The 55174-nt window shown below is 73.0% G+C and carries 53 protein-coding genes and 4 pseudogenes (2 of these 57 running past the window's edge); 27 read left to right on the forward strand and 30 right to left on the reverse strand.

Going from position 1 to position 55174, the window contains the following annotated elements:
• A protein-coding gene (locus ACFPZJ_RS32385) for an FBP domain-containing protein (RefSeq protein ID WP_381029124.1) crosses the window boundary here: on the reverse strand, window positions 1-419 show its 5' portion. It extends 76 nt beyond the left edge of the window; only the first 419 of its 495 coding nucleotides appear in the window; the start codon lies at window positions 417-419; its stop codon lies off the left edge, out of view.
• A gap of 135 nt (window positions 420-554) precedes the next feature.
• Here ACFPZJ_RS32385 and ACFPZJ_RS32390 point away from each other — a divergent pair, with 135 nt between their 5' ends.
• The 4 genes and pseudogenes from ACFPZJ_RS32390 to ACFPZJ_RS32405 all read left to right on the forward strand — a co-directional run bounded on the left by ACFPZJ_RS32390 (window position 555) and on the right by ACFPZJ_RS32405 (window position 3864).
• Window positions 555-1385: a DUF3626 domain-containing protein gene (locus ACFPZJ_RS32390; protein ID WP_381029126.1), complete on the forward strand. Its 831-nt coding sequence runs from the start codon at window positions 555-557 to the stop codon at window positions 1383-1385.
• Window positions 1386-1389: 4 nt separating this feature from the next.
• Window positions 1390-2448: pseudogene (locus ACFPZJ_RS32395) on the forward strand (ferredoxin reductase domain-containing protein); the annotation flags it as partial.
• On the forward strand, window positions 2412-3383 hold the full coding sequence (locus ACFPZJ_RS32400; protein ID WP_381029129.1) for a phosphotransferase family protein: 972 nt from the start codon (window positions 2412-2414) through the stop codon (window positions 3381-3383). The pseudogene ACFPZJ_RS32395 and the gene ACFPZJ_RS32400, both read left to right, overlap by 37 nt.
• A gap of 76 nt (window positions 3384-3459) precedes the next feature.
• Entirely contained in the window at window positions 3460-3864 is a 405-nt protein-coding gene (locus tag ACFPZJ_RS32405) for a hypothetical protein (RefSeq protein WP_381029131.1), read from the forward strand.
• A gap of 90 nt (window positions 3865-3954) precedes the next feature.
• On the opposite strand, the gene ACFPZJ_RS32410 is transcribed toward ACFPZJ_RS32405, so the two are convergent.
• From ACFPZJ_RS32410 to ACFPZJ_RS32425, 4 genes are all read right to left on the reverse strand, one after another.
• Window positions 3955-4983 (reverse strand): SDR family oxidoreductase, encoded by a 1029-nt coding sequence (locus tag ACFPZJ_RS32410; protein WP_381029134.1) that lies wholly within the window; start codon window positions 4981-4983, stop codon window positions 3955-3957.
• A 443-nt stretch (window positions 4984-5426) separates the two neighbouring features.
• Window positions 5427-6638: an FUSC family protein gene (locus tag ACFPZJ_RS32415; protein WP_381029136.1), complete on the reverse strand. Its 1212-nt coding sequence runs from the start codon at window positions 6636-6638 to the stop codon at window positions 5427-5429.
• Between the two features lie 100 nt (window positions 6639-6738).
• A complete protein-coding gene (locus ACFPZJ_RS32420; RefSeq protein WP_381029139.1) occupies window positions 6739-7395 on the reverse strand; it encodes an HAD family hydrolase in 657 nt (218 codons plus the stop codon).
• Window positions 7396-7434: 39 nt separating this feature from the next.
• Window positions 7435-8475, reverse strand: coding sequence for a PHP domain-containing protein (locus ACFPZJ_RS32425; protein ID WP_381029142.1), 1041 nt, complete (start codon window positions 8473-8475; stop codon window positions 7435-7437).
• A 125-nt stretch (window positions 8476-8600) separates the two neighbouring features.
• Between ACFPZJ_RS32425 and ACFPZJ_RS32430 the strand changes: the two genes are divergently transcribed.
• From ACFPZJ_RS32430 to ACFPZJ_RS32440, 3 genes are all read left to right on the forward strand, one after another.
• A complete protein-coding gene (locus ACFPZJ_RS32430) occupies window positions 8601-9410 on the forward strand; it encodes an SDR family oxidoreductase (protein ID WP_381029145.1) in 810 nt (269 codons plus the stop codon).
• Between the two features lie 10 nt (window positions 9411-9420).
• On the forward strand, window positions 9421-10437 hold the full coding sequence (locus tag ACFPZJ_RS32435; protein WP_381029148.1) for a DNA topoisomerase IB: 1017 nt from the start codon (window positions 9421-9423) through the stop codon (window positions 10435-10437).
• A 77-nt stretch (window positions 10438-10514) separates the two neighbouring features.
• Window positions 10515-10751 carry a hypothetical protein gene (locus ACFPZJ_RS32440; protein WP_381029150.1) on the forward strand — a complete coding sequence of 79 codons (237 nt, stop codon included), beginning with the start codon at window positions 10515-10517 and terminating at the stop codon, window positions 10749-10751.
• Window positions 10752-10928: 177 nt separating this feature from the next.
• Here ACFPZJ_RS32440 and ACFPZJ_RS32445 read toward each other — a convergent pair whose 3' ends face one another.
• The 4 genes from ACFPZJ_RS32445 to ACFPZJ_RS32460 form a co-directional block, all read right to left on the reverse strand.
• Window positions 10929-11456, reverse strand: a complete 528-nt coding sequence (locus tag ACFPZJ_RS32445) for a VanZ family protein (RefSeq protein WP_381029153.1) — start codon at window positions 11454-11456, stop codon at window positions 10929-10931.
• Between the two features lie 86 nt (window positions 11457-11542).
• Window positions 11543-12205: a DUF4230 domain-containing protein gene (locus tag ACFPZJ_RS32450; RefSeq protein ID WP_381029155.1), complete on the reverse strand. Its 663-nt coding sequence runs from the start codon at window positions 12203-12205 to the stop codon at window positions 11543-11545.
• A gap of 177 nt (window positions 12206-12382) precedes the next feature.
• A complete protein-coding gene (locus ACFPZJ_RS32455) occupies window positions 12383-12763 on the reverse strand; it encodes an anti-sigma factor antagonist (RefSeq protein ID WP_381029158.1) in 381 nt (126 codons plus the stop codon).
• Between the two features lie 268 nt (window positions 12764-13031).
• Window positions 13032-13469 carry a MarR family winged helix-turn-helix transcriptional regulator gene (locus ACFPZJ_RS32460; protein ID WP_381029160.1) on the reverse strand — a complete coding sequence of 146 codons (438 nt, stop codon included), beginning with the start codon at window positions 13467-13469 and terminating at the stop codon, window positions 13032-13034.
• Window positions 13470-13573: 104 nt separating this feature from the next.
• Here ACFPZJ_RS32460 and ACFPZJ_RS32465 point away from each other — a divergent pair, with 104 nt between their 5' ends.
• Both ACFPZJ_RS32465 and ACFPZJ_RS32470 read left to right on the forward strand, forming a co-directional pair.
• A complete protein-coding gene (locus ACFPZJ_RS32465) occupies window positions 13574-15028 on the forward strand; it encodes an aldehyde dehydrogenase family protein (RefSeq protein WP_381029163.1) in 1455 nt (484 codons plus the stop codon).
• A 35-nt stretch (window positions 15029-15063) separates the two neighbouring features.
• Window positions 15064-16170: an NAD(P)-dependent alcohol dehydrogenase gene (locus ACFPZJ_RS32470; RefSeq protein ID WP_381029165.1), complete on the forward strand. Its 1107-nt coding sequence runs from the start codon at window positions 15064-15066 to the stop codon at window positions 16168-16170.
• A gap of 7 nt (window positions 16171-16177) precedes the next feature.
• Here ACFPZJ_RS32470 and ACFPZJ_RS32475 read toward each other — a convergent pair whose 3' ends face one another.
• Entirely contained in the window at window positions 16178-17128 is a 951-nt protein-coding gene (locus ACFPZJ_RS32475; RefSeq protein ID WP_381029168.1) for an NADP-dependent oxidoreductase, read from the reverse strand.
• A 73-nt stretch (window positions 17129-17201) separates the two neighbouring features.
• Here ACFPZJ_RS32475 and ACFPZJ_RS32480 point away from each other — a divergent pair, with 73 nt between their 5' ends.
• Entirely contained in the window at window positions 17202-18146 is a 945-nt protein-coding gene (locus tag ACFPZJ_RS32480; protein ID WP_381029171.1) for a GlxA family transcriptional regulator, read from the forward strand.
• Between the two features lie 21 nt (window positions 18147-18167).
• Here ACFPZJ_RS32480 and ACFPZJ_RS32485 read toward each other — a convergent pair whose 3' ends face one another.
• Together ACFPZJ_RS32485 and ACFPZJ_RS32490 are read right to left on the reverse strand one after the other, a co-directional pair.
• Complete coding sequence (locus tag ACFPZJ_RS32485; RefSeq protein ID WP_381029174.1) at window positions 18168-18458, reverse strand: terpene synthase family protein; 291 nt, start codon at window positions 18456-18458, stop codon at window positions 18168-18170.
• Between the two features lie 80 nt (window positions 18459-18538).
• Window positions 18539-18673 (reverse strand): hypothetical protein, encoded by a 135-nt coding sequence (locus ACFPZJ_RS32490; RefSeq protein ID WP_381029177.1) that lies wholly within the window; start codon window positions 18671-18673, stop codon window positions 18539-18541.
• 315 nt (window positions 18674-18988) lie between these two features.
• On the opposite strand from ACFPZJ_RS32490, the gene ACFPZJ_RS32495 reads away from it, so the two are divergent.
• On the forward strand, window positions 18989-19381 hold the full coding sequence (locus ACFPZJ_RS32495) for a VOC family protein (RefSeq protein WP_381029180.1): 393 nt from the start codon (window positions 18989-18991) through the stop codon (window positions 19379-19381).
• 352 nt (window positions 19382-19733) lie between these two features.
• Here ACFPZJ_RS32495 and ACFPZJ_RS32500 read toward each other — a convergent pair whose 3' ends face one another.
• Window positions 19734-20030, reverse strand: a complete 297-nt coding sequence (locus ACFPZJ_RS32500) for a DUF4235 domain-containing protein (RefSeq protein ID WP_381029182.1) — start codon at window positions 20028-20030, stop codon at window positions 19734-19736.
• Window positions 20031-20095: 65 nt separating this feature from the next.
• Window positions 20096-21121, reverse strand: coding sequence for a glutathione S-transferase family protein (locus ACFPZJ_RS32505; RefSeq protein ID WP_381029185.1), 1026 nt, complete (start codon window positions 21119-21121; stop codon window positions 20096-20098).
• A gap of 109 nt (window positions 21122-21230) precedes the next feature.
• On the opposite strand from ACFPZJ_RS32505, the gene ACFPZJ_RS32510 reads away from it, so the two are divergent.
• On the forward strand, window positions 21231-22190 hold the full coding sequence (locus ACFPZJ_RS32510; RefSeq protein WP_381029188.1) for a cation diffusion facilitator family transporter: 960 nt from the start codon (window positions 21231-21233) through the stop codon (window positions 22188-22190).
• A 76-nt stretch (window positions 22191-22266) separates the two neighbouring features.
• Here the strand turns inward: ACFPZJ_RS32510 and ACFPZJ_RS32515 are convergent, their stop codons facing one another.
• Entirely contained in the window at window positions 22267-22710 is a 444-nt protein-coding gene (locus ACFPZJ_RS32515; RefSeq protein WP_381029190.1) for a nitroreductase family deazaflavin-dependent oxidoreductase, read from the reverse strand.
• A gap of 259 nt (window positions 22711-22969) precedes the next feature.
• Window positions 22970-23602, reverse strand: a complete 633-nt coding sequence (locus tag ACFPZJ_RS32520) for a LysE family transporter (protein ID WP_381029584.1) — start codon at window positions 23600-23602, stop codon at window positions 22970-22972.
• 274 nt (window positions 23603-23876) lie between these two features.
• On the opposite strand from ACFPZJ_RS32520, the gene ACFPZJ_RS32525 reads away from it, so the two are divergent.
• From ACFPZJ_RS32525 to ACFPZJ_RS32540, 4 genes and pseudogenes are all read left to right on the forward strand, one after another.
• Window positions 23877-25073, forward strand: a complete 1197-nt coding sequence (locus ACFPZJ_RS32525; RefSeq protein WP_381029192.1) for a cytochrome P450 — start codon at window positions 23877-23879, stop codon at window positions 25071-25073.
• Window positions 25074-25087: 14 nt separating this feature from the next.
• Window positions 25088-25288, forward strand: a complete 201-nt coding sequence (locus ACFPZJ_RS32530) for a ferredoxin (protein ID WP_381029195.1) — start codon at window positions 25088-25090, stop codon at window positions 25286-25288.
• Between the two features lie 228 nt (window positions 25289-25516).
• Window positions 25517-25615: pseudogene (locus ACFPZJ_RS32535) on the forward strand (DUF1348 domain-containing protein); the annotation flags it as partial.
• A 56-nt stretch (window positions 25616-25671) separates the two neighbouring features.
• Complete coding sequence (locus tag ACFPZJ_RS32540; protein WP_381029198.1) at window positions 25672-26205, forward strand: flavoprotein; 534 nt, start codon at window positions 25672-25674, stop codon at window positions 26203-26205.
• Window positions 26206-26283: 78 nt separating this feature from the next.
• Here ACFPZJ_RS32540 and ACFPZJ_RS32545 read toward each other — a convergent pair whose 3' ends face one another.
• Window positions 26284-27102: a phytanoyl-CoA dioxygenase family protein gene (locus ACFPZJ_RS32545; RefSeq protein ID WP_381029201.1), complete on the reverse strand. Its 819-nt coding sequence runs from the start codon at window positions 27100-27102 to the stop codon at window positions 26284-26286.
• 65 nt (window positions 27103-27167) lie between these two features.
• Between ACFPZJ_RS32545 and ACFPZJ_RS32550 the strand changes: the two genes are divergently transcribed.
• Window positions 27168-28211: a helix-turn-helix domain-containing protein gene (locus tag ACFPZJ_RS32550; protein WP_381029204.1), complete on the forward strand. Its 1044-nt coding sequence runs from the start codon at window positions 27168-27170 to the stop codon at window positions 28209-28211.
• Between the two features lie 426 nt (window positions 28212-28637).
• On the forward strand, window positions 28638-30902 hold the full coding sequence (locus tag ACFPZJ_RS32555; RefSeq protein WP_381029206.1) for a ricin-type beta-trefoil lectin domain protein: 2265 nt from the start codon (window positions 28638-28640) through the stop codon (window positions 30900-30902).
• Between the two features lie 14 nt (window positions 30903-30916).
• On the opposite strand, the gene ACFPZJ_RS32560 is transcribed toward ACFPZJ_RS32555, so the two are convergent.
• From ACFPZJ_RS32560 to ACFPZJ_RS32570, 3 genes and pseudogenes are all read right to left on the reverse strand, one after another.
• On the reverse strand, window positions 30917-32173 hold the full coding sequence (locus ACFPZJ_RS32560; RefSeq protein ID WP_381029586.1) for an SLC13 family permease: 1257 nt from the start codon (window positions 32171-32173) through the stop codon (window positions 30917-30919).
• Window positions 32174-32261: 88 nt separating this feature from the next.
• A pseudogene (locus ACFPZJ_RS32565) lies at window positions 32262-32426 on the reverse strand (DUF4232 domain-containing protein); the annotation flags it as partial.
• 19 nt (window positions 32427-32445) lie between these two features.
• Window positions 32446-34830, reverse strand: coding sequence for a SpoIIE family protein phosphatase (locus tag ACFPZJ_RS32570; protein ID WP_381029209.1), 2385 nt, complete (start codon window positions 34828-34830; stop codon window positions 32446-32448).
• Window positions 34831-36009: 1179 nt separating this feature from the next.
• On the opposite strand from ACFPZJ_RS32570, the gene ACFPZJ_RS32575 reads away from it, so the two are divergent.
• The 3 genes from ACFPZJ_RS32575 (at window position 36010) to ACFPZJ_RS32585 (ending at window position 42414) form a co-directional block, all read left to right on the forward strand.
• Window positions 36010-39105: a glycoside hydrolase family 2 TIM barrel-domain containing protein gene (locus ACFPZJ_RS32575; RefSeq protein ID WP_381029212.1), complete on the forward strand. Its 3096-nt coding sequence runs from the start codon at window positions 36010-36012 to the stop codon at window positions 39103-39105.
• A 157-nt stretch (window positions 39106-39262) separates the two neighbouring features.
• On the forward strand, window positions 39263-41506 hold the full coding sequence (locus tag ACFPZJ_RS32580) for a glycoside hydrolase family 9 protein (RefSeq protein WP_381029214.1): 2244 nt from the start codon (window positions 39263-39265) through the stop codon (window positions 41504-41506).
• Window positions 41507-41628: 122 nt separating this feature from the next.
• Window positions 41629-42414, forward strand: a complete 786-nt coding sequence (locus ACFPZJ_RS32585; RefSeq protein ID WP_381029217.1) for an alpha/beta fold hydrolase — start codon at window positions 41629-41631, stop codon at window positions 42412-42414.
• A gap of 33 nt (window positions 42415-42447) precedes the next feature.
• Here ACFPZJ_RS32585 and ACFPZJ_RS32590 read toward each other — a convergent pair.
• Window positions 42448-42950: pseudogene (locus ACFPZJ_RS32590) on the reverse strand (cytochrome b N-terminal domain-containing protein); the annotation flags it as partial.
• A gap of 249 nt (window positions 42951-43199) precedes the next feature.
• Between ACFPZJ_RS32590 and ACFPZJ_RS32595 the strand changes: the two are divergent.
• From ACFPZJ_RS32595 to ACFPZJ_RS32605, 3 genes are all read left to right on the forward strand, one after another.
• Window positions 43200-43445: a hypothetical protein gene (locus ACFPZJ_RS32595; RefSeq protein WP_381029219.1), complete on the forward strand. Its 246-nt coding sequence runs from the start codon at window positions 43200-43202 to the stop codon at window positions 43443-43445.
• A 3-nt stretch (window positions 43446-43448) separates the two neighbouring features.
• Window positions 43449-43826, forward strand: coding sequence for a toxin Doc (locus ACFPZJ_RS32600; RefSeq protein WP_381029222.1), 378 nt, complete (start codon window positions 43449-43451; stop codon window positions 43824-43826).
• A 517-nt stretch (window positions 43827-44343) separates the two neighbouring features.
• A complete protein-coding gene (locus ACFPZJ_RS32605; RefSeq protein WP_381029225.1) occupies window positions 44344-45984 on the forward strand; it encodes an RICIN domain-containing protein in 1641 nt (546 codons plus the stop codon).
• A 155-nt stretch (window positions 45985-46139) separates the two neighbouring features.
• Here the strand turns inward: ACFPZJ_RS32605 and ACFPZJ_RS32610 are convergent, their stop codons facing one another.
• The 3 genes from ACFPZJ_RS32610 to ACFPZJ_RS32620 all read right to left on the reverse strand — a co-directional run bounded on the left by ACFPZJ_RS32610 (window position 46140) and on the right by ACFPZJ_RS32620 (window position 48890).
• Complete coding sequence (locus ACFPZJ_RS32610) at window positions 46140-47309, reverse strand: lactate 2-monooxygenase (protein WP_381029226.1); 1170 nt, start codon at window positions 47307-47309, stop codon at window positions 46140-46142.
• A gap of 74 nt (window positions 47310-47383) precedes the next feature.
• Window positions 47384-48079, reverse strand: a complete 696-nt coding sequence (locus ACFPZJ_RS32615; RefSeq protein WP_381029229.1) for an alpha/beta fold hydrolase — start codon at window positions 48077-48079, stop codon at window positions 47384-47386.
• A gap of 241 nt (window positions 48080-48320) precedes the next feature.
• Complete coding sequence (locus tag ACFPZJ_RS32620) at window positions 48321-48890, reverse strand: hypothetical protein (RefSeq protein ID WP_381029232.1); 570 nt, start codon at window positions 48888-48890, stop codon at window positions 48321-48323.
• Between the two features lie 324 nt (window positions 48891-49214).
• Between ACFPZJ_RS32620 and ACFPZJ_RS32625 the strand changes: the two genes are divergently transcribed.
• Window positions 49215-49649, forward strand: coding sequence for a protease inhibitor (locus ACFPZJ_RS32625; protein ID WP_381029234.1), 435 nt, complete (start codon window positions 49215-49217; stop codon window positions 49647-49649).
• Between the two features lie 160 nt (window positions 49650-49809).
• Here ACFPZJ_RS32625 and ACFPZJ_RS32630 read toward each other — a convergent pair whose 3' ends face one another.
• From ACFPZJ_RS32630 to ACFPZJ_RS32650, 5 genes are all read right to left on the reverse strand, one after another.
• Window positions 49810-50007, reverse strand: a complete 198-nt coding sequence (locus ACFPZJ_RS32630; RefSeq protein ID WP_381029236.1) for a CDGSH iron-sulfur domain-containing protein — start codon at window positions 50005-50007, stop codon at window positions 49810-49812.
• Complete coding sequence (locus tag ACFPZJ_RS32635) at window positions 49988-50650, reverse strand: HemK2/MTQ2 family protein methyltransferase (protein WP_381029589.1); 663 nt, start codon at window positions 50648-50650, stop codon at window positions 49988-49990. Before ACFPZJ_RS32635 ends, ACFPZJ_RS32630 begins: the two co-directional genes overlap by 20 nt.
• 12 nt (window positions 50651-50662) lie before the next feature.
• Window positions 50663-51676, reverse strand: coding sequence for an iron-containing redox enzyme family protein (locus ACFPZJ_RS32640; RefSeq protein WP_381029238.1), 1014 nt, complete (start codon window positions 51674-51676; stop codon window positions 50663-50665).
• An 81-nt stretch (window positions 51677-51757) separates the two neighbouring features.
• A complete protein-coding gene (locus ACFPZJ_RS32645) occupies window positions 51758-51931 on the reverse strand; it encodes a hypothetical protein (protein WP_381029240.1) in 174 nt (57 codons plus the stop codon).
• A gap of 62 nt (window positions 51932-51993) precedes the next feature.
• Entirely contained in the window at window positions 51994-53004 is a 1011-nt protein-coding gene (locus tag ACFPZJ_RS32650) for a Ppx/GppA family phosphatase (protein WP_381029242.1), read from the reverse strand.
• 116 nt (window positions 53005-53120) lie between these two features.
• On the opposite strand from ACFPZJ_RS32650, the gene ACFPZJ_RS32655 reads away from it, so the two are divergent.
• Both ACFPZJ_RS32655 and ACFPZJ_RS32660 read left to right on the forward strand, forming a co-directional pair.
• A complete protein-coding gene (locus ACFPZJ_RS32655; RefSeq protein ID WP_381029244.1) occupies window positions 53121-53474 on the forward strand; it encodes an ArsR/SmtB family transcription factor in 354 nt (117 codons plus the stop codon).
• A 6-nt stretch (window positions 53475-53480) separates the two neighbouring features.
• Window positions 53481-54008 (forward strand): SRPBCC family protein, encoded by a 528-nt coding sequence (locus ACFPZJ_RS32660; protein ID WP_381029247.1) that lies wholly within the window; start codon window positions 53481-53483, stop codon window positions 54006-54008.
• Window positions 54009-54012: 4 nt separating this feature from the next.
• On the opposite strand, the gene ACFPZJ_RS32665 is transcribed toward ACFPZJ_RS32660, so the two are convergent.
• Window positions 54013-55174 carry the final stretch of an NHLP bacteriocin export ABC transporter permease/ATPase subunit gene (locus tag ACFPZJ_RS32665; RefSeq protein ID WP_381029249.1) on the reverse strand. It continues 1652 nt past the right edge of the window, so only the last 1162 of its 2814 coding nucleotides appear in the window; its start codon lies beyond the right edge, outside the window — the gene reads right to left on this strand; the stop codon is at window positions 54013-54015.

Raw genomic sequence — 55174 nt, forward strand, 5'->3', positions numbered from 1 at the left:
TCCTCGAAGCGGGCCCCGGTCTCCGGGATCTTCTTGCCGCGGACGTAGAGGGAGCAGGCGAGGTCGGTGCACATGTACGCGCCGACCGAGTTGCCCTCCCGGCCGGCCGGGCCCGCCTTGCGCGCGGTCATCAGGGAGACGCCGCCCCTAGGGTGGGTCGTCAGACACAGGGAGCACATGCTGCGGTGCAGGAAGCCTCGCTGGGCCGGCTGGAAGCGCAGCGCCACTCCGACGAGCCGTCCCGCGTGTTCGGTGACGAGATAACTGCGGTCCGGGGCTCCTGGATCCCGCCAGCCGAGGAAGTCGAGGTCCTCCCAGGGGCGTTCACCGAGATCGCGCGGGACGGCCAGGCGCTTGGCCTCTCCCTTCGAGCAGTTGATGAACGAGGCGCGGATGTCCTGCTCGGTGAGGGATCTCATGGGGCGTCTCCGGGTCTTGAATTCCGAAACCTAGGGGGTCTAGGTTTCGTGGGCAGGGTAGACAGCCCGGACGAGGGGGAGCCAGTGGATTTTCGCGCTGTCGGGTCACGGCGGGCCCGGGCGGCATTGCGTCATGTGGCGGCACGCTCGGCGGGGCCACCGCTCGGCAGCGGGGCACGCGTCACCCTCAACTTCCATCCGGACCGGCTGGTGGGCGGGGTGCCGATTCTCACGGCGCTGGCGCAGGACGGCGCGTACCACTCGCAGTTCGTCACGGGCACCAGCAACGGCGGCCTCACCGCGTCACCGGGCGGCGACCGCTGGCGCTGGGAGAGCCGGATCTTCGGCGGGGCGTACGACGACGGGCCGCCGCACGAGCGGCCCGTGTACGGTGCGTTGAACTTCCGCCGTCAAGTGGTCGGCGCCGCACCACGTTTCGGCTCCTCGCACTTCCGGCTCACCGGGGAGACGCTCGCCCGCACCACGTTCTGCTATCCCGACAGCGCGGCCGAACCCGCCGACTTCGGCGTCGCGACCGGCATGTCCCTGGTCGAGTTGGCCGAGGCGGACGATCAGGACCCCCTGAACGACTACATCGAGGCCCAAGTGCACGGCGGTGTCGAGCTGGCCCGGGACGTGGAGGCGCTGGTGCTGGACGCCTGCTACCGCGGCACACCCGTCGAGGCCGAGGCCCGGCGCCTGCCGTGCCCCGTCGAGTGGCATCCCGGCTACCGGCTCACGGTGGCCGGACTGCGCCGTCACGCGGACTACCGGGGCCGGGAGTACGTCGAACTGGGCGCCCGCATCGCTCCCGACGGCCGTGTGGACCCGCGGGTCATCGGCGACGCCGCCCGTACCGGACTGTACGCGCTGCAGGACCTGAAGATGGTCTGGCACACCCTCGCCCGCTTCGGGGCTCCGGAGGGAGCGGGCACCGCCGCCTCCGCGACCATCGTCTCTTTGTGAGCGCGGCGCCGGCCTCGACGCCGTCCTGGACATCCGCCCCACCCGCCCGCGCCGTGACGGTCCCGCCATAGACCGGCCGGTGACGGCGCGTCAGCTCCTCGCGTACCACGTCGAGTTGCAGGAGCGCCCGAGCGGCGCCCAGCCGGCCGCGCTCGCCGCCGCCGACCCCTGCCCGCCCGAACGCGCGGCCCTCACCGCCCTCACCGACGACGACCCCCGCACCCTCGTGGAGATCCTGGAGGACCACCCCGCCCTGCGCGGCGCCCCGGACTGGCCGACGCTCCTGGACCTCCTCACCCCGTTGCGGCCCCGCCACTACTCCATCTCGTCCTCGCCCGCCGTCGACCCCGGCCACGCGGACCTCATGGTCTCCCTGCTGGAGGCCCCCGCCCGGTCCGGCAGGGGCCGGTACCGCGGCACCGGGTCCGGCCACCTCGCCGCCGTCGAGCCCGGCGACACGGTGCACGCCCGTGTCCAGCCGTGCCGGGAGGCCTTCCGCATCGAGACCTCCCGCGCCTCCGACGTCTTGGAGGGCTTCGACGGGTCCGACGGCACGGACGGCACCGAGGGCTCCGCACCGGTCGTCATGGTCGCGGCCGGCACCGGCCTCGCCCCGTTCCGCGGCGCGATCGCCGACCGTACGGCGGCCCTCGCCGCGGGCGCCGAACTCGCTCCCGCCCTCTGCTACTTCGGCTGTGACGCCCCCGACGCCGACTTCCTGCACGCCGAGGAACTGCGCGCCGCCGAGGCCGCCGGAGCCGTCTCGCTCCGCCCCGCCTTCAGCGCCGCCCCCGAGGGCGGGGTGCGGTTCGCGCAGCACCGCATCGCCGCCGAGGCCGACGAGGTGTAAGGCCTGCTGAACGCCGGAGCCCGGGTGTACGACTGCGGCGACGGTACCCGCATGGCACCCGGCGTGCGGGAGGCGTTCCGTACGCTGTACCGCAAGCATGTGCCGGACGTGAGTGAGGCGGACGCCGAGCGGTGGCTCCGCGGCCGGCTGACGAGAAGGGGAGGGGTGGGCGCACGGTGGTGGACTCCTGGGAACGGGCCCGGCACGCCCTGACGGCGGCGGGCCTGCCGCCCGACCGGCTCGCCCGCCTGCGCCCCCTCACCGGCGGCACCTACAACACCGTCGAGGAGCTGCGCCTCACCGACGGCACCCGCTACGTGCTGAAGATCCCGCCGACGGCCGCCACACCCGGCCTGCGCTACGAGCGGCAACTCCTCATCTCCGAGGCGGAGTTCTACCGCGCGGCGGCGCGGGCCGATGTGCCGGCACCACGCGTGCTGGCCTCCGACACGGCGTTCCTGCTGATGACGGCCTGCCCCGGCGACCCCTGGGACGGCTCGCTCACGAACACCGAACGGTGCGCCCTCCGGGCCGAGTTGGGCCGTCAGACGGCCCGCCTCCACGACCTGACCGGCCCCGGTTTCGGCTACCCCTCCGGGGCCCTCGGCCCGCTCGCCCCCGACTGGCGGACGGCGTTCAGCACGATGTTCCAGGCCGTCCTGGACGACGCCCGGCAGTACCGGCCCGCGCTGCCCCGTCCCCTGGACGCCATCGCCCACACCGCCCGCGCCGCGTACGACGCCCTCGACGAGGTCGCCACGCCGCGCCTGGTCCACTTCGACCTGTGGCCGGGCAACATCCTGGTCGACCGCTCGCGGGGGGAGGCCCGCATCGGAGGTCTCATCGACGGGGAGCGCATGTTCTGGGGCGACCCCCTCGCCGAGTTCGTCTCCCTCGCGCTGCTGGACGACATCAGACGGGACGAGACGTTCCTGGCGGGCTACCGGCAGGCCGGCGGCCGGGCCCGTTTCGCCCCGGCGGCCTGCCTGCGCCTCGCGCTGTACCGCGCCTACCTCTACCTGATCATGCTCACCGAGACGGTCCCGCGGGCGGTCGGGGAGGACCATGAGCGCTGGGTACGGGACGCCGTCGCGCCCGAACTCGTCTCGGCCCTGGACGAGATCGACGATCTTGCCCGAGCCCGCTGAGGTTTCGCAGGTCATCGCGGAGGTACTCGCGTGGCGCCCGGACACCGGAGGACGGGCGACACGAAGGGAGTACGCCGTGACCGACCACCGCATCGACGCACCGGGCGAGAACGGCGCCCCCATCCCGCGGGACCTGCCGGACCAGCAGGCCACCGAGGGGGAGGACCCCTGGGAGGTCGCTCCCGGCCAGGCCGCCGGGGACACCGGCCGGCGGGACGGGTCCACGGAGGCGCAGTCGGCGCAGCCGACGGGCTCGCAGTCCACGCAATCGCAGCCCGCGGAAGCCACGGATTCCCAGGAGACCCAGGGACCCCGGGAAAGCGAAGAGCCGCGGGAAGCCGAAGAGTCCCGGGAAACCGGGCAATCCGTCCCGGACACCGACGTCCCCGACACCGACGAGGCGGGGACGGGCCGGGAGGGGGCACCGTACTCGGGCAGCGTCCACCCCGAGCAGCCGGTGCCGGACGAGCCCTCCGGCTGACCACCCCTCCATCCCCCTGAGCACCCGCCCGCAGGGCCCGGCCCGGCCGGGCCCTGCGGGCGGCGTCGGCGCGTCGGCCCGCCGTCCGGGTCAGCCCACCTTCCGTCCCCGCAGCGGCTCCGTCCGCGCCCCGGCGCCCTCCTGCACTCCCTGGAGGAACTCCTCCAGCACCTCCGTCGCCGTACGCTGCGGCCGCCAGCCGAGCTCCGCACGCGCGCGTGTGCAGTCCATGAGCGGAAGCCGCAGCACCGCGTCGAAGAGGTGCGGGGAGGCGGGCAGCAGGTGCAGGCCCCAGGCGGCGGCGATCGCCGAGCGGGCCGCGGTACGGGGCAGCTTCACCGGGCGGGCCCCCAGCATCTCGCCGAGCAGTTCCGCGTCGACCGGCGGCTCGGCCGCCAGGTTGAAGGCGCCCCGGACGTCGGAGCGCACCGCGAGCCGGTACGCGTTCGCCGCGTCGTCGGTGTGCAGCGCCTGCACCCGCAGCCCCGGGATGTCCGGGAGGAAGGGCAGCAGGTCGGGGCGCATCAGCGGCCCCGGCAGGAAGCGGCCCCCGAAGATACGGCGCTGCTCGCTCGCCGACTGGCGCTTGAACAGGAAAGCGGGCCGCATCCTCACCACGCGGATCTCGGCGTGCTCCCGCTCGAACGTGTCCAGGGCACGCTCCAGATAGGCCTTCTCCCGGCAGTAGGCGGCATCCGGCCAGCCGTGCGTCGGCCACGACTCGTCCACGGCGTGGTCCTTCGGCCCCGGCGAGTACGCGCCGACCGAGGAGGCGTGCACCAGTGCCGGCACCCCGGCCGCCGCGACCGCCTCGAAGACCCGCATGCTGCCGAGCACGTTCGTGCTCCAAGTCACCGCCGGGTCGTGCGTCGGCTGGAACGCCCAGGCCAGATGGATCACCGCGTCCGCGCCCGAGAACTGCTCGACGAGGTCGGTCTCCTCGGTGGCCAGGTCGACCGCGGACCACTCGGTCCCGGGCGGCGACCACTCGGGGATCCGCCGGGCCAGCCCCAGCACGGAGCCGACCTCCGGATCCTCGGAGAGGACATGTACGACGCTGGTGCCGACGTTCCCGGTGGCGCCCGTGACGACGATCCTCATGCCCGTTCGGCTGCTCACCTTGCGCTCCTCTCGGGGGTTGGCTCGCAGAGCTGACCGAGTACCCGGGCTGGGGGATCGCACCCGGAGCCGGGACGGCCCCTGGGCCGCACGGCCCAGGGCCTGTGATGATCCCCGGATGAGCGAGATCATCCTGAAGGACGCGGACTGGAGGACACGGCGTGGAGGACACGGACCGGAAAAATCTGGGCCGCGGGAGGACCCGCCCGGGAGAAGGCAAAAGCCCCGACCGGACGGGGGAATCGCGGTCGGGGCGGCTAGGTGGTGGGTACGGATGGCGGTCGCCTCTCGGCGAAAGGCTCCACAGGGCTTCAGCCGAACGATCGTCCCTGTGGGCAAAAGGTGAGGCCCCGGGGACACTGTCCCATCCGTACCCACGGCTTGTTCAACGGGCAACCACCTGTCGGTGTTCCGCGCTTCGGCCGCCCCGCGGGTGATGCTCGTCACGTGCCCCGGGCATCCGGTACGGCCTCGGCCCACAGGTTCTCGGCCTGCAGCAGCAGCGTGCCCAGGACGGCCGTCGGCGCGGCGCCCTGCCCGGCGTGCTCACGCAGTTCCTCCTGAAGGTGCCGGTGCAGCTCCCGCCTGGCCTCCTCGGCCCTGTCGTCCTCGGGGGTTCCCGCGCCGTCGTCGAGGAGGCGGCGGGCCTCCGCCTGACAGGCGTCGCCGATCAGCTCCAGCAGGCGGGCGTACGAGCCGAGGGCCCGGCCGTCGGGCGGGGCGGGCGTCCGGTTCTCGTCGGCGGCCACCGTCAGCGTCCGGATCAGCGCCGTGACATGGCCGGTGAGGCGGCCGAACCGCTCGTCCTCGTCCGCCGGGGGCAGGGCCGCCCGCGGCGCGCGGTGCAACGCGCGCAGCGGGCCGGAGGTCAGCCGCAGACTCTCCCGGCTCCAGCGGCGGGCGGCGCGCAGCGCGTCCAGGCGGCGCTCCAGCCGCGCCGAGGCGCTGAGCCAGCCGGCCGTGCTGCGCGCGTCCCACGCGTTCTCCCGCAGGTCTGCGGCGACGGTGTGCAGCACGTCGCCCGCCTCCCGGGGCAGCGCGGCCAGGTTCTCGCGCACGTCCCGCAGATGGATCGGCGGCAGGACCAGCGCGTTCACCGCGACGCCGATGACCGCGCCGAGCGCCGCCTGCCCCACGCGGTGCCCGACGGCGGACGCGCTGACGGTGCCCGAGGCCAGTGTGAACAGGGCGGTGGTGGCCGCGTAGATGCCCTGGTCGCCGAAGCGGTGCCAGTTCGCCAGCAGCATCAGCACCGGTATCGACAGGGCGAGCGCGCCCGTCGTGTCACCGGTGAGCGCCTGCGCCGCCGACGCCAGCAGTGTCCCGACGCAGATCGCCGCGAACTGCCGCGCCCCCTGCACCAGCGAGCTGTAGACGGTGGCCTGCACCAGGACCAGCGCCACCCAGGGCGCCATCAGCGCCAGCGGGTCGCCGAGCCAGACGCCCGCCACCAGCCAGGCCAGCAGCGCCGCCCCCGCGGCCTTCAGCGACTGCACGACCAGGTCGCGCTCCCGCCCCGGCTCCCGCACGGCGGCCCGGGTGGCCCGCTGTACGGCCCGCGCCTCGCGCCGTACGGCCTCCACCGCCCGCGCCGCCCGGGCCGTCGGCCCGGCAGCGTCCGTCTGTCCTCGTACACCGTCCGTCACACCCGTCATGCGCTGCGGGTATCCCCCTGACCGGGGGTTTCACGCGGGTGTGACCAGCCACGCGGGCCGGAGCCGCCGGCCGGGCGTTGTCCCTGCCCGGCCCGGAATGTCACGCCAAGGGGCTGTCCGCCAGCGAGGCGAGGAGGTGGGCGGGATCGTCGTAGATCGCGTCCGCGCCGGCCCGCTCCAGGTCGGTGCGCGGGATGCCGCCGCACAGGACGCCCACGCAGCGCACCCCGGCCCTGCTGCCCGCGCGCATGTCCCACACGGTGTCACCGACGAACACCGCCCGCTCGGCGGGCACACCGGCCAGTTCCAGTGCGTGCTCGACGGGCTCGGGCGCGGGCTTGCCCTCGTCGACGTCGTCGGCACTGGCGGTGGCGGTGATGGCGTCGTCGGCGTCGATCGCCCGGCGCAGCGCGCTCAGCTCCGCGCCGCCCGCCGAGGTGGCCAGCACGACCCGCCGACCGGCGCGGTGCAGGTGCCGCAGCAGGTCCCCGGCGGCGGGCAGCGCGGGCAGGCGGTCGAAGTACTGGCCGTACAGCGCCTTGTGGGCGGCGCTCAGCTCGGCGTCCTGGTCCTTGTCCCGGTCGTCGCCGAGCAGGTGGGCGATCAGGTCGGTGGAGGCGAGGCCCACGGCGCGGTGGACGGCGTGCATCGGCACCCGGTGTCCGGCCTGCCGGAACGCCTCCCACCACGCCGTCACATGCAGGTGGTTGGTGTCGACCAGAGTGCCGTCGACGTCGAACACGGCCGCCCGTTCCATGCGTGGGGTCCTTCCTGTCGGTGCCCCCCGGGTACCACGTCAGCGGTCCGCCACTCGAGACGGCACCCGCTGCTCCCGCGTCCAGGCCAGCAGTTCCTCCAGCGTCCAGGTGGTGACGACCCGCTCGGGCGGCACGTCGCACTCCTCCGCCCGCGCGCACCCGTTGATCTGCCAGTCCAGCTGGCCCGGCGCGTGCGCGTCCGTGTCGATCGAGAACAGCACGCCCGCGTCCACCGCCCGGCGCAGCAGGCGGCGCGGCGGGTCCAGCCGCTCGGGCCGGCTGTTGATCTCCAGGGCCGTGCCGGTCTCGGCGCACGCCGCGAACACCTCGTCCGCGTCGAACTCCGACTCGGGCCGCCCCCGCCCGCTCACCAGCCGCCCCGTGCAGTGCCCGAGCACGTCGGAGTGCGGGTCGCGGACCGCGGCCACCATGCGGCGGGTCATCGACCGGGCGTCCATGCGCAGCTTGGAGTGCACGGACACCACCACGACGTCGAGCCGCTCCAGCAGCTCCGGCTCCTGGTCGAGGGAGCCGTCCTCGAGGATGTCGCACTCGATGCCGGTCAACAGCCGGAACGGCGCCCACGTCTCGTTCAGCTCCGCCACCACCTCCAGCTGCTGCCGCAGCCGGTCGGCGGACAGACCACGCGCCACGGTCAGCCGCGGCGAGTGGTCGGTCAGCACCGTCCACTCGTGGCCGAGGCGCGCCGCGGCCCGGCCCATCTCCTCGATCGGGCTGCCGCCGTCCGACCAGTCGGAGTGCACGTGGCAGTCGCCGCGCAGCAGCGCCCGCAGCCGTTCCCCGCCGCGCACCGCGGGCTGCTCCCCGGCCTCCTCCTCCAGCTTCCGAAGATACCCGGGCACCTCTCCGGCCAGGGCCTCCCGCACCACCTGCGCGGTCTTCGGGCCGACCCCCCGGAGCGTCTCCAGGGACCCGCCCGCCGCCCGCTCGCTCACCTCGTCCGCACCGAGCTCCGTGAGCACCCGCGCCGCGGTGCGGAAGGCGCGTACGCGGTACGTGGGCGCCAGGGACCGCTCCAGCAGGAAGGCGATCCGGTCCAGGGCCTCGACGGGATCCATCGTCACCTCCTGGCTCCCAGAGTTCCCCAGCGCCGCCCGGGCCGCACGACGGGCGATCGGTTTGTCCGGTATCCGGCCGGGTACCTCGATGCGTCGTCCCCGCCGCGCCGAGGAGGAGGCCCGTCATGCCCGAACCCATCGCAGCCCGCACCAAGGTCGCCGTGATCACCGGTGCCGACTCCGGCATCGGCAAGGCCACCGCCGTACGCCTGGCCCGGGCGGGCATGGACATCGGCATCACCTATCACAGCGACCTCAAGGGCGCGGAGGAGACGGCGGAGGAGGTCCGGACACACGGACAGCGGGCCGAGGTGGTCCACATGGACCTCACCCGGCTGCCCGAGGCCGCGAACGCCGTCGACCAGCTGTGCGACCGCCTCGGCCGCGTCGACGTGCTGGTCAACAACGCGGGCACGGGCACCATGACGCCCTTCCTGGACCTGAAGCTCGACGATGTCCGCGAGGTCCTCGACGTCGACCTGGTCGGCCCGTTCCTGTGCGGGCAGAGGGCGGCCCGGCACATGATCCGGCAGGGTGAGGGCGGCCGGATCGTCAACGTCACCTCCGTCCACGAGCACCAGCCGCGCGTCGGCGCCGCCCCGTACTGCGCGGCCAAGGGCGGCCTCGGTCTGCTGACGCAGGTCATGGCGCTGGAACTCGCCGAGCACGGGATCAGCGTCAACGCGGTGGCGCCCGGTGAGATCTCCACACCCATGACCGGCCAGGAGGACACCGATCCGCACACCGAGAGCCGCCCCGGCGTGCCCCTGGGGCGGCCCGGCGACGCCAGGGAGGTCGCCGCCGTCATCGCTTTCCTGGCGAGCGCGGACGCCTCCTACGTCACCGGTGCGTCCTGGAGCGTGGACGGCGGCATGCTCCGGATGGGACCGCAGGCCGGATCGCACCTGACGAGCGACGACTGGCGGCGTCCCTGAGCGGGCCGCCGTGCGCCTGCGCACCAGCTCCTGCGACCAGCCGGGGTTCCGCCGCGTCCGCCACGGGCGCGGCTTCCGCTACCTCGACCTGGACGGGGAGCGGCTCACCGATCCCGAGCACCTCGCCCGGATCAGGGCCCTGACCATCCCGCCCGCCTGGCGCGACGTGTGGATCTGCCGGTGGCCCAACGGCCATCTGCAGGCCGTCGGCACCGACGACGCCGGGCGCCGCCAGTACCTCTACCACGAGGAGTTCCGCGCCCAGCAGGAGCAGGCCAAACACGAGCACGTCCGGCAGGTCGCGCGGACCCTGCCGGAGCTGCGCGCGAAGGTGGCCCTCGACCTGGCCGGGCGGGGTCTGAGCCGGTCCCGGGTCACCGCCTGCGCCGTACGCCTGCTCGACTTGGGGTTCTTCCGGATCGGCAGCGACCGGCACACGCGGGACAACGAGACGTACGGCCTGACGACGATGCTGCGCGAGCACGTCACCTGCGGCCGCGGCGAGATCGCGTTCAGCTACCCCGCCAAAGGCGGCACCGAAATCGTCCGGGCCCTCGTGGACGAGCAGGTGCACGCCGTCGTCCGGGCCCTGCTGCGGCGCCGGCGCGGCGGGGAGCGGCTGTTCCGCTTCTGGGAGCGGGGCGCCTGGAGCGACCTGCACGGCGACGATCTGAACGAGGCGTTGCGCCGCCTGTCCGGCACGGACATCACCGCCAAGGACTTCCGCACCTGGCACGCGACCGTCCTCGCCGCGGTCGCCCTCGCCGTCACGGCCAAGGACGGCCGGGCCACCCCGGCGGCCCGGCGACGCCAGATCAGCCGGGCGGTCCGCGAGGTCAGCCACTACCTCGGGAACACGCCCGCCGTCTGCCGCTCCTCCTACATCGACCCGCGCGTCTTCGAACTGTTCGAGCAGGGGCAGACCGTCGCGTCCGCGCTGACCCGGCTGGGCGAGCACGGGGACTTCGGACGCCCGGCCACGCAGGGCGCCGTGGAGGCGGCGGTACTGGAACTCCTCGGCGGCTGACCCGTGCGGCCCGCCGGGTACGAGCCCGGACACCCCTGGACGCCGCGCTACCGCCGGTCCGGTTCTACGCTCTATGCATGACCGAAATCGCCAGCCCGCACATCTCCCACCCACGGATCATGGTGCTCGGGGTCCAGCCGGGCACACCGCCGTTCCGGATCGTCGAGATCGACGGTCAGGTGGTCGGCGAGGCGAAGACCGTCACCGACGTCCTCCAGGCCGCCGCCGCGTTCGGTATCACGGTCCATGACCTGGACGACCCGGAGGTGGTCCGCTGGGTGGGCGGAGACAAGTTCACCTGGACCGTGCACTGATCACCCGGAGGACGCCCGGCGGAGTCGACCGCGGCCCCGGCGGGCCCGTCGGAAGGTGGCCCGGAACGCCACGGGCGCGGCGGGCCCGTGCCGGTTGCGTCGTGGAGCGGCCAGGGCGGCGGACACACCGGCCAGGGCCCGTGGGCAGGCCCGGCCGGTACCAGCAGGGCGTGCGGCTCAGGAGTCCGCCGCCGCCCGGGGTGCCGTCTTGCGCGCGTGCACCGCGCGGCTCAGCCGTCGCCCCAGCAGCAGGTAACCGACCAGCGCTCCCGCGGTGTTGAGGATGACGTCGTCGATGTCGAAGGCGCGCCCGGTGATGAGCGAGCCCTGGGCGAACTCCACCATCAGCATGACGACGGCGGTCAGCAGCAGCACGCGCAGGATCCCGCGCGTGCGCGGCGCGAGGACCGGCACCAGCACCCCGAACGGGATGCCGAGGAGGAGGTTGCCGCCGATCTGCCGGACGGCGTCCCGCAGTTCGGGCTGGTCCAGATAGGCCCGCAAGGAGCGGCCCGGACGCAGGTTGGTGTGCGTCAGCGCCTCCGAGGCGGGGGAGGGCTCCAGGGTCAGCCGTGCCAGTACCACCGCGAACACGACCATGAACGTGAACGCGCACAGCATCGCCAGCAGACGGATCGGCAGCGGCAGCGGACGCCGTTCGCGCCCGGACCTGCCGGTACGGGGACGTGAGGCTGTACGGGCCATGAGGTCCTCGTCCTCCAGTCTTCAACTTCCCTGCGTCACCAGCCGGTTACCCCTTTCCGCGCCGACGATGCCGCCGCCGGGCCGGGTCAGTTCCCGTACGAGACCTTCACCTCCTTGAAGCCGAGGGACCGCAGCAGGCCCTGGAGCATCTCGGTGGTGTTCGCCTCGGCACGGGCGGTCAGCCCGCTCTCCTCGGCCGCGTCGCCGATGTGCCGTACGGCGAGTTTCTGCACGGCCTGCTCGCTGTTGGGGTTGTCCGAGAAGAGGTCGCCGATGCGGTCGAGCAGACCGCGCTGCTTGGAGACCGCGTAGGAGCGTTGGGGGTCGAGGGCCGGCTTGCCCAGTTGCGCGTGGGGCAGCCGGAGCGTGGCGGACGTACGGTCGTCGTCGACCTTGACGTCGTTCTTCCCTACCTTCCCCAGGTCCACGTAGGCGTCCACGGTGCCCGCGCCGACGTAGAGGGTGCGGCTGCCGCGGATCGCGTCGGGCAGGTACTTGGCGTCCTTCTCCAGGTCCACGACGATCTGGAAGGTGCCGGAGGCGGCGTCGTAGCGGCTGATGTCCTGGATGGACTCCAGGAGTGCGGGGCCCGAGCGGTCCCTGGTCTCGGTTCCGAAGAGGTCCTTCAGACCGGGAAGCACGCTCAGCGCCATCCCGGCCAACAGCACGGCCGGCACGAGCACGACCGCGCTCACCACCTTCACCCAGGTGGGTACGCGCCTCGGTGTGCGTGTGACGGGAGTCGTCATGGCGGCGGCCCTCCTTCCTACCGTCTGAATGCCCGCCATCCCCCGGGCCAGACCGCCCGGCGCGTGTTTCCCGCGAACTCAGTGTGTTCTGGCCGGAGCTGTCGTACACCGCGCAGGTGCAGGAGCCGGAAAGCCTGACCAGGCGGCGCCACCCGGCAGCCTTGTCCGCCGGGCGACTCAGACCGGGCCGGACGTGGCCTCGGGCAGGGTCATGGCCGCGTCCAGCGTCGGCTGCGGGGGCAGCAGGCGTGCCAGGCCGGTGATGCGCAGGACGCGCAGGGTCAGCGGGTGGGTGCAGACGAGCAGTACCCGGCCGTGCCGTTCGAGCACCCGGCTGCGGGCCCGGTAGAGCAGCCGCAGGCCGGAGCAGTCGAAGAACTCGACCCGCGTGAGGTCGATCACGACCCGGGCCTCGGGTCGGGCCGTCGCCCGGTCCAGGTGCGGGGCGATCTCGGCGGCCGCGGCGATGTCGATCTCACCGCGGAACTCCAGCACCGTGTGCCCCCGGTCCTGGCGGATGCGCAGGTGCCGGGAGAGCGGTGCAGGTTCCTGCCGCACGACGACATCGCCTCCAGCCTGCTCCGTGCGTGGGGGAGGGGAGCGACCCACAACCGGTCCCCGTCCTGCAAGTTACCCTTGGCCGACTGCATTTGAGCATGTTCGAATGACATATGTCTTTGAATTGCGACCGAGTTCCGGCCACGTTTGCGCGGGTGCGTACGCGGGCGTGTAGCGGGGCGTGCGTGCGGGGGTGCGGGAGTGCGTCCGAAGCTCTTCTGCGATCCCCCCGGTGGGGCCGCCCCCGTGAATACGAAGGCCCGCGGGGCTACGACAGCGCGTGCCAGGCCTTGGCGAGCGCCTGACGGAACTGCTCGGTCTGGTGGGCCGTGAGGTCACGCACCATCCGCTCCTCCAGCTCGCGCACGGGCCCGGCGTGCAGCGCCAGCAGCTCGCGCCCGGCGTCGGTCAGCAGGATCAGCAGTTCACGGCGGTTGCGCGGATTGCGCTCCCGGCGGACCAGCCCGCGGCTGTCCAGCGACCGTACGAGGTCGGCGATGGACTGGGCGGTGACGAACGAGTCCCTGGCCAGCTGGGCCGCCGACAAGCCGTCGTGCCGCTCCAGGACGGTCAGCGCCGTGTACTGAAGTGCGGTGATCCCCGACGGTCTGACCAGCTCGTCCAGATGTGAGCGCACGACGAGTTCCACCTGCTTGACCATGTAGAGCAGGGAAGGGGGCGCCTTGGTCGCCTGGGTGCCGAGCATGGGTTCAGCCTAGAGCATTGACAGGAAACCTGTCTGTAATGAGACTGCGAATCAGACAGGAATCCTGTTTGTTGAAATCTTGGCGACGACGCTGAGGAGTGGCGATGACCACCTTCGAGAGGGAACCCGGACAGCTGTTCGTCGGGGGGCAGTGGCGCGGGGCCGCCGACGGCGCGCGGACCGAGGTGGTCGACCCGTCCCGGGGCACGGTCGTCACCACCGTCGCGGAGGCCGGCCCCGCCGATGTCGACGCGGCCGTGCGTGCCGCCCGGGACGCCTTCGAGGACGGCGCCTGGTCCGGTCTGAGCGGCCGGGAGCGGGGCCGGGTGCTCCACAGCGTCGCCCAGCTGATCCGGGAGAACGCGGACGAGATCGCCGAGCTGGAGAGCCTGGACGTCGGCAAGCCGATCACCCTGTGCGGTGCCGTGGACGTGACAAACGCGGCCAACGACTACGAGTACTTCGCCGCCCTCGCCTACGGCCTGGACGGCGCCACGCGTGACACCCCCATGAACGCCCTCGCCTACACCCGCCGCGAGCCGCTCGGCGTGGTCGCCGCGATCACTCCCTTCAACTTCCCGCTGATCCTGGCCGGTTCCAAGCTCGGCCCGGCGCTCGCGGCCGGCAACACGGTCGTCCACAAGCCCGCCGACGAGACCCCGCTCAGCGCCCTCTACATGGCCCGGCTGCTCCAGGAGGCCGGCGTACCGGACGGCGTGGTCAACGTCGTCACCGGCACCGGCCCGGTGGCCGGCGAGGCGCTGCTGCGCCACCGGGGCGTCGACAAGGTCGCCTTCACCGGCTCCACCGCCACCGGACGGCACGTCGCGAGCGTCGCGGGGGAGGCGCTCAAGCCCGTCACCATGGAGCTCGGCGGCAACGCCGCCCACATCGTGTTCGAGGACGCCGACCTGGAGAAGGCGGTCGGCGCGGTCATCAAGGGCTTCGTCTTCAACACCGGCCAGTTCTGCATGGGCGGCCCGCGCCTGCTGGTGGCCCGCTCGGTGTACCCGACCCTGCTCGGCATCCTCGCCGAGGCCGTGCCCGGCGTACCCGTCGGCGACCCGCGCGACCCGAAGACCGTGGTCGGGCCGATGGCGGCGGAGAAGCACCTGAAGAAGGTCGAGGAGTACGTCGCCCTCGCCCGCAAGGAGGGCGCCCGGGTCCTGTGCGGCGGCGAACGGCTCGACCTGAACGGCGGCTACTACTACCGGCCCACCGTCATCGCCGACCTGGCGAACGACTCGCGGGTCGTGCAGGAGGAGATCTTCGGCCCGGTCCTGACCGTGCAGCCCTTCGACACCGAGGACGAGGCGGTCGAACTCGCCAACTCCACGCCCTACGGGCTGGCGTCGGGCGTCCAGACGTCCAACCTGGCGCGCGCCCACCGGATCGCCGACCGGCTCCAGGCCGGCATCGTCTGGGTCAACGACTGGGCGATGCTCGATCCCGCGGTTCCCTTCGGCGGCGTCAAGGACTCCGGCCACGGCCGCGAGTACGGGCCCGAGGCCCTCGCCGGTTACACCAAGGTCAAGTCCGTCGTCGTCTCGCTCGACTGAGCACTCGCCTGCCCTGCCAAGGAGTTGTCCGTACGATGCCCACCACCACCCGTGCCGCCGTCGTCGAGTCCGGCGGCGCGCCCTTCACCCTCTCCGACGTCGTCCTCGACGAGCCCGGCCCGCACGAGGCGCTGGTCCGGATGGTCGCGACCGGCCTGTGCCACACCGACCTCGGGGTGGCGAGCGGCGGACTGCCGTTCCCGTTGCCCGGGGTCCTCGGCCACGAGGGCGCGGGCGTCGTCGAGGCCGTCGGCCCGGCCGTCACCGGCGTTCTGCCCGGCGACCACGTCCTGCTGTCCTTCACCTCCTGCGGCTCCTGCCGCAACTGCCGTGGCGGGCACCCGGCGTACTGCGCGACGTGGTTGCCGCTGAACCTGATCGGCGGCCGTCGCGCCGACGGCACCAGCACCATCAGCCGGGGCGGCGAGCCTCTCGGCGGCCACTTCTTCGGCCAGTCGTCCTTCGCCGAGCGGGCGATCGCGGACGAGCGCAGCCTGGTCAGGATCGATCCGGACGTACCGCTGGAATCCGTCGCCCCGCTGGGCTGCGGTGTGCAGACCGGGGTCGGCGCCGTCTGGAATGTGCTGAAGCCGGTCACCGGGAGCACGGTCGTCGTCCTCGGCGCGGGCGCCGTCGGCCTGTCCGCCGTGATGGCCGCCGCCCTCACCCCGGCCACCACCGTCGTCGCCGTCGACCGGGTCGCCGAACGCCTGTCGCTGGCCCGCGAGTTGGGTGCCACTCACACCGTCGACACGAGCGGGACCGACCTCGCCGGGGCGCTCGCCGAGATCACCGGCGGCCAGGGCGCCGACGGCGTCGTGGAGACCACGGGCCACGTCGGCGTGCTGCGCCAGGGCGTCGACGCGCTCGCCGCCCGCGGCACCCTGGTCGTCGTCGGCGCCCCGCCCTTCGGCACCGAGGTTGCCCTGGACGTCAACGGGCTGCTCGGCGGCAAGCGGATCGTCGGGCTGACGCTCGGCGACAGCGAGACGCAGACCACGATCCCGTCCCTGGCCCGGCTGGTGAAGGACGGGCGGCTTCCGCTGCACCGCCTGATCAGCACCTACCCGTTCGCGGACATCGACCAGGCGGTGCGGGACATGAGCACGGGCAAGGCGATCAAGCCCGTGCTCACGTTCTGAGTTCCGCTCAGTCGACGACCAGCATCAGCTTCCCGGTAGTGCGGCCGGTGTCGCCCAGCGCGTGCGCCTCGGCGGCATCGGCCAGCGGGAAGGTCCGTGCGACCTCGGCGCGCAGCCTGCCCTCCTCGATGAGCCGGGCGATCGCCTCCATACCGGTGCGGTCGGCGTCGACCAGCATGCGCACCGCCCGGACACCGAGGCGCTCGGCCTCCCGCGGGAAGTCGTCGGACCCCACCGGCAGGATCGACACCACCACCCCGCCCGGGCGCAGCACCCGCAGCGAGCGCACGGCGTAGTCGCCGCCGACCGTGTCCAGTACGACGTCGACGTCCTTCACGGCCTCGGCGAAGTCCGTCTCCCGGTAGTCGACCGGCTCGTCCACGCCGATGCTCCGCAGGAAGCCGTGCTTGCCGGCGCTCGCGGTGCCGATGACGTACGCGCCCCGTGCCTTGGCGATCTGCACGGCCACGTGCCCGACCCCGCCGGCCGCCGCGTGGATCAGGACGCGCTGTCCCGGCCGGACGTCCGCGTGCTCGGTGAGGGCCTGCCACGCGGTGAGCGAGACCAGCGGCAGCGCGCCCGCCTGCGTGTGGTCGATCCCGGCCGGCTTGTGGGTGAAGGCGCGCGCCGGGCCGGTGACGTACTCGGCGTGCGAGCCGTGCCCGAACGGGTAGGGCAGCATGCCGAACACCTCGTCACCCGGCGCGAACCGGGCGACGCCGATGCCGACCGCCTCCACCACGCCGGAGACGTCCCAGCCGAGCACGAACGGCGGCTCGCCGAGGAAGCCGCCGTTCGCGCGGTGCTTCCAGTCGGTCGGGTTGACCCCGGCGGCGCGCACCCGCACGAGCACCTCGTTGGGCCGCGCCGCGGGGCGCTCCACCTCCACTTCCCTGAGGACCTCGGGACCGCCGAGGACGTCCTGGCTGATGGCTCGCATCGTGTTCTGACCGCTCATGGTGGAACAGCCTGCCGGGAAGCCTCGCGCCCTGGGAAGTGGCATGATTGCCACCCTCCGATAGGATCGTGCCATGCGGCGTGAGCGAGTGGTGGTCCTGGCCCTCGACGGGGTGTACCCGTTCGAGCTCGGCATCCCCAGCCGGATCCTCGGCGCCGCCGACGGCCGGTACGAGGTGCTGACCTGCACCGTGGATGGCCAACCCGTGCGCACCGAGGCGGACTTCACCGTCACCGCCGAACACGGCCCGGCGATCCTCGCCACCGCCGACACCGTGGTGATCGCGCCCGTCGCACCGTCCCACCTGCCCGACGAGCTGCCGGACGAGGTCGCCGATGCCCTCGCGCTGATCCGCCCGGAAGCCCGCATCGTCTCCATCTGCACCGGCGCCTTCGTGCTCGCCGCGGCCGGGCTCCTGGACGGACGCAGGGCGACCACGCACTGGCAGCTCGCCGGACTGTTCCGGCGCAGGTACCCGCACGTCCGACTCGACCCGGACGTCCTCTTCGTCGACGACGGCCGCATCCTGACCTCCGCCGGAGCCGCCTCCGGCGTCGACGTCTGCCTCCACCTCGTCCGCGAGGACCACGGCAGTCATCTGGCCAACACCGTCGCCCGTCGCTGCGTGGTCCCGCCGTTCCGGGACGGCGGCCAGGCCCAGTACATCGAACAGCCGGTCCCCGAGCAGGGCGCCGCCAGTACCGCCGCCACCCGCGCCTGGGCCCTGGAGCGCCTCGGCGAGCCGCTCACCCTGGCCGACCTCGCCGCTCACGCCCGGATGAGCCTGCGCACCTTCGCCCGCCGTTTCCAGGGCGAAGTGGGTGTGAGTCCCGGCCGCTGGCTGATCCAGCAGCGCGTCGCCCGTGCCCGACACCTGCTGGAGACCAGCGATCTGACGGTGGATCAGATCGCCGGGCACGTCGGCTTCGCCACCGGAGCCTCGCTGCGCCAGCACCTGCACGCGGCGATCGGCGTCTCGCCGCAGGCCTACCGCCGTACGTTCCAGACCGCCCGCTGACCGCCGACAGTCACCGGCTGTTCAACCGAACTGCCGTCCAAAGATAGTTGTCGTGCTGTCACCTGCTGGAACCAAACGGCCCCAGGTGGCAGCGAACCCCGTCTGCCAGGTCAGGGACATGCCATCAGAGGGGTGTTTCCAGACCTTTGCCCAGGCCAGGGTTATCGGGCAGACCACGCGCGGCGTGCTGCCCGGCGGCCGCAGCGGCGTGACGATGAGCTCCCGGGCGACCTTTGCTGTCCGGTCCGCCCGGCCGGGCCGGCCGGCGTCGAACTGGTCGTCGAAGAGGAACGCCAACGAGAACCAGTTCATCAGGACGACCATGTCGTCCGCCGACGCGTGCGGATACGTACGGGCGGGGGCCTGCGGGAGGTCCCAGGACCTGTACTCCTCTACTCCTCGAACCCGGCCCTGCTGCGCACCAGGCCGATGTCCCACAGCCGGCGCAGATGCCGCGCCCGGGCGTACTCAAGATGCCCGCTGACGGGCGTGTCGAAGGGCAGGTCGAACCGGACGCCCTGAGGCATGCGCTTCTTTTCGGGAGACAGAAACGCTAAGCCCCCACCCCTGCGAGCGAAGAGTCCAGATGACCGCCCGACACTCGAACTCGGCTTCCTGGCAGGGAAGTTGAACCGAGAAGCGGTACCAGGCCGCCCGGGGCGTGAATGAGCCATTCCGTGGCCCGGCCGTGTGATCTCCGTTACTGCTGAAACCTTTTGAGCTGTGTGCACTTCGTCGCCTCCCGCACCGTCGGCCGACTGATCCGGCCCGGCCGGGATATCCGCTAGGTACAGGGCCGCGAGACACGACCGTCCCGCGCCCCATACCCCTGCGGAGGAGAGATGGCACTGGTGAATGCGGGCGTCGTGGTGCTCGACTGCGCCGAGCCCGAGAAGCTCGCGATGTTCTACAAGGAGCTGCTGGAGGCGGAGGAGACCGACGCGACCGCGAACCGCGTCGAGATCAAGGGCGCCGACGGCTTCCGGCTGGCACTGCGCCGCGACATGAACGCGACCCCGCCGAGCTGGCCGCGCCCCGAGAACTCCCTCCAGGCGCACCTGGAGTTCGTCGTCGACGACCTGGACGCGGCGGAACGCCGGGTCGTCGGCCTCGGCGGCCGTCCGATGGAGACCAACCACGCCCCCGGCCCCCTGGAGGAGCGCGGCTACGCCGACCCGGCGGGCCACTCCTTCGTCCTGCGCCGCACCCCACCGACGGCCCCCAAGCAGGGCTGAGACACCGCGGCGCCCGGTGCCGCACCCGGCCCTACGTGGTCCTGCCCCCCGTCGGCACGCGTCCTGCCCCGTCGGCACCGCGACCGGGCCTTCGCGGGTCCTGCTCCTCCGGGCCCGGGCCCTGCCTGGCGGGGGCTGTCCCTGCGTGAGCCCGTGGTCTCTGCCCGCCACTGCCCCCCAGCGCACCACTGCCGGCCTCATGCGGCCGTCCCGTCGGCGGTTACCTGAAAGACCGTCGGCCTCATACGACCGCCTGCGGCCGGAAGGACCGTCGGGCCCACACGCCCACCGGCGGGCCCGGAAGGACCGTGGTCCTTCCGGGCCCGCCGGCGGTGTTCGGTGCGCGGCCGGGTCAGTCCCGGCCGCCCTTCTCGCTGGCCGGCCACGTGCCCGTCGAGCGTTCGATGGCCTTGGCGCCCGCGCGGTCCACGGCGCTGCGCACCACCGCGAAGATGGCGCCCTGGATCGCGGCGGCCAGCAGGATCTCGCCCCAGCCGCGGTCGCGGTCCAGCGCGTCCGGCGCGTCGTCCTCGTGCCGGATCACCTGCCACGTCTTGCGGAAGGCGAGACCGGCCAGCCAACCGCCCGACCAGCCCAGCACGAACCCGACGGGCTGGTAGGCGAGGGGCAGCTTCTTCTTCTTGGCCACGTGGATCTCCTTGGTGAGTGGGTGAGCAAGGGTGAATGGGGGTGAGTGAGCGGGGACGGTGGCGGTCAGGGGCGGCCCTGCGCCGGGACCCGTTCGCCGTCGCGTACCGGCCCCGGCGGCGTCCCGTTCCCGAACGGCCGGCCGCCCAGCTCCTCACGGTGATGGGGCGTCAGCCATCCGGACAGATCGGGGCCCAGGGGCACGATCCGCGTCGGATTGATACCGGTGTGCACCTGGTAGTAGTGCCGCTTGATGTGGTCGAAGTCGACGGTGTCCCCGAACCCGGGCGTCTGGTACAGGTCGCGCGCGTACGCCCACAGCACCTCGTTCTCCGTCAGCTTCCACCGGTTGCACTTGAAGTGGCCGTGGTACACCGCGTCGAACCGCACCAGCGTGGTGAACAGCCGGATGTCCGCCTCGGTGATCGTGTCGCCGACGAGGTACCGCTGCCGCCGGAGTCGCTCCGCCAGCAGCTCCAGCCGCCGGAACACGGCCGCGCACGCGGTCTCGTACTCCTCTTGGCCGGTGGCGAAACCCGCCCGGTAGACGCCGTTGTTGACGTCCTCGTAGACCTCCGCCGTCACCGCGTCGATCTCGTCGCGCCGCTCCCGCGGATACAGGTCGGGCGCTCCTTCCCGGTGCAGGTCCGACCACTCGGTGGCGAAGTCGAGAGTGATCTGCTGGTAGTCGTTGGTGACCAGCTTCCCGCTGGGCACGTCCACGATCGCCGGCACGCTGACCCCGCCCGGATAGCCGGTCTCCCGTTTGTCGTACGCCTCGCCGAGGTAGCGGATGCCGAGCACCGGGTCGCGGCCGTCCGGGTCCAGGGTGAAGCGCCAACTGCTATCGTCCTGGACCGGGTCGGCGACGGCGAGGGACACGGCGTCCTCCAGGCCGAGCAGCCGACGGGAGATCACCGCCCGGCTCGCCCAGGGGCAGGCGCGGCTGACCACGAGCCGGTAGCGGCCGGCCCCGACCGGCCAGCCGTCGCGGCCGTCCGCGGTGACCCGGTCCGTGAAATGCGCCTTGGACCGCTTGAACGCCCTCCTGCCGTAGGCGGTGTTGCCTGCCTCCTCCTCGTCGCGGCTCATGGTGTGGTCCTCCTTGCGTACGAATCGTGCTGGTGACGGTGTTCCCCGGGTTCCCCGATTTCCGTCCACGGCACGGTGTGGGCTAGGCCGACCGGGGCATCCGGCTCAGATGAGCGGAACACGGTTGGATCGGAGGACACGCGTCACCGTGCTGGTGGCGCTCGCAGCGAACCTGGTGATCGCGGTCGCCAAGGCAGTCGGAGGCCTCGCCGCGGGATCACCCGCCCTGCTGTCGGAGGCGGCACACTCCGTCGCCGACAGCCTGAACGAGATCTTCCTGCTCGCCGCGCTGCGGCGCAGCCGCCGCCCCGCCGACCGGCGCCATCCGTTCGGTTACGGCAAGGAGCGGTTCTTCTGGTCCCTCCTCGCGGCCGTCGGCATCTTCGTGATGGGCGGCTGCTTCTCCTTCTTCCAGGGCTTCCAGGCCCTCACCCAGGGCACCGAGGAGAAGCTCAGCGGCTACGTGGCCGGTCTGATCGTGCTCGGGGTCGCCCTCGTCGCCGAGGGAGCCTCCCTGTTGCGGGCCCTGTACCAGGCGCACCTGCAGGGCGGCACGGGCGACGGGCTGCGCGATCCGGCGCTGCGCACGGTCGTCGCCGAGGACGGCACCGCGGTGCTCGGCGTGACCCTGGCCATCGTGGGCATGGCGCTGCACATGGTGACCGGGCAGGTGGTGTGGGAGGCCGCCGCCTCGCTCGCCATCGGCGCCCTGCTGGTGTACGTCGCCTACCGGCTGGGCCGTGACGCGCGCGACCAGCTGATCGGGGAGGCCGCCGACCCGGAGGCGAGCGGACGGATCCGCGCCCTGCTGGAGGCGCAGCCGGAGATCGACAGCGTGGAGGCGCTGTTCACGATGAAGACCGGCCTGGACTCCGCCCTGGTGGCCGCCCGCGTCGACCTGGCGCCCGGACTGGACAGCGAGCGGGTCGAGGAGGTCGCCGTCCGCATCAAGCGGTCCCTCGCCCGTACGGTCCCCGAGGCGGATCAGATCTTCCTCGACGTGACCGACCGGCTGGCGGAGGAGGCACGAGAAAGCCCCGCCGCGACGGGGGAGCGCGGCGGGGCCTGACGCACGGATGCCCGGCGGGCGGCGCTTCATGCCTCGCGGAGAACGGAATTCTCCGGAGGGTGCGTGTCCGGACGGCTCAGTCCCTGTCGCCCGGCTCCAGGACGAACACCGGGATCTCGCGGTCCGTCTTCTCCTGGTAGTCGGCGTAGGGCGGATAGGCCGCGACGGCCCGTTCCCACCACTCGGCCTTCTCGGCGCCCGTGACCTCACGGGCCGTCATGTCCCGCTTCACGGTGCCGCCCTGGAGTTCGACGTGCGGATCGGCCTTCAGGTTGAAGTACCAGACCGGGTGCCTGGGCGCCCCGCCCAGGGAGGCCACCGCGGCGTAGCGTCCCTCGTGCTCGACCCGCATCAGGGGCGTCTTGCGCAGCTTGCCGCTCCTCGCGCCCCGGCTGGTCAGCACGACGACCGGCCTGCCCTGCATGGTCGTCCCCCGAGTGCCGCCGGAACCCTCGTACAACTCCACCTGCCGGCGCACCCATCCTGTCGGACTGGGTTCGTACTCGCCCTCAAGAGGCATGGCATCCGTCCCATCGTCGGCTCGTACGCCTGACTGGCTCTCCCGTGCAACACCCGCACGTCCGGGATTCATCCGCCCCGGACTCCGCCCTTGCCGGCACGGTCCCACGGGCCGCCCGGGGCCGCGGGCGCCTCCCGCGCGCGCCCTCATCCGGTCCGGTGGTCCGTCGGCTGCCTCGTGTGCGGGCGTGCATGCGGTGCGGTGGCCCGTCGGCCGCCTCATGCCCGAGCCCGCCCGGTTCGGTGGTCCCTCGGCCGTCTCACGAGGGCGCCAGGGCCATCCGTGCGGCCAGCACCACCATCACGCCGCTCGCCACCAGCGCCGTGACCAGCCGCCCCAGGCGGCCGGTCAGCGCCCGGCCCAGCAGGGCACCGCTACCGGCCAGCAGCAGCTGCCAGCTCGCCGACGCGGCGAACGCCGCCACCACGAACACCCCCTGCTCGACGGGCCCCGCCGCATCCGCGCCCCGGGACCCGAGCACGAGCGCCGCGAAGTACAGCACCGTGGTGGGGTTGAGGAGGGTGATCCCGAGCAGTCCCAGAAACGCCCGGCCAGGGCTCGGGGGAGGCGGGGCGGACCGGGTGGCGAGCAGGTGGCTGCGGTACTGCCGTACGGCGGTCACGGCACCCAGGACGGCCAGGGCGACCAGCACCAGCACACTCGCCCAGCGCAGCGGTCCCAGGACCGGCCGCAGCGCACCGGCCAGGGCGGAACCGCCGAGCGTGGCCGCGAGGGCGTACAGCCCGTCGGCGGTGGCGACACCGAGGGCGGCGCTCATCCCCGTACGCAGGTTCGTCCGCGCGGTGAGGGAGACGAGGTAGGTTCCGACGGCGCCGACGGGCACGGCGATGCCGTAGCCCGCGAGCAGCCCCGCGACGAGGGCGGCCGTCATGACGGCGAGGGCGTCGCCCCTCCGGGACACGGCCGCTGCCGTGACCGCGCCGAACGGACGGCGGCGGACGGCGGCAGGAGGACAGCGATCGTCGGCATGGCTGGATCCTGGCTCCCAGGGCGTCGTACGGGCAACCGGTTTTCGCGTGGCCCACGGACGGGCAGGCCAGATTGCTCTCGCCGCCGAACTGGCCGAACTTCGTGTACGCCCCATAGGTGCCCAAGGCATCTAATGAAGATCGGCACGACGCACCCTTCGTCTGCGAGGTCTTCCCATGACGGACACGACCGCACCCGTGGCCTTCCCGCAGGACCGGACCTGCCCCTACCACCCGCCCGCCGCCTACGGCCCGCTGCGCGCCACCCGGCCCCTGGCCCGAGTCACCCTCTTCGACGGCCGTGAGGTCTGGCTGGTCACCGGGCACGCCGTGGCCCGCGACCTGCTGGCCGACCCGCGCCTGTCGTCCAACCGCGAGCACCCCGGCTTCCCCATGCCCACGGCGCGCTTCGCCGCGATCCGCGCCCGCAGGGCCGCGCTGCTCGGCGTCGACGACCCCGAGCACCGCGACCAACGGCGCACGGTCGCGGGCGACTTCACTTACAAACGCGCCGTCGCGCTCCGGCCCCGCATCCAGGAGATCGTGGACGAGCGGCTCGACACGATGATCGCGCAGGGGCCGCCCGCGGATCTGGTGAGCGACTTCGCGCTGCCCGTGCCGTCGATGGTGATCTGCGCCCTGCTCGGCGTGCCCTACGCCGACCACGACTTCTTCGAGGCACAGTCCCGCCGGCTGTTGCGCGGCCCGGCGGCCGCCGACGTGGAGGACGCCCGCGACCGACTGGAGGCGTACTTCGGCGCGTTGATCGACCGCAAGCGGAAGGCCCCCGGCACCGGTCTCCTCGACGACCTCGTCCGACGGCACCCGCAGGGCGGCGCCGTCGACCGCGAGCAGCTCGTCGCCCTGGCGACCATCCTGCTGGTCGCGGGCCACGAGACCACCGCCAACATGATCTCGCTGGGCACGTACACCCTCCTCCAGAACCCCGACCGGCTGGCCGAGTTGCGCGCCGACCCGTCGCTGGTCCCCGGCGCGGTCGAGGAGTTGATACGGATGCTGTCGATCGCCGACGGGATGCTGCGCGTCGCCGTCGAGGACATCGAGGTGGCCGGGACGACGATCCGCGCCGGCGACGGCGTCGTCTTCTCGACCTCCGTCATCAACCGGGACGAGACCGTCTACCCAGAGCCGGACACCCTCGACTGGCACCGCCCGGCCCGACACCACGTCGCCTTCGGCTTCGGCATCCACCAGTGCCTCGGCCAGAACCTCGCCCGCGCTGAGCTGGACATTGCCTTGCGTACCCTCTTCGACCGCCTGCCCGGGCTGCGCCTGGCCGCCCCGGCCGACGAGATCCCCTTCAAGCCGGGCGACACGATCCAGGGGATGCTCGAACTCCCCGTGACCTGGTAAGCGGCTGACCGCACATGCGCATCGAGATCGACAGGGATGTCTGCATCGGCGCGGGCCAGTGCGCCCTGACCGCACCCGAGGTGTTCACCCAGGACGACGACGGCTACAGCACCCTCCTGCCCGGCCGCGAGGACGGCCACGGCAGCCCCCTGCTCCGGGAGGCGGCCCGCGCCTGTCCCGTCAGCGCCATCACCGTGTCGGAGACGGCGAGCTGACAGCGGCAGCCGCACGCCGACGGGGCCGAGCCGGAGCACCTGCCATGAGCGCCCGCCCGTGCTCGGCGCGCCCCGCAGCAGGCTCGTGCCGCCTCCCGCGCCTCCCGCGCGGGCTCCGCCCTCCGCGTGATGTCCGCGGAGACCACGGCACCCTCCGCCGGCAGGTGCAGCATGCCCGGCCGGCTCGTCGGCATCCCCCCTCGGCCACCAGGGAGACGAGGTACTCCCGACCGGCACGGCCTGATGACCCGGCGCGAGACCGTCGTCGACGACGTACCCATCCACAAGGCGCACCGCCGCACCCTCGGGCCGCGACCGGAGGCCGAGTCGCGGGCGCACCCGTCCGCTTCGGCGAACCCCTGGCCGTTCACTAGGGTTTGCGGGTGACCGAACAGGCCGAGAACCCCTTCCTCTACGTCGTCGTCTGCGCCGCCGGCATCGCCGCGGACGTCAGCAAACTGATCACCGCCGCGCAGGAGCGGAACTGGCAGGTCGGCGTCATCGCGACACCGGTCGCCATGAACGGTTTCTTCGACACCGCCGCAGTCGAGGCGCAGACCGGCCGCCCCATCCGTTCCGCCTGGCGCACGCCGGGGGAACCGCGCCCCTTCCCGGCGCCCGACGCCGTGATCGTGGCGCCCGCCACCTTCAACACCCTGAACAAGTGGGCGGCCGGCATCGCCGACACCCTGGCCCTCGGCACCCTGTGCGAGGCCGCGGGCCTCGGTGTGCCCGTCGCCGTCCTGCCGTGCGTGGCCGACGCGCTGGCCGCCCACCCCGCCTACCGGGACAGCCTGGCGCGGCTGCGCGCGATGGGCGTGCGCTTCGCGGAACCGTACGCCGGAGAGGCCGGGGAGGGCGGCGGCCGGCCTGAGTTCGGCTGGGAACGGGCGCTGGACCTGATCGAGCCGGCCTGAGCCACGAGCGCGGCACGCGCGCAATTCGAGCGCGCAATGGGCGGGGCAACGCCGTCGGTGCGTCGGTGCGTCGGTGCGTCAATGCGGTCCGTGCGGGGCGAACTCCGTGCCGCACGGGCCCGCGCCCTCGCTCTCCTGCAACGGCACCCGTTCCCCGCTCATCGTCAGCGTGCGGTAGTAGGCCCCGATGCGCTCGGCCGAACGCCCCACGTAGTGGCCGATGAAGGAGCGACGGAACCGGTCGGCGGTGTGGTTGGGCTGCGATCCGTGCACCAGGCTGCCGTTGAAGAACAGCACGTCACCCGGCGCCATGTCGACCGGCACCGCGCTCAGCCAGGGCGGCGGCGGCACGTACTCCCGAGCGAAGGACAGCTCGGCGTCCGCCTCCTCCGGGCAGAACAGGTCCATACGGTGCGTGCCGGGCACCAACTCCAGCCCGCCGTTGTCCCGGTCGATGACGTCGCAGGCGATCCACGCGGCCACGCACGTGCCCGGCTCCACCCGCAGGTAGAAGTTGTCCTGGTGCAGCGCCTGACCCCGGGCGCCCGGCGGCTTGAAGTAGAACATGCTCTGCGCCGCCAGCACCTCCTCGCCGAGCAGCACCTCCAGTACCGAGCGCAGCCGCGCGTCCAGCAGCACGCTCCGCGCCAGGTCGTTGATCTCGTGCGGATGCATCACCCTCGGACAGGCGCGCAGCGGATCGGTGGACGCGCGGGGCTCGAAGTGCCCGGGCACCGGCCCGGCCGCGCGCAGTGCCGCGAACTCGGCGCACAGCCGCTCGATCTCCTCGGCCCCGAACAGCCCTCGTACGACGGTGAAGCCGTCCTCCCGGTAGTGCCCAAGCCCGTCCTCGGCCAGGATGGGACCGCCGGCGCCGCCGATGCCCGTGACTGTCATGCGCGCACTCCTCGCATCAGGTGTCCTCGGCCCACCACGCTAGGCCGCCGAGTCGCTCCAGGGAGATGCCCGTGCGTGCTGACCGATTGCCCAGGACCGCTGCGGGCAGCGGGACTGCGGGGCGGGGCGGCGCTCGTGGTGCGGAGGGCGCTCCCGCCCCGGACTCCACGGGCTTCGCCGGCCCCGCTTCCCTCGGCGACCCCGCCCCGCCGCCGGGCCTGGTCGTCGTCGGCCGCTTCGAGCAGCCTGCGGGCTATCGGGTCAACCGGCCGCGCGGCGCCGACAGTTGGCTGTTCACCTGGACGACCGGTGGCCACGGTCGGCTGCGTCAGGGCGGGGTCGAGGTGCGGGCGGCCGCCGGGGACCTCGTGGTGCTCGCCCCGGGCGTGCCGCACCGGTACGGGACCGAACCCGGCACCGGGCACTGGCAGTTCTGGTGGGCGCACTGCCAGGCCCGGCCGGCCTGGCCGTCCTGGCTGCGGCCGTACGAGGCCGGGGACGGGACGTATGTCGTCACACCCACTCCGGCCGGACTGCACACGCGCGTGGCGGCGGCGTTCGGCCGGATGCTGGCCGACGCCCGCTGGACCGGCACCGACGCCCCGCCCGCCGCCGCATCCCCGGACGGGCAGATCGCCGTGGCGCACGGCAGCGCGGCCCGGGAACTGGCCCTGTGCTCCCTGGAGGAGGTCGTGCTGCTCACGACCACGACCGCGCGGAGCCCGGCGCCCTCTCCCGGCCACGACGCCCGCATCCGCCGCGCCCGGGCGCTGATCGACGCCGACCCGGGCGCACCGCACACCGTGCGCTCCCTCGCCGAGGGCGTCGCCCTGTCCCCGTCCCGCTTCGCGCACCTGTTCACCCAGCAGCTCGGCCAGTCGCCGATGCGGGCGCTGCGCGAGGCGCGGCTGCGTCACGCCGCCCGCCTGCTGGAGAGCACCGACCTGCCCGTGGAACGCGTCGCCGCCGCGTCCGGCTTCGCCAGTCCCTTCCACTTCAGCCGGCTCTTCCGCGCCCGCTACGGGATGCCGCCCGGGGCATACCGGACGGGAGGTCTCCGGCCGAGCATGGGACGCGCTATTGGTTGCGGGGGAGTCCCCGGTCGATGACACCACGCGTAGCGGGGCCGGGTGAGCTGGTCCAAGGGCGGTCGTTCAATGGTTTTCGGGTGCGGAACACCGTGTGACGAATACGCCCCGCAAATGCCGTTTCCTTAGCGGGGATTCCCTGCCGAGCGTGTTTGACACTTTGTCAAAGAGGCTTTCCGGTGTTCCCAATGCACGAAAGCGCGAGATCCCTTGTTAGGCTCGCTGAGCTGTGCAAAGGTGTGCCTCGTCGGCGTGCAGGTAATACGTCTCCTTCCGTATGCGCGAGGCCACCCCCGGTACGTGCCCAACGGTGCGCGGCTCCAAAAGAGCTGCCGTGGCGGATGTTCGGGACGCCGAACCCTGCACGGACGGATCCCCGCCGCACCCTCGGCGGATCGCATACCCCTTGGTATGGACTTTACCCCGCACGTCCCTGAGAGGAATGCCGTGAAAGACGCAGGCCTGTCGAATTCCTCGGATTCGGCCCGCCGGTTCCCCGCGACGGACGAGCAACTGAGCAGCGAGCTCAGGAAGTGGACGGGGGCGACGCCCGCCCTCCAACCCGTCGGTGAACTGCTGGACCGGCACTGGGAGGCGGCCTTGGCCTACGCCCGGTTGTGCACCGACGGCCCGCGGTCCGCCGGAATGCTCACCACTGCGGCCTTCACACGGCTCTTCGGCGAAACCCTGCGGCAGAACGGACCCACCGCCGCGTGGCGGCCCCACCTCCTGCTCACCGTGCGCCGTATCGCCGCCGAGTGGGACACCGACAACAGACGCGACATGCTCCATCCCGATCTGCGGTCCGGGACCGCTGAGCACGACCGCCTCGCCGCCCGCCTGCTGCCGTCACCGCATCGGCGTCTGCTGTCCGGCGCCTTCCAGCGGCTTCCCCAGTCCGCCCGCTGCCTGCTGTGGCACGCCGAGGTCGAGGCCGAGTCGCTCGCCGTCCCCGCCGGCCTGCTGGGCCTCGACGAGGACGGCGCCCGCGTCGAACTGGGCCGGGCGCGCGACCGGTTGCGCGAGGAGTGCCTGCAACTCCACCGCGAACTCGCCCCCGACCAGGATTGCCGTCGCTATCTGCGCCTGCTGGACGTCACCTATCGGCGCGGCGGCGTCGACCTCGACCCCGATCTGCGGACGCACCTGGAGGGATGCAACCACTGCCGGTACGGCGCGGACCAACTCGACCAGTTCAACAGGGGACTCGGTATCGCCCTGGCCGAGGGCGTACTCGGCTGGGGCGCACGGGACTACGTGGTGAGCCGGGTGAGCGGCACGGCCGGCACCGACATCGACACCGCCACCGACATCGACACCGCCCGGGCGGCACGTTGCGGCGGAGTGGTCGGGGAGTCGTTCCCGGAAGGCGGGGGCGTGGCGCATGCGCGCCCGGAGGACATCGCCGCGGAGGTGTTCCCGGATCCGGCCGGCCGCCCGCGGGGAGCGACCGGTGAGATGTCCCCCGGTCCTGTCGGTCATCCCGTGGAAGTGACCGGTGACGTGTTCCCGCATCCCGTCGGCCCGCCGCCGGTACGCCCGGAGGGCATCGCCGCCGAGGTGTTCCCCGCCCCCGCCAGCCGCCCGGCCGGACTGCCCGCCGAGGTGTTCCCCGACCCGGCCGGCCGCCCCGCAGGAGTGGTCGGTGAGGCATTCACCGACCCCGTCGGCCACCCCGGGACACTTCCCGGTGAGGCGTTCACCGTCCCCGCCACAGTTACCCCTGCGCCGCCCACCCCTGCTGCCACCGCCGACACCCCCTCCGCGCGGCGCGCCCCCACCGCACCACGCGCCACACCCCCCGTCCCCCGTACCGCTCCGCGCGCCAAGCCTCGTACCGCCCCCCGCTCAGGACCCACCACCCCCCGCCGGGAATCAACCACTGCCGCCGGTCCCGAATCGACTGACGTTCGCTCCGGTTCCCGAGCCACCACCCGCGGCGGCTCCAGCCGTTCCGCTCGGAAGGAGGCCCGTCGCGCCGCCCGGCGCCGCAATCTCACGGTGGGCATCCTCACCGTCAGCGGTCTGGTCGTCCTGCCGCTGGCCTTCTGGGCGACCGGCGGCTCCGGTGACGGGACGACCCCGGTCGGCGAGGGACTGCCCGTCGGGACACCCGACTCCGGCACGAGTCCGTCGGCCGACGACCCCTCCTGGGTCGGCACGGGCAACGCGGCGGAGGGCGCGCTGCTGGGGCGGGTGCACAACGTCTCCTCCGACCTGTGCGTCGGCATCGCCGGGGGCAAGGCGGTCCCGGGCGCGGAGACCGAGCTCACCGACTGCTCCTCGGCCACCGCACAGCAGTGGACGTACGAGACCGACGGGCTGCTGCGCAGCGTCGCGGACCCCGGCCTGTGTCTGGACTCCCGTCTCGGTTACTCGGTGCGGCTGGCCCCGTGCGCCGGCGCGTCGGAGCCGGACGCCAAGAACGTCCGCTACGACTTCACCCTCCAGGGCGCCCTGGTGCCCCGCTGGGACCAGGACCTCGCCCTGGCCCCCGCCGCCACGGACGGATCCGGTGCCCTGGTCGTGAAGACCCGCGTGGACGACGACACCCAGCGCTGGGTGATCGACACCTCCAAGCCCGATCCCCAGATGGAGTCGGTGCGCTGGGGAGCGGACGCCGGTTCCCCGGGTCCCGCCCCGTCCCCGACGCCGGAGCGGACCGCCGAGCCGTCGAGGGCGCCCGGGTCCGGTGAGGACGGCCGCCGCTGAGCCGCCGGGCTTCGTCAGCCTCCGACGACCTGGAGCGACAGCCACAGCGCCACCACGGCCGGGACCAGCGCGGCCGGCACGGCGAGCAGGCCGAGCCGGGTGAACTCCCCGAGGCCGATCCGGTGCCCGTCCCGCTGTGCGATCCGCCGCCACAGCAGCGTCGCCAGCGACCCGGCGTACGTCAGGTTGGGGCCGATGTTCACGCCGATCAGCACGGCGAGGACGGCACCGGGCCCGGCCCCCGCGGTCAGCGGCAGCAGCACCAGCACGGCGGGCAGGTTGTTGATCAGGTTCGCGAGGACGGCGGCCAGCGCGGCCACGCCCAGCAGCGCGGTCAGGCCGGTCCCGTCGGGCAGCACCCGGTGCAGCGCGCCGGCGAGCCCGTTGTCGACGACCGCCCGTACGACGACGCCGAGCGCCAGCACGAACGCCAGGAAGGCGGGGGCGGCGGCCCGCACCACCGTCAGCGCGGTGGCCCGCCGCCGCAGCAGCGCACGGCCGGCGAGCACCAGCGCCCCCGCCAGGGCAGCCCAGGCCGGTGAGACGCCGACGGCCGAGGCCACGACGAACCCCGCCAGTGTGCAGCCCACCGTCACCAGCGCGAACAGCGGCAGCCCGGGGGCCGGGGCGGCCTCGGGCGAGTGGACGGGTGCCGTCAGGTCCGCGTCGAAGAACCGGCGGAACACCAGGTACTCGGCCCCGATCGCCACCAGCCACGGCAGCGCCATCAGCGCGGCGAACCGTGTGAAGCTCAGCCCGCTCGCCGCGAACGCCAGCAGGTTGGTGAGGTTGGAGACCGGCAGCAGCAGTGAGGCCGTGTTCGACAGGTGGGCGCACGCGTACAGGTGCGGACCGGCCCGGACGCCCGATCGGGAGGCGGTGGCGAGCACCACCGGCGTCAGCAGCACGACCGTGGCGTCCAGGCTCAGGACGGCCGTGATCGCCGAGGCCAGCGCGAAGACCGCGGTCAGCAGCCGCTCCGGACGCCCGGCCGCCCACCGGGCCATCCACGCCCCGCACGCCGAGAACAGCCCCTCGACGTCGCAGAAGTGGGCGAGCACCAGCACCGCCGCGAGGAAGCCGACCACCGGCCCGAGCCGCTCGGCCTCCTCACGCGCGTGCTCCAGCGAGATCGCCCCGGTCGCGATCGCCACCCCGGCGGCCGGAAGGGCCAGCACGGCCTCAGGCAGGCCGCGCGGGCGCAGGACGGCCCAGGCGAGGACGGCGATGAGCAGCGCCACGGACAGGACTTGGTCGAGTGGGCTGTTCAGGGTGGGTCCTCCGAAGCGCGATCATGCATGCCCGCTCATGGAACCAGGTGTTGGTAAGAACTCGGCCAGGACGGCGGGCCCTGTGATGTCAGGGCCCGCTGCCGGGGCTCAGCACCGTGACGAACACCGAGGACGCGTTGCCGCCGACGGGCACCTCACCGGCCGTACGCCTCACCTTCAGCGGCCGCCGCTCGTCCGGCGGGGTCACCAGCAGGGCCGCCGGAGTGGCGGTGCGGGCACCGCTGACCTCGGGAACAAGAGCAGGGAAGCGTTCAGCTCTCGTCGAGCAGGCCCAGCTCGGCCCAGATCGTCTTGCCCTCGGCCGTGTGCCGGCTGCCCCAGCGCTGGGTGAGCTGGGCGACCAGCAGCAGACCGCGGCCGCCCTCGTCCCAGGTCTTGGCGCGGCGCAGGTGCGGAGCGGTGGGACTGGTGTCGGACACCTCGCAGATCAGCGTCGCCGCGTCGTGGATCAGCCGTAGCCGGATGGGCGGGGCGCCGTACCGGATCGCGTTGGTGACCAGCTCGCTCACCACCAGCTCGGCGGTGAACGTGGCCTCCGGCAGCGCCCAGCCGACGAGCTGCTCGACGACCTGCTTGCGGATCGGGGCGACGAGCGACGGGTCGGCGGGAATCTCCCACGTCGCGACCTGGGAGGCGGGCAGACCACGGGTGCGGGCCAGCAGCAGGGCCACGTCGTCGGCGGCGCCGCCCGCGGGGAGCAGTGCGTGCAGGACGCGGTCGCAGGTCTCCTCCAGCGAGTCGGCGCCGGCCGACAGGGCGGAGCAGAGCAGGCCGTGCCCGGCGTCGACGTCCCGCTCACGGCTCTCGATCAGCCCGTCGGTGTAGAACGACAGCACGCTGCCCTCACGCAGCTCGACCTCCCGGCTCTCGAACGGCAGGCCGCCCAGGCCCAGCGGGGGACCGGAGGGCAGATCGAGCTGGCGGGCCGGGCCGCCCGGCGGGATCAGGACGGGCGACGGATGCCCGGCCCGGGCGAGCGTGCAGCACCGCGAGATGGGGTCGTACACCGCGTACAGGCAGGTCGCCCCGACCTCTCCCGTACTGCCGTCGCCGCCGGACTCCTCGGAGAGCCGGACGACCAGGTCGTCGAGGTGGGTGAGCAACTCGTCGGGGGTCAGGTCGATGTCGGCGAGGGTGCGTACGGCGGTGCGCAGCCGGCCCATGGTGGCCGAGGCCTGGATGCCGTGCCCGACGACGTCGCCGACGACCATGGCGACCCGCATCCCGGACAGCGGTATGACGTCGAACCAGTCACCGCCCACCCCGGCCCGCGCGGCGGGCAAGTAGCGGGAGGCGGCCTCCACCGCCGCCGTGCGGGGCAGGGACCGGGGCAGCAGGCTGCGCTGCAGGGCGACGGTCGTCTCACGCTCGCGGGAGTAGCGCCGGGCGTTGTCGATGCAGACGGCGGCCCGCGCGGTGACGTCCTCGGCGAGCAGCACGTCGTCGTGGGTGAAGCCGTCGGGGTTGCGGAACCGGGTGAAGACGGCGACGCCGAGGGTCGTGCCGCGCGCCTGGAGCGGCACGGACATCGTGGAGTGGACACCGTACTCCTGGACCCGGCGGTAACGCGTCTCGTCCCAGGCGAGCCACTGCTCCAGGTCACCGGACGACACCGAGGCCATGATGGTGTGGCCCGCGACCAGCGAGTCGGCCTGGGGTGAGGAGGCCGGGTAGACGTCGACCTGGCCCGGTTTGACCACGGCCTCGGGACTGCCCGCGTTGACCGACTGGTGCGCGGCGCGGCGCAGAGCGACCGGGGCGGTGAGCGGGCCGCTGGGCTCACCGCCGTACTCCTGCGGATCGAGCAGGTCGACGCTGACGAAGTCGGCGAGCGCGGGCACGCACACGTCCGCCAGCTCCTGGGCCGTCCGCGTCACGTCGAGGGTGGTGCCGATGCGCACGCTGGCTTCGTTGACCAGTTGCAGCCGTTCACGGGCCTGGTACTGCTCGGTGAAGTCGTGGGCGGTCACGCACACGCCGCGCACCCGGCCGGCCTCGTCGGTGAGCGGCGCGATCCGGGCCAGCCAGGCGTGCGCGCGGTTCTCGCCGCCGGCCTTCATGTACGTCTGCATGTCGTGCCGCCGGCCCGTGGCCAGCACGTGCCGGATGTGCCGTTCCAGCTCCGCGTGCTGGGGCCGGCCGCCGACCTCGGTGGGCTTCAGCCCCCGTACCCGCGCGGCCGGCAGCCCGAGGAGGTCCTCCATGGCGTCGTTGACGGCGCGCAGCCGCAACCGCTCGTCGAAGATCATGGTCGCGCACGGCGACTGCGTCACGGCCGCCCGGACCAGCGGGTCGTCCAGCGGGTCGGGACCAGCGTCCCCCAGCGGGGTCACGGCGAGCCAGTCCCCGGTACCGCCGTCCGCCGGATCCCTGCGGTGGGCGAGCACCCAGACCGACACGGTGTGGCCGTCGCGGTGCCGCAGCGCGAGCGTGCCGCTCCAGCGGGCGTCGACCGGGGCGGGCGCGGGGTGCCGGTCGTCGTCGGCCAGGAGGTCGGCGGCCGGGCGGCCCACGACCTCGGCGGCCGTATGGCCCAGCAGACGGCGGGCGCCCTCGCTCCACTCGGTGAGCATGCCACCGGCGTCGATGACGGCCCGGGCCGCCGCGGCATCGTCGAACGGATGGTCCGGGCTCATCGTCGCCACTCCATTGCGCACACTCTCGGTGAACAGCCGCGCCACTCGGGTGTCCCACCCTAGTGTGCCGGAGCCCCGAGCGAGCCGCTGCCCCCGTGCGGGCAGAGCCTGGCGGCTCACCGTGCCGACACGCTCCGCTGCCCGCGCTGCATGTTCGGGTCTTTCCTGTGTCGCGCCTGGGGCTGGGTCGCGGGGGGTGAGGGCTGCTTGCGCGCCGAAGGTGGGCTCGTGCCCGCGCCCGGTGGACCGGTCACCGGGGGAGAGGGACGCTTGCGGGCCGCACGGTGGGGCTCCTGTTCTCGCGCCGCACACCCGGGCCGTTCCCGCGCCCGCGCCTGGATGGCCGCCTGGGCGATGGACGTTCCCGCACTGCACGCCCGGGCCGCTGCCGCGCAGGCGATCAGCGCTCGCGCCCGGCGGGTGGGGCGCCCGGGGCGTAGGCATTCCCGCGCCTTACGGCGCGGCTCCCGTGCCCGTGCCTGGATGGCCGCCTGGGCGATGGGCGTTCCCGCACTGCACGCCCGGGCCGCTCCCGTGCTGACACCCGGCGCCCGCGCCCGGCGGATCGGCCGCCCACGCCGAGGGACGTTCCCGCGCCGTCGGCATCCCGCGCCCAGGAGAGTGGGGACCTCCGAGATGAAAGGCATCCCCGCGCCGCATAGCCAGGCGGCTCCCGTGCCCGCGCCCGGATGGCCGCCCGGGCCGATGGCCGCGCCCGCACCTCACGCCAGGCCCGCACCCCGCGCCGGGCCGACACCCTACGCGGGCCCGCACCCCGACGCCGGGCCCGCGCCCCCCGCACCCCACGCCAGGCCCGCACCCCGCGCCGGGCCGACACCCTACGCGGGCCCGCACCCCACGCCGGGCCCAGACCCCGCACCCCGCCGGGCCCGCACCCCACGCCGGGCCCAGACCCCGACGCCGGGCCCAGACCCCGACGCCGGGTCCACACCCCACGCCGGGCCAAACACCCGCACCCCACACCCGGCCCGCGCCCACGCTGGCCCGCGGAGCCCGGCCCCGCAGTCCCCGCAGCCCCAGCCCCCGCCCATGCGGATCGGCGCCCGCCCGCGGCGAAGACCCCCGCACCCTTGACGACCCCGCCTGACACACCGACAGAATCTGTTTGTTCGCGGTCAGTTCTGAGTACTTCTGGGCCCTAATGAGGGAGAGCCGTCAATGTCGGTCACTCGCAGATCGGTTCTGCTCGCTTCCGCGGCCGCGCCCGCGGCCGGAGCGCTTCTGGGCGCTCCGGCGGCGTGGTCCGCCGAGGAAGCGCGCGGCACATCCGGTCGCCGCACCGTCGCCCTGCGCGACGGCTGGCGCTTCGCGCTCGTCAACCCGGGCGGCATCACCGACCCGACCGGCGCGTACGCCGGCGCCGCCGCCCCTGGCCACGACGACTCGGCATGGCGTGAGGTCGCCGTCCCGCACGACTGGAGCATCGAGCAGACCCCCACCACCGAGCACGGCACGACCAGCGGCACCGGCTTCCTGCCCGGCGGCCTCGGCTGGTACCGCATCGCCTTCACCCTGCCGTCGGCCCTCGCGGGCAAGCGGATCTCCGTGGAGTTCGACGGCGTCTACATGGACGCGTACGTCTACTGCAACGGCAAGGAGGTCGGCCGCCACCCCTACGGCTACACCGGCTTCGCCCTCGACCTGACCGACCTGCTGTACACCGACGGCAGCACGCAGAACGTCCTCGCCGTCAAGGTCCAGAACCGGCTCCCCAGCAGCCGCTGGTACTCAGGCAGCGGCATCTACCGCGAGGCCCGCCTGGTGGTCACCGAGCCGGTGCACGTGGCGCGCTGGGGCACGTACGTCACGACCCCGGAGGTCACCGCGGAGCGGGCCGTCGTCCGGGTCGCGACGTCCGTGGTGAACGCCTCGGGCACGGGCACGGACGTGGAGGTGCTCTCCCGGATCACCGACCCGAAGGGCCGTACGGTCGCCCGTACCTCCTCCACGGTCGCCGTCACCGACGAGACGGTCTCCACCCACGAACTGTCCGTCGCCCGGCCCCGGTTGTGGGACTTCGGTGCCCCGCATCGCTACACCCTGCACACCGAACTGCGTGTCGGCGGCCGCACCACCGACACCTACCGCACGGTCTTCGGCTTCCGCACCTTCCGCTTCGACCCCGACGAGGGCTTCCACCTCAACGGCACCCATCACAAGATCAAGGGCGTCGACCTGCACCACGACCTCGGCGCGCTCGGCGCCGCCGTCAGCATCGACGCGATCCGCCGCCAGATGGTGATCATGCAGTCGATGGGCGTCAACGCCCTGCGCACCTCCCACAACCCGCCCGCGCCCGAGGTGATCCAGGTCTGCGAGGAACTGGGCGTCATCATGCTGGTGGAGGCCTTCGACTGCTGGCGCACCGGAAAGAACCGCTACGACTACGGCCGGTTCTTCGACGAGTGGGGCGAGAAGGACGCCACCGAGATGGTGCTCGCGGCCCGCAACTCGCCCGCCGTGCTGATGTGGTCCATCGGCAACGAGGTCCCCGACTCCACCTCCACCGCCGGCCTGGCCATGGCCGACCGGATCATCGACGCGATCAAGGCCGCCGACCCCACCCGCCCGATCGTCATCGGCTCCGACAAGTACCGCCGCCTGCCCGCCAGAGGCTCCGCCGCCGACCTGATGCTGGCCAAGCTGGACGGCCTCGGCCTGAACTACAACACCGCCAAGTCGGTGGACGCCCTGCACGCCACCTACCCGCACCTCTTCCTCTTCGAGTCGGAGTCCTCCTCGGAGACCTCCACACGCGGCACCTACCAGGAGCCCGAACACCTCAACACCGGCGAGAACCACACCCCGGGCAAGCGGGCGACCTCCTCGTACGACAACAACCTCGCCTCCTGGACCATGAGCGGCGAGTACGGCCACAAGAAGGACCGGGACCGCAAGTGGTTCACCGGGCAGTTCCTCTGGTCGGGCATCGACTACATCGGCGAGCCGACGCCGTACGACGTCTTCCCGGTGAAGGCGTCCTTCTTCGGCGCGGTCGACACCGCGGGCTTCCCGAAGGACATGTACTACCTCTTCCAGAGCCAGTGGACCAGCAAACCGATGGTCCACCTGCTGCCGATGACCTGGAACCACGCCGAGGGCGACACGGTCGAGGTCTGGGCGTACTCCAACGTCGACACCGTGGAGTTGTTCCTCAACGGCAGGTCGCTGGGCGTACGGCGCTTCGACACCAAGAAGACCGTCGACGGCCGGGAGTACCTCGAGACGACCGAGGCGACCGGCGACGACAAGACCTTCACCGACGGGCCCTACCCGGGCAGTTACACCAGCCCGAACGGCAGCGCGGGCAAACTCCATCTGACGTGGCGGGTGCCGTTCGAACCTGGTGAGCTGAAGGCGGTGGCCCGGCAGGACGGCAGGGCCGTCGCCACCGACGTGCTGCGCACCGCCGGCGCCCCGTACGCGATACGGCTCACCCCAGATCGCACGTCCCTTGCCGCCGACGGGCGTTCCCTGGTGTTCGTCACCGCCGAGGTGGTCGACCGGCGCGGTGTGGTGGTGCCGGACGCCGAGCACCTGATCTCCTTCGACGTGGCGGGCGGTTCGCTCGCCGGGCTCGACAACGGCCGGCAGGAGAGCGCCGAGCGCTACCAGGCGAGCACCCGCACCGCCTTCCACGGCAAGGCCCTCGCCATCGTCCGGTCCGGGACGAAGACGGGCACCGTGAAGGTCACCGCGCGTGCCGAGGGGCTGCGGGCGGGCACGGCGACCGTGCGCGCCACCCCGGCCGCCGACCGGGCCACCACCCCGCCGCCCGTCTTCACGCCCGACCACCCGGCGCCCCTCACCTACCCCCACGCGGACGCGAGCTTCTCCGGTCGCCCGGACACCCTGCCCGCCGCCATGCTCGACGGCGACCCGGACACCGGCTGGTCCAACGGCTTCTTCAAGCAGGCCACGGCCCTGCTGCCGGCCTTCGACGGCGCCCGCACCCAGGACTGGGTCTCCGTCGACTACGGGCGCACACGCGGCTTCGACCGGGTGGACGTCTCCTTCACCGTGGACGCCACCCACACCCTGCCCGCGCAGGTCGACGCCGAGGTGTGGGACGGCCGGGCCTGGCGGCGGGTGAAGAACGCCCGGACCGACTGGGCCACCGCCTCCGACGCGCCGACCGTCATCACCTTCGACGCCGTCCGCGGCTCCCGGATCCGGCTCACCCTGACGAGCCGGTATCCCGACGAGGCCCGTGGCGCGATGCGCGTCAGCCGTCTGGAGGCGCCCGCCGCCTGACCTGTGAGGGAGGGCGGTCCGGACGGGACACGGCGAACCCGTCCCGTCCGGACCGTTGACGGAGTGTCACACCGGCCACAAGCATGGTCTGCACCCGCATCTGGGAGCGCTCCCACAACTGAGCGCCACCCGCACCTCCCCGACGAGGAGCCCAGACGTGAAACGACGCAGAACCGCTCTGCTGTCCCTGACCGCCCTCCTGGCCACGGCACTCGCCGCGCTGCCCGCCGCCCCGGCCGGGGCCGACGAGACCGAGCAGGTCCGCAACGGCGGCTTCGACACCACCACCGAGCCCTGGTGGACGACCGGCAACCTCACGGCGGGCCTGTCCGACGGCCGCCTCTGCGCCGACGTCCCCGGCGGCACCGCCAACCGCTGGGACGCCGCCGTCGGTCAGAACGACATCGCCCTCGTGAAGGGGGAGTCGTACCGCTTCTCCTTCAGCGCGACCGGCTCGCCCGCCGGGCACGTGGTGCGCGCGATCGTCGGCCTGTCCGTCGCGCCGTACGACACCTACTACGAGGTGACGCCGCAGCTCAGCGTCTCCGGCGACCGGTACTCCTACACGTTCACCTCGCCCGTCGACACCGCCCGGGGCCAGGTCGGCTTCCAGCTCGGCGGCAGCGCGGACCCGTGGCGGTTCTGCATGGACGACGTGTCGCTGCTCGGCGGAGTGCCGCCCGAGCAGTACGAGCCCGACACCGGGCCCCGGGTCCGCGTCAATCAGGTCGCCTACCTGCCCGCCGGGCCGAAGAACGCCACCCTGGTCACCGACGCCACGGCGAGACTGCCCTGGCAGCTGAAGGACGCCGGCGGGGCGGTCGTCGCGCGCGGCTCGACCGTGCCGCGCGGGGTGGACGTCTCCTCCGGGCAGAACGTCCACTCCATCGACTTCGGCGCCTACCGCACACGCGGCACGGGCTTCACGCTGGTCGCCGACGGACAGACCAGCCGCCCGTTCGACATCGACGCGAGCGCCTACCAGCGGCTGCGCCTCGACGCGGCGAAGTACTACTACACGCAGCGCAGCGGCACCCCGATCCGCGACGACCTGCGCCCCGGCTACGGCCGCCCGGCCGGTCACCTCGGCGTGGCCCCCAACCAGGGCGACAAGGACGTGCCGTGCCGGCCGGGCGTGTGCGACTACACGCTCGACGTCACCGGCGGCTGGTACGACGCCGGGGACCACGGCAAGTACGTCGTCAACGGCGGCATCTCCACCTGGGAGCTGCTCAGCACCTACGAGCGCGCCCTGCACACCCGCACCGGACAGGCGGACAGGCTCGGCGACGGCACCCTGAACATCCCCGAGAGCGGCAACAAGGTCCCGGACCTCCTCGACGAGGCCCGCTGGGAGCTGGAGTTCCTGCTGAGGATGCAGGTGCCCGAGGGCGAGCCGCTGGCCGGCATGGCACACCACAAGATCCACGACGAGCAGTGGACCGGGCTGCCGCTGATGCCGCACGACGACCCGCAAAAGCGCGAGCTGCACCCGCCGACCACGGCCGCCACGCTCAACCTCGCGGCGACGGCCGCGCAGGCGGCCCGCCTGTACAAGCCGTATGACAAGGCGTTCGCGGCGAAGACGCTGGCCGCCGCGCGCACGGCCTGGGCGGCGGCCCTGGCCCACCCCGAGGTGTACGCGGACCCGAACGACGGCATCGGCGGCGGCGCCTACCCCGACACCACGGTCACCGACGAGTTCTACTGGGCGGCGGCCGAGCTGTACCTCACCACGCGGGAGAAGGAGTTCGAGCGGTACGTCGCCAACTCCCCGGTGCACACCGCCGACATCTTCGGCCCGCTCGGCTTCGACTGGGCGCGCACGGCCGCCGCGGGCCGCCTCGACCTGGCGCTCGTGCCGAGCGGGCTGCCCGGCCGGGACAAGGTCCGCGCGTCCGTCGTCAAGGGCGCCGACCGCTACCTGGCCACCCTGAAGGCCCACCCGTACGGCCTGCCGTACGCCCCCGACGGCAACGTTTACGACTGGGGCTCCAGCCATCAGGTCCTCAACAACGCGGTCGTCCTGGCCACCGCGTACGACATCACCGGCGCCACGAAGTACCGGGACGGAGCGCTGCAGACCATGGACTACATCCTGGGACGCAACGCGCTGAACATCTCGTACGTCACCGGCTACGGCGAGGTCAACGCCCACAACCAGCACAGCCGCTGGTACGCCCGCCAGCTCGACCCGAAGCAGCCCAACCCGCCGGCCGGCACGCTCGCCGGAGGGCCCAACTCCAGCATTCAGGACCCACTGGCGCAGGAGAAACTGCGGGGCTGCGTCGGCCAGTTCTGCTACATCGACGACATCCGGTCCTGGTCGACGAACGAGCACACGATCAACTGGAACGCCGCCCTGACCCGCATGGCCGCCTTCGTGGCGGACCAGGTCTAGGGGGCTGTCGTCCGGATCACGCCGCAGACGCGGGGCCGGTGATCGCGCCGTGTGCCGGGGGCGTCCTGCCGGGGCAACCGTCCGACAGGACACCCCCGGCACGCGCGCGTAGCCTGGTCCGCATGGCGACGGTGCTGGTCAGCGGGGTCGAGGTCGCTTACGACCGGGTGGGTCAGGGGCCGCCGCTGGTGTTCGCGCACGGCGCCGCCCTGGACGCGCGCATGTGGCGGCCGCAGCTCGCCCTGGCCGACGAGTTCACGGTCGTCGCCTGGGACGAACCCGGCGCCGGCCGCTCCCACGACGTGCCCCCCGGCTTCTCCCTCGCCGACTACGCCCGCTGCCTGGCCGCGGTGATCGAGGACCTGCGCCTCGGCCCGGCCCAGGTGGCCGGCCTGTCCTGGGGTGGCACCGTCGTGCTGGAGCTGTACCGGAGCCGCCCGGACCTGGTCCGAACGCTGCTCCTGGCCGACACCTACGCCGGCTGGAAGGGCTCGCTGCCGCCCGAGGAGGTGCGGGCCCGCGTCGAGGGCACGCAGCGGATGCTCGCCGTGCCGGCCGAGCAGTTCCAGCCGACCGTTCCGGGCCTGTTCGCCGGTGCACCGCGCGCCGAGCTGCTCCGCCTGCTGTCGGTGATGGCGGCCGACACCCGCCCGCAGACCATGCGGACCCAGCTCTTCCTCATGGCCGCGGCCGACCAGCGCGACCTGCTGCCGGAGATCTCCGTACCGACGCTGCTCCTGTGGGGCGAGCGCGACGCGCGCTCCCCTCTGGACGTCGCCCACCGTTTCCGGGAGGCGATCCCGGGGGCCACGCTGGTGGTGATCCGCGGTGCCGGGCACGTCAGCAACCTGGAGGCCCCGGAGGCGTTCAACCGGGCCGTCCGGGAGTTCTGCCGGGCGCACGCGTGACCGGCTCGACCGCCGTACGGTCCGCCGGCAGCCGGGCTGCGCCCCCGTGGAGACCTGGTCCGCGCGGTAGGGGCCGTACGCCCGCACCGGGTTGACCGACGCCACCGCCGCGAGCAGCGCCAGCACCCCGAAGACGAGGAAGAAGAAGCCGCCCGCCTTCGCCAGGTACACCGGCATGAACGGCGTGCCGACCACGTTGCGTTCGGTCCGGTGCGGGCCCGCGAACTGGGTGTGCTTGTGGTGCACGACCAATACCAGGTGGGCACCACCAGCGCCGCCATGATGCCGGGGACCACCAGCACGTGCAGCGAGTAGAAGTGGGCCACGACGTCGTCCCCCGGGTACTCGCCGCTGAACAGGAACATCGACAGGTACGTCCCCACGACCGGCACCGACAGCAGCGCCCCGTCGACGAACCGCAGGCCCGTGCCCGACAGCAGGTCGTCCGGCAGCGAGTAGCCGAACAGGCCCTCGAGCAGGCACAGCAGGAGCCAGCCGAACACCCAGTTCACCTCGCGGGGCTTGCGGAACGAGCCCGCGTTTCGGGGCCGGGGACACGGGTCCGGCTCCCGGTGTCGGTCTCGGTCTCGGTCTGGGACATGGCTGGGCCTCCCAGTGCGCGGTCACCACGGGAGGCGTGGCGGGGCCGGAATGTGACATCGTGCGGCCCGGATGTGACGCACATCTCAGCGGTTCCGGGGGTGTGGAGGCCCTTCGGTACCGTCGCGAGACGCTGCTGACCAGGGGGTATTTACGAGTAAGTACCCGAGCGGTACCGTGAGGCCATGCCAGCTCTCAACGTGGAGTTCAGCGACCGCGAGCTAGAGGACCTCCGGCAGATCGCCAAGGAGCGCGGTACGTCCATGAAGGCGCTCGTGCGGGAGGCCGCCGCGGCCGACATAGCCCGCCACCGGGCGCTGCAGGAGGGCGCGGAGGCCTTCCGTCGGTTCTTCGCGTCCCACGCCGACGAGTTCGCGGCCGCCTTCCCCGACGACGAAACGCCCGCCAAGGGCGAGGGCCGGGCCGCCTGACCGATGGCACCCGTCCTCCATATCGACGTGCCCTGGCTGCTCCAGCGCCACGAAGAGGTCCTGCCGGACCAGCCCACGATCAACGACTTCTCGGCGCTGGTCGCCGCCGTCGCCCGCCATCGCGTCGACCCGCCGCGCCTCGGCGTGGACTCCGACGCGGCCTGGCGGGCCGCCGCGCTGCTGCACACCCTCGCCGTGCTCAGGCCGCTTCCGTCGGCGAACGCCCGCTTCGCCTGTGCGACCGCCGTGGCGTACATGTTCGTCAGCGACGTCGGCATCGACCCGCCCTACGGCGCCCTCGTGGACCTCGCCCGCGATCTGATGTCCGGTACGACGGATGTCTACGGCGCGGCGGACCGGCTGCGGTCCTGGCAGATCTGAGTTCCGCCGCCGCGCGTGCGTCCCGCCGCCCCCAGGCGTACCGCTCCCGCCCCGGGGCCGCCGGCCGAGGGCGGGAGGAACGGGGCCGGCGGCCCTTCGCGCAGGAGAGCCGCCGTCCTGCGCGTGGCCTCCGAGAAGGGCCACGCCCAGTGCACTACGCCGGGGCGTGCGCCGGGAGCGTGCGCGGAGCACCGGGTGTGTGCGTGTGATTCACACGGGGCGCATAAAATGTCGAAAGCCCATGCGAGCGGCGCCGGTCGACCGTGTTTCTGACTTTTCGTCAATGGTGCGGATGTTGCTCGACTGCCTTGTTGGCCGTGTGCGGGTTGTGCGAGAGTGAATCACCCGTGCGGGGGGTAACGGCCGGGTGTCGCAAGCGCGTTGCTGAACCGGTTCCCATTCGCCGTCGGCGAATTCCTGCTCCCCGCGCCCGCCGAAAGAGGTCCGCACCGACCGGACTTGTATTCGGGGACAGAACTTCCGTGTGTCACGTGCGCGTGGGAAGGAAGACATCTCAGTGCCCACCCCCCACCCCCCTCGTCCTCCGTATCCGCCGCCCGGCGGGGATCCGGGGGAATCGGACGAATCCCTCGCCGCCCGGCTGAGAGGCAGTCCGCAGAGCGAGGCCGCCGCTCATTCCGTCGCGCTGCTGATGTCGCGGCACTGGCAGCCGGTGCACGACTACGCGGTCATCTGCCTCGCCTCGTCGGCGCAGGTCGCGGCCATGGTCACCTCGACCGCCTTCCACCGGACCCTCAACCGCCTCGCCTTCGGCGAGTCGGGCGTCGCGCTGCGTCCGGCGCTCCTGGTGACCGTGCGGGACACGGTCCGGGAGTGGTCCGCGGACGACCGAATAGCCGCTGTTCTCCCGCAGTTGCAGAAACCCGCCGGCGGTCGGGGCATGCGCGCGGCGAAGTCGATGACGCCCGAAAACCGGGCCCTGGCACAGCGGTCATTCCAGGCACTTCCCGCGGCCGCGCGCTGTCTGCTCTGGCACGTCGAGGTGGAGGCCGAGCCTTTAACCGTCCCGGCCGGTCTGCTGGGCACCGATGCCGACACCGCGTCGGCCATCCTCGAACAGGCGCGTGAGAAATTCCGTGAGGGTTGTGTACATGCCCATCGCGAGCTTGCCCCGAGCAAGGATTGCCGCCTCTACAACCGCCTCCTTGACGTCCCGATCCGCCGGGGCGGCGCGCTGCTGCCGGACGTCCAGCAGCATCTGGTGGAGTGCGGCTACTGCCGGAACGCCGCCGAACAACTGAGCCATTTCGAGAGCGGGCTGGGCATGCTGATCGCCGAAGCGGTGCTCGGCTGGGGCGCCCGCCGCTATCTCGACTCCCGTCCGGACCGTGCCTCGCGCGCCACGCGCGCCGGCCGTCGCGGCGCGCGCCGCAGGAGCGGGCCGGTCGGCGCCGAGCGGCCGCGGCTGCTATCCCGCGTGCCGGTGCCCGGCCGCCGGACGCCGGGCGGCGTGCGCGTCCCCAAGGCGCTGCGGTCCTCCCGCGCGCTGCTGTCGGGCGTCGGGGCCGTCTCGGCGGGGGTGCTCGCCACCGTGCTCGTCATCGGGACGTCCTCGCAGGGCGGCGGGGGAGCGGACCCCACGGGCTCGACCAGTGCCGTCGGCGGCAACGGCGCCGTACCGCCGGGCGCGACCGCGCCCGGCACGGCCGGGCTTCCCACGGCACCGGCACAGACCCGGCTGCGCAACGTGGCCGCCGACCTGTGCCTCGACGTCCGGGGCACGGCGGCGGAGGGCGCGGGGGCGAGGCTGGCGGTGTGCTCGTCGGCGTGGACCCAGCAGTGGACGTACGAGGAGGACGGGCTGCTGCGCAGCGTGGCCGATCCCGGCCTGTGCCTGGACTCCCACAAGGACGCGGGTGTCGTGATCCTCGGCACGTGCGCCGCCGCGGACGACGAACGCGGCGACGACGTGCGCTACGACATCACCGTGCAGGGCGAGTTGCTGCCCCGCTGGGACGAGCGCCTCGCCCTCACTCCCGCCTCCGGCGACCCGGACGCCGACATCGTCGTCAAGGTCCGCGACCGCTCCACCACCCAGAACTGGCGCACGGAGCCGGCACCGACGGCCTCCGGCGCACTCTCCATAGCGGGCACGGACACACCGGCCGCCCGACCGGCGGAACTGCCCGACCTCTAGGGCCGCGCACGACGCGGCGTGCGGCCACCGGGGCCTGACGGAAGGCCGGGGCGGGCGACGCGGCGCCGCCTGCCCCGGCCAGGGCGGTTGCGTTTACCTGCTCAGGCCCGGGCTGTTGCGCCCGCCTGCCCCGGCCAGACCGCCCTACGGCGCGGTCAGGCCCGCTGGTCCACCAGGTCGGCGCGGGTGAGCGTCGCCGGGGTGGCGTGTCCTGAGAGGGCCAGGGTCAGGTCGAGTTCGGCCAGCAGGCAGCGGATCACGTGTTCCACGCCCGCCTGGCCGTCAAGTCCGAGGCCGTAGACGTACGGGCGTCCGACGAGGACCGCGCGTGCGCCCAGGGCGAGGGCCTTGAAGACGTCGTCGCCGGTGCGGATGCCGCTGTCGAACAAGACGGTGAGCCGGTCGCCGACGGCGTCCACGACCCCGGGCAGCGCGTCGGCGGCAGCCACCGCACCGGCCACCTGACGGCCGCCGTGGTTGGACACCACGACACCGTCCATGCCCGCGTCGGCGGCCAGGCGGGCGTCATCGGGGTGCACAACGCCCTTGAGGACGATGGGGCCGTCCCAGTTCTCCCGCAGGAACGCCAGGTCCGGCCAGGTCTTCGCGGGGTCCGCGAACATGCCGACGAAGTGCGTCACGGCCGCGTTCAGGTCCTCGTGCACCGGCTTGGCCAGCCCCGCCCGGAACGCCGGGTCGGAGAAGTAGTTGGCGGTCCCCACACCGTGCAGGAACGGCAGGTACGCCTGGTCGAGATCGCGCGGCCGCCAGGACAGCAGCGGAGTGTCCAGCGTGACGACGAGGACGCCGTACCCCGCGGCCTTCGCCCGGGTCAGGAAGCTCCGGGCGACCTCGCGGTCCTTGGGCCAGTACAGCTGGAACCAGCGCTCGGCGTCACCCATCGCCGCGGCGACCTGCTCCATCGGCGTGCTGGACGCCGACGACAGCACATACGGCACGCCCTGCGCGGCGGCGGCCCGGGAGGCCGCGGACTCGGCGTCCGGATGCATGATCGACAGCACCCCGACCGGCGCCAGCGCCACAGGGGCGGGCAGGACACGGCCCAGCACCTCCACCGACAGGTCGCGCTCGTGCACGTCCCGCAGCATGCGCGGCACGATGCGGCGGCGCTCCAGTGCCGCCCGGTTGGCGCGGGCCGTGCTGCCGTCGCCCGCGCCGCCCGCCACGTAGCCCACCGGACCGGGGCCGAGCCGTCGCTCGGTCAGCTCCTCCAGGCGGGTCAGATCGGTGGGCAGCCGTGGAACGGCCCCCGTCATCCCGTCGAGATAGATCTCGTACTGGAAGTCCGCCCAGTGCTTTCCCATCGCTTCGCTCCGCCCCTCGCCGTTGAGAACGCGCCTACGCGCCGACCATACCGACGGGTAGGCGGAGCGGGGGATCAGGCTGCCGTCGCCGACGCGTGCAGAACCAGGGCCAGTTGACGCGGCTCGGAGAACATCGGCCAGTGACCGGTGTCCAGCTTCACCAGCTCCCAGCGGTCGCTTGCGAGCAGCTCGGCCGCGGCGCCGCACGGCTCCTCACCGTCGAGGAGACACTTGACGTAGGTGCCCGGCAGTTCCCCGAGCGGACGGGCCATGACGGCCGGTTCGGTCAGCGTGGCCCCCGGATGAGGAGTCGCTCCGGCCACGATCCGGGCGATCTCGTCGTCCGTCAGTCCCTGGCCCGCGTAGTCGTCCGCTGCCTGGGGCGGCCAGTGGCCGCCGTGCTCCTCGACCGCCCGCCGCACGTGCTCGCTGGGCCAGCCCGACAGGAACGACTCCCCGTCGACGGCCACATCGGCGTCCACCAGCACCACACGCCGCAGCCGCCCGCCGATCCGCTCGGCGGCCTGGCCGACCGGGATGCCGGCGTAGCTGTGCCCGACGAGCACCACGTCCCGCAGCTCGCGTCGCTCCACCTCCTCCACGACGTCCCGCACATGCGTCTGCTGGCCGGCCGGCACGTCTCTCTTCTCGGCGAGCCCGGACAGCGTCAGCGCATGGACGTCGTGCCCGGCGGCGCGCAGTTCGGCCGCCACCTCGTCCCACGCCCACGCCCCGAGCCAAGTCCCCGCCACCAGTACGAAGTCGGTCATGCGGGCAACCTGGCCGAGCCCTCTGACAACGCCCCCAGGGACAGAAGGGCCGGCCGGAAGGGGAGGCTGCGTCGAGGGCGGGGCGCGCGTGGTGGCGTGACGTACGGAGGGTCGGTCGCCGTCGCGGGGATGTGCGGCGGCAGGAGGAGGCCGCCCTGACGGGCGTCCGCCGACGTCATGCCGGCACGACCGGGCGGACCAGGCGGCGGTTCGTCCACCTTCCGGGGCAGGGAGGTACGGATCATCCACCGGTCGGCCGGTCGTCGTCCTGCGGGGTGTCCGGCTCGGCCTCGGCGTCCGGTCCCTGCGCCCGGACCCGCTGGACGTGTTCGAGGGAGTCCCGCAGTTCGGTGAGCCAGTCGTCGGTGTGGCGCTGCACCAGGCGTACGCACCAGGCCAGCGCGTCGCTGCGGCTGCGGGCCACGCCGCCGGCGACCAGGGTGTCGAGGACCTGGCGCTCGGGTTGGCGCAGCCGGGTCATGACGGGGGCGGCCACGTGGGTGAACAGGGCGCGCTGCCCGCCGCACTCCACGCCCCAGGACACCTTGCGCCGGAACCGGTGCTCGGCCTCCCGGGCCACCGCGATCCGTGCCTCCCGGGTGCGTTCCCGGAACTCCTGGACGCGGCCCTGGACGGCCGCCTCCCGTTCGGCGGCCGAGGCGTCCTCGGCCAGCCGGGGCCCGGCGATGCGGCCGATGACGGTGATCTCCTCGCGGTCCACCGTGAGCTCGGGCGGCTCCTCGAAGAGGTCGTCGGGAAGGCGGCCGGCGAACCAGCCGCGCAGTTTCTCTCGCTGTTCGCTCGTAATCATGTAATGACGATTACTCGGCCCCGAGCATGAACGCAAGGGGTCCGGAAGCGGTCGATGACGAGCGGAACCGGAATGTTTCAGGCCTATTAAGGAGCAGAGGGAATTCGGCCAGGTGTCCGCATCGTGCGGTCGGCGGTGGCTCAGTTCCGGGGTTTCCGTGTGCGGCTTCCGTGACTTCTCGCCACTGATTCAATACGGAACGTTACTGAAACCGGTGGGGTCGATGTGAGTTTCGGCGGCGGACTCGGCAGACTCGCGCTCGCCGGCCCGGCACCGACCGAGCACGGACCGGTATCTGTCGAAACGAGCGGAAGGATGCACACAATGCGGAACACCGCGCGCTGGGCCACGACCCTCGGCCTCACGGCCGCCGCCGTCTGCGCACCCCTGGCGGGGACCGCGCTAGCTGCCCCGGGAAGTGCCCCCTCCGCGCTCTACGCACCGTCGGCCCTGGTGCTCACCGTGGGCCACGGCGAGAGCGCGGCCACCGCCACTCCGGAACGCGCGGTCACCCTGACCTGTGCCCCCAGGCCGGCCGGCACCCACCCGGCCGCCGCTTCGGCGTGTGCCGAGCTGAGCAGCGTCAGCGGCGAGTTCGACGCCCTGTCGGCCCGTGCCGACGTGCTGTGCACCAAGCAGTACGACCCGGTGGTCGTCACCGTCGACGGCGTGTGGCAGGGGCAGCGCGTCTCCTACGAGCGCACCTTCGCCAACGAGTGCGTGAAGAACGCCCACAGCTGGAGCGTCTTCACCTTCTAGGGACCGGGATCGTATGGCTCCCGTGAACGTGAAGCGGCCCGTAACTGGGGAGTGCGAGGCGCTGATGCGGGAACCGGCGGTCTCGTGCGAGGGGGCCGGCGGGCGGAGTGGGGCCGCCCGCCGGCCTCTGGGCCACGCCGCGCCACCCGGGCGCGGCCGGTCAGGACCTGTCGCGGTGGCTGGTGTCGCACCACGGGTAGCGACGGCTGCGGCGGCAGGTGCACAACGCCACCCGGAAGCGGTCGGAGCGGACGGTGGTGCCGTCCTCCAGCTCCACTTCCACCGGGCCTTCCACCAGCAGGGGCCCCTTGCGCCGGACGGTGATGCGCCGCGGGGTGTCAGACGGGGAGTTCGGCACGGACGACCACCAGCTCTTCCTCGTTGTCGGCGGCGGACAGCAGCCCCCGCTCCCGCAGCCAGCGCTCCCTGCCGCGCAGGACGGGACCGAACGCGATCCGCTGCCGGCGGGTCACCGCGGCCTTCAGACCGGCCGCGCGCAGCCGCTCGAGTGTGAGCCCGGTGTCGCTGAGCGCGGACTGGACGAGCAGCAGGACGCCGCCGGGCCGCAGCAGGGCGGGTGCCTCCCGGCAGATCCGGTCCAGGACCAGCCGCCCGTCAGCGCCCGCGTCCCAGGATCGGGCCGCGCCCCGCGGGCGCCCCCCGGTGTCCGGCGCGGGAACGTACGGGGGATTGGCCAGGATCAGGTCGAAGGACCGCCCCCGCACGGGATCGAAGAGGTTCCCGTGCCGGATGCGCAGCGGCAGACCGGCCCGCAGGGCATTGAGGCGGGCGGCCCACACCGCGCGCCGTGACACGTCGACCGCGGTCACGTGCGCTCCGCGCCGCGCGGCCTCCAGTGCCAGGGCGCCGGTCCCGGTGCCGACGTCAAGAACCTCCGCTCCCGGGGGGAGCGATTCCTCGGACAGGGCACCGGCCAGCAGCTCGGTGTCCTCCTGTGGGGCGTACACGCCCGGTGGTACCAGCGGATTCACGGCACCCAGGTACCCCGGCTCTCATGAGGTATGAGTGGTGGCGGCGACCGGTGAGGTGCGCAGCGACGAACGGCCCGCCCGCCAGTCGGCGAGGAGCCGGGCGGCGAAGCGGTCCTCCACGAACACGGTGGCGTCGACGCCGAAGGCCACGTCCGGCGCGAGGTGCGGCTCCCGCTCCAGCAGACCACCGATGACGTCGTGGCGCACGACCTGCTCGTGCACCGCGTCGGCCTCCACGTGCTCGTCGTAGAAGTGCTCGGCGGCGGGCCCCGCCCCGGTGCGGCGCATCGCCTCGGCGAGCCGCCGTGACCCGGGCGAGGAGGTGATCTCCACCGTCGCGAAGTGGCCCACGAGGGCGCCGCGCAGTGCCCGGTGCAGGCCGAACAGGGACATGAGGTTCACGGTGACCAGTGCCTCCGCGGACGCCGCGTCCAGGTAGTGGCCGTACGTGGTGTCCAGGCCCAGGTCCGTCATCAGGTCGGCGAACAGCTGGGCGTGCACGCGGTCCGGGCGGCCGCCGCCGTACTCGTCGAATTCCACCGCGGCCATCGCCGCCTTGGCGCGGCCCCACAGCCGGGGCAGCACCCAGGCGTGCGGGTCGGCCTCCTTCAGGTGGTACAGGGAGCGCTGGGCCGCGTACTCGCGCAGGTGCCACAGCTCGCCCTCGTCGCGCAGGAAGTGGGTGACGCCGGTGCCCTCCACGGGCTCCACCAGCAGCTCGGCGAGCGCGTCGGGCACGCTGTCGTGGACCCGGGCGTCCGCGCGCAGGGCGGACAGGAAGTGATGTTCCAGCGCGGCCCGGACCCTCAGCAGGTCCGGGTCCCACTCGCGCTCCGCGGCCACCCCCGCGAAACCGCGGTAGTGCAGCTCGTAACAGAGGTACAGGGCCAGCTGGACGTCGTCGCCGTACACGGACGCGGCGGCGACCTGCGCGGGGCCGGGCAGCGGTCCGGTGCCCAGCAGGTACTCCTCGACGGCGGCGGACAGGGGACCGCGCGGCTCCGGCAGTCTTGGTTCTTCGGGCTCGTGCTCCATGCGCTCCGGGTACCCGGGCGGGCCCGGGCCAGCCACCCGGGCCTCGCGCCGGACGTCTGCCGTGTGCGGCCGCGCCGCCGGTCAGTCGCGGTGCGACTCCTCCTGGGCCCGCGGGTTCGGTGTGATGGCCTCACCGGCCTCGCCCCGGCGGCGCCGCTGCTCCTCGGAGTCCCGCGTGCGCTTCTCGGCCTCCTCGACCTCGCGCAGCACTTCCTCGACGGCCGTCCTGGGCTCCTTGTGGGCGTCCTCGGACACGGTGTCCTCCTCCTTCGTACGGTCGGTCGGTACGGTCGGGCTGGGTTCGGTGCGTGTCGTCCTCAGCTGGTGGCGGTCGCGACGCGCAGCGGCACGGGATCGGGCGGTGCCGCCTCCTCGTTCAGGCGGCTGATCCGCGCCCACCAGGACGGGCCGTCCTCGATGTGGCGCAACAGGATCCCCTCGCGGATCGCCCAGGGGCAGATCGTGACCGCCTTCAGCCCGGTCAGCTTCATCGCCGTGTGCGCGACGACCGCGCCGGCCAGGCTCTGCGCGGCCCGCGGCGCGGAGATGCCGGGCAGGCGGGCGCGTTCGGCGGCGGGCAGCGCGGCCAGCCTGCCGATCGCCTCCCGCAGTTCCTCGCGGTGCAACTCCCGTTCCACGAACGGGCCGTGGCGCCCGGGCGCGGCCCCGCACAGCCGTCCCAGCTGCTGGAAGGTGCGGGAAGTGGCGACCGCCGTGCGCGGCCCCTCCCAGCGGATCCGGGCGGCGACGTCCCGCATCTGGTGGCGGACCTTGCGGCGCAGGGCCCGCAGCTGCTCGGGCGACGGCGGGTCCTGGCCCCCGTCGAAGAACTCGTGGGTGAGCCGTCCCGCGCCCAGCGGCAGCGAGGCCACGAAATCGGGCATCCGGCCCCGTCCGAAGGCGACCTCCAGGGAGCCGCCACCGATGTCCAGCAGGGCGAGCGGCCCCGAGCGCCAGCCCATCCAGCGCCGGGCCCCGAGGAACGTCAGCTCGGCCTCGACCTCGCCCGGCAGCGTGCACAGCTCGACGCCCGTACGGGCCCGGACGGTCCGCAGGACCTCCTGCCGGTTCGGCGCGTTCCGCACCACGGCGGTGGCGAAAGCCAGCGGATCGGCCGCGCCCCACCGGGCCGCGGTCGCTCTCGCCTCGGCGACGGCGTCGACGAGCGGCCCGATGGCCGGCTCCGGCACCGGGCCGCCCGGCCCGACCTGTTCCGACAGTCGCAGCCGCCACTTGGCGGTGTGCACCGGCAGCGGTACCCCGCCCTCCGCGTCCGCCACCACCAGCCTGACCGTCTTCGAGCCCACATCCACCACGCTGATTCGCATGCGCGGTGGGTACCCATTTACGCGCCGGACCAACGGCGGGACGTCCGGCGGTGGGCGAAGACGCGCCAGGTTCACATTCCTTGACCGGCATATAACCAACACGGCATATTGAGTTCATGGCCGACGCCTCGCTGTGGACCGCCCTCGCCGACCCGCACCGCCGGGCCATCGTCGCGCTGCTCCGGGAGCGGCCGCGACCCGTCGGGGAGATCGTGACGGCGTGCGGCCTGAGCCAGCCCAGCACGTCCAAGCACCTGCGCGTGCTCCGGCAGGCCGGTCTGGTGCGCGTACGACAGGACGCGCAGCGCCGCGTCTACGCCCTGGATCCCGCGCCGATGGCCGAACTGGACGCCTGGCTGGCCCCGTACCGCAAGCTCTGGAACGAGAGCCTCGACGCGCTGGGCCGCCGCCTCGACGCGGCGTCGCCACCCCCTGAGCCTGAGCCCGAGCCCCCCGCACCGAAGGACTGATCCACCATGGCCGCCGAGCTCACCGGCACGTATCTGACCCTGGACGACGGCCGCCCGGCCGTCCGTTTCCGCCGCGTCTACGACCACCCGATCGACCGCGTCTGGCACTTCGTGACCGACCCGGACGAGCTGGGCCACTGGTTCCCCTCGCGCGCCGAGATCGACCTGCGCCCCGGCGGCACGGTCACCTTCAGCGGCGACCCGAACCTGGAGGACTCCACGGGGCGGGTCATCGCCGTCGACCCGCCCCGGCACCTGTCCTTCCACTGGGACGGCGACGAAGTGCACTTCGATCTCGAGGAGGTCGACGAGCGCCGCACCCGCTTCACGCTCACCAACGTGCTCGGCGCCGCGGACACCGCCGCCCGCAACAGCGCCGGCTGGCAGGTGTGCCTGGCCGCGCTCGACGCCAAGGCGCAAGGCCAGCGTGTCGAGGGGCCGCACGCCGGGGCCCAGGCGTCCTGGAAGGTGCTCTACGACGCGTACGTCGCGGCCGGCGTGCCCTCGGGCGCACCGGTGCCCGGACAGGACTGACCCGTCAGGCCATCTGCCGCCGCACCAGCTCGTGCAGCCGGCCGCCCGTGTCGGCGAGCAGCTGGGCGGGCGGACCCTGCTGGACGACCTTGCCGTCCTCCATGACGACGACCCGGTCGGCGTCCAGCACGGTCGACAGCCGGTGCGCGATGACGACGCGCGTGGCGTTGAGGGCCTTGGTGCTCTCGATCACCGTGCGCTGCGTCTCGTTGTCCAGGGCGCTGGTCGCCTCGTCGAAGAACAGGATGCGGGGGCGGCGGATCAGCGCCTGGGCGATCATCAGCCGCTGCCGCTGGCCGCCGGAGATCGCGCCGCTGCCCGAGACGATGGTGTGCAGGCCCATCGGCATCCGCTTGATGTCCTCCGCGAGCCCGGCCAGCTCGGCCGCCGCCATCGCCTCTTCCGGCGTGTACGGCTCGGTGCCGCAGATGACGTCCAGGATCGAGCCGGTGAACGGCTGTGCGTGCTGGAGGACGACACCGCACTGACGGCGCACCGCCGACTGGTCCAGGGCCGCCAGGTCCTGCCCGTCGTACAGGACACTGCCCGACAGCGGGCGGTCGAAGCCGATGAGCAGCCTGAGCAGCGTCGACTTGCCGCAGCCGCTCGGGCCGACGATCGCCACGAACTCGCCCGGCCGCACCTCGAACGACACGTCGTCCAGGACCAGCGGACCGTCGTCCGAGTAACGGAAGGAGAGCCGCCGCGCCTCGATCGCCCCCGACAGCGGCCCCGGCCGGGTGCTCCCGGTGCGCACCTCGGGCGTCGCGTCCAGCACCGGCTTGATCTCCTCGAACAGCGGCAGCGCGGCCACCGCCGAGACGAAGGCGCCCGTGAGCTGGGTGACGGAGGTCAGCACCATCGTCACCGAGGTGTTGAAGGTGAGGAACGCCGCCGCCGACATCGACCCGCGCGCCGGACCGGCCAGCAGCATGAACATCAGCAGCGTGCACACCGGCAGGTAGACCGCGCCCAGCACCGTCGTCAGGTTCTTGATGCGGCCCACCTTCTGCTGCAGCTCACGGCTGCGCGCGAACTGGGACGCCCATGCGGCGTACGCGTAGTTCTCGGCCGCCGCCACCCGCAGCTTCGGCAGGCCGCGCAACGTCTGGAACGCCTGGTTGTTCAGCTTGTTGGTGAGCACCACCAGCCGCCGCTGCCAGCGC

The sequence above is a fragment of the Streptomyces bullii genome (genome assembly GCF_042657145.1).
Taxonomy (GTDB): domain Bacteria; phylum Actinomycetota; class Actinomycetes; order Streptomycetales; family Streptomycetaceae; genus Streptomyces; species Streptomyces bullii.

Coding starts and splice junctions, on each gene's coding strand:
- ACFPZJ_RS32550 (WP_381029204.1), top strand. CDS start 27,168: ATGCCCGTGCGTGCTGACCGATTGCCCAGGACCGCTGCGGGCAGCGGG.
- ACFPZJ_RS32485 (WP_381029174.1), bottom strand. CDS start 18,458: ATGAACTGGTTCTCGTTGGCGTTCCTCTTCGACGACCAGTTCGACGCC.
- ACFPZJ_RS32420 (WP_381029139.1), bottom strand. CDS start 7,395: ATGGAACGGGCGGCCGTGTTCGACGTCGACGGCACTCTGGTCGACACC.
- ACFPZJ_RS32415 (WP_381029136.1), bottom strand. CDS start 6,638: ATGACGGGTGTGACGGACGGTGTACGAGGACAGACGGACGCTGCCGGG.
- ACFPZJ_RS32515 (WP_381029190.1), bottom strand. CDS start 22,710: ATGCCTCTTGAGGGCGAGTACGAACCCAGTCCGACAGGATGGGTGCGC.
- ACFPZJ_RS32625 (WP_381029234.1), top strand. CDS start 49,215: ATGCGGAACACCGCGCGCTGGGCCACGACCCTCGGCCTCACGGCCGCC.
- ACFPZJ_RS32660 (WP_381029247.1), top strand. CDS start 53,481: ATGGCCGCCGAGCTCACCGGCACGTATCTGACCCTGGACGACGGCCGC.
- ACFPZJ_RS32475 (WP_381029168.1), bottom strand. CDS start 17,128: ATGAGCGGTCAGAACACGATGCGAGCCATCAGCCAGGACGTCCTCGGC.
- ACFPZJ_RS32615 (WP_381029229.1), bottom strand. CDS start 48,079: ATGACCGACTTCGTACTGGTGGCGGGGACTTGGCTCGGGGCGTGGGCG.
- ACFPZJ_RS32465 (WP_381029163.1), top strand. CDS start 13,574: ATGACCACCTTCGAGAGGGAACCCGGACAGCTGTTCGTCGGGGGGCAG.
- ACFPZJ_RS32520 (WP_381029584.1), bottom strand. CDS start 23,602: ATGACGGCCGCCCTCGTCGCGGGGCTGCTCGCGGGCTACGGCATCGCC.
- ACFPZJ_RS32470 (WP_381029165.1), top strand. CDS start 15,064: ATGCCCACCACCACCCGTGCCGCCGTCGTCGAGTCCGGCGGCGCGCCC.
- ACFPZJ_RS32525 (WP_381029192.1), top strand. CDS start 23,877: ATGACGGACACGACCGCACCCGTGGCCTTCCCGCAGGACCGGACCTGC.
- ACFPZJ_RS32595 (WP_381029219.1), top strand. CDS start 43,200: ATGCCAGCTCTCAACGTGGAGTTCAGCGACCGCGAGCTAGAGGACCTC.
- ACFPZJ_RS32480 (WP_381029171.1), top strand. CDS start 17,202: ATGCGGCGTGAGCGAGTGGTGGTCCTGGCCCTCGACGGGGTGTACCCG.
- ACFPZJ_RS32460 (WP_381029160.1), bottom strand. CDS start 13,469: ATGCTCGGCACCCAGGCGACCAAGGCGCCCCCTTCCCTGCTCTACATG.
- ACFPZJ_RS32425 (WP_381029142.1), bottom strand. CDS start 8,475: ATGGATCCCGTCGAGGCCCTGGACCGGATCGCCTTCCTGCTGGAGCGG.
- ACFPZJ_RS32510 (WP_381029188.1), top strand. CDS start 21,231: ATGAGCGGAACACGGTTGGATCGGAGGACACGCGTCACCGTGCTGGTG.
- ACFPZJ_RS32610 (WP_381029226.1), bottom strand. CDS start 47,309: ATGGGAAAGCACTGGGCGGACTTCCAGTACGAGATCTATCTCGACGGG.
- ACFPZJ_RS32650 (WP_381029242.1), bottom strand. CDS start 53,004: ATGCGAATCAGCGTGGTGGATGTGGGCTCGAAGACGGTCAGGCTGGTG.
- ACFPZJ_RS32620 (WP_381029232.1), bottom strand. CDS start 48,890: ATGATTACGAGCGAACAGCGAGAGAAACTGCGCGGCTGGTTCGCCGGC.
- ACFPZJ_RS32430 (WP_381029145.1), top strand. CDS start 8,601: ATGCCCGAACCCATCGCAGCCCGCACCAAGGTCGCCGTGATCACCGGT.
- ACFPZJ_RS32655 (WP_381029244.1), top strand. CDS start 53,121: ATGGCCGACGCCTCGCTGTGGACCGCCCTCGCCGACCCGCACCGCCGG.
- ACFPZJ_RS32545 (WP_381029201.1), bottom strand. CDS start 27,102: ATGACAGTCACGGGCATCGGCGGCGCCGGCGGTCCCATCCTGGCCGAG.
- ACFPZJ_RS32530 (WP_381029195.1), top strand. CDS start 25,088: ATGCGCATCGAGATCGACAGGGATGTCTGCATCGGCGCGGGCCAGTGC.
- ACFPZJ_RS32440 (WP_381029150.1), top strand. CDS start 10,515: ATGACCGAAATCGCCAGCCCGCACATCTCCCACCCACGGATCATGGTG.
- ACFPZJ_RS32640 (WP_381029238.1), bottom strand. CDS start 51,676: ATGGAGCACGAGCCCGAAGAACCAAGACTGCCGGAGCCGCGCGGTCCC.
- ACFPZJ_RS32505 (WP_381029185.1), bottom strand. CDS start 21,121: ATGAGCCGCGACGAGGAGGAGGCAGGCAACACCGCCTACGGCAGGAGG.
- ACFPZJ_RS32445 (WP_381029153.1), bottom strand. CDS start 11,456: ATGGCCCGTACAGCCTCACGTCCCCGTACCGGCAGGTCCGGGCGCGAA.
- ACFPZJ_RS32495 (WP_381029180.1), top strand. CDS start 18,989: ATGGCACTGGTGAATGCGGGCGTCGTGGTGCTCGACTGCGCCGAGCCC.
- ACFPZJ_RS32570 (WP_381029209.1), bottom strand. CDS start 34,830: ATGAGCCCGGACCATCCGTTCGACGATGCCGCGGCGGCCCGGGCCGTC.
- ACFPZJ_RS32600 (WP_381029222.1), top strand. CDS start 43,449: ATGGCACCCGTCCTCCATATCGACGTGCCCTGGCTGCTCCAGCGCCAC.
- ACFPZJ_RS32450 (WP_381029155.1), bottom strand. CDS start 12,205: ATGACGACTCCCGTCACACGCACACCGAGGCGCGTACCCACCTGGGTG.
- ACFPZJ_RS32490 (WP_381029177.1), bottom strand. CDS start 18,673: ATGCCTCAGGGCGTCCGGTTCGACCTGCCCTTCGACACGCCCGTCAGC.
- ACFPZJ_RS32575 (WP_381029212.1), top strand. CDS start 36,010: ATGTCGGTCACTCGCAGATCGGTTCTGCTCGCTTCCGCGGCCGCGCCC.
- ACFPZJ_RS32585 (WP_381029217.1), top strand. CDS start 41,629: ATGGCGACGGTGCTGGTCAGCGGGGTCGAGGTCGCTTACGACCGGGTG.